This is a genomic window from Pseudoalteromonas sp. SG43-6 (assembly GCF_014164365.1).
In the GTDB taxonomy this organism is placed as follows: Bacteria; Pseudomonadota; Gammaproteobacteria; order Enterobacterales; family Alteromonadaceae; genus Pseudoalteromonas; species Pseudoalteromonas rhizosphaerae.
Genome location: NZ_JACJEZ010000013.1, coordinates 1 through 57,671, shown reverse-complemented (window position 1 = coordinate 57,671; position 57,671 = coordinate 1). Strand labels below are relative to the sequence as shown.

The window sequence follows — 57,671 nt, the reverse complement described above, 5'->3', positions numbered from 1 at the left end:
CACTTCACGGATCCCTCCTGCACCTAGTTTTATATTGTTAGTCAAGCGTTTACGACGTACTTCTTGAGCTATCATTTGTTTCATTTTACGCAACGATTCGATCACTGAAAAGTCAATATAACGACGATACACAAACGGTTTTAATAACTGATAGAATTCATCACTGTAGCGCGTTTGCGGGCCAATTAAACGCCCTTTGAGCATGGCGTAGCGTTCCCATTCACGGCCTTGATCTTGGTAGTAATCTTCCATGGCATTAAAACTCATCACCAAGGGGCCACTTTCACCAAAAGGTCGCAGCCGCATATCGACCCTAAATACTTGTCCATCAACCGTTGTTTGATTAAGTGCGGCAATCAGCTTTTGTGCCACTTTAGTGTAAAACACTTGCGCTTCTAAAGAGCGCCGCCCACCTTGAGTTTTTACACTACGCGGATAAGAAAAAATTAAATCGATATCTGACGAATAGTTAAGTTCTTGGCCACCTAACTTACCCATTCCTAATACCAACATCGCCAGTGGCAGTTGTTGCTCATCGAATGGTTGCCCATTAATCTGAGCAACCTGGGCAAATGCCCAGTTATTGGCACTATCAATTAGCTGATCGGCTAAAGCCGAGATATAGCCAATACTATCGGCTATATCATTGCTGTAACATAAATCTAAACACGCTACTTTTAGCCAATAGCGTTCCCGGTAACGGCGTAAAATTTTATGGCACTGCGCTTCATCAACCTCGGTAAGATTTAAGTCTTGAAATGGGTTAGGACTATCTCGCAAACTCATTTGAGTATCACTGAGCAACATCTCAATTAACTGCGGCTGAGATTGCAGGCAACGCCAGGCAAAGTCACTCAAACCTAACAAATTAATAATTAATTCATTAGCAGGAAGCTCTGGATATAGCTGAAAAAAACGTTCGCTGCCTAAGCCATGCAGTGCTGTTGGGAGTTGTTCGCCTGGTGTCATCAAATACTCTCTTTTATATCAGTCGTAACCGTACTAGAATAGTTAACATAATAATAACCACCCTAGGTTCTCAATGTCATATTTATCTTTATCTAACACTAGTTTACTCGCGATTGCTATCTGTTTTATGGTTATTTGTTTAGCTGTTATTTGTTTGCGGGTAGTAAGTCAACTCAAGGCTAAACAAGCATTAAAAGAAGAACTTGCTCAACATGACAATTTTGCTCTAGGAATTAGTTTTGCGTCAGAAATCAGTGTAGTGATCGCGACTGTAGCATTTTTATTTGATGAAATTAGTATCAGTGCAGCCCAATCAAACCCGCTTAAGATGATTATACTGATAGTACTGTTGTTTACTTTTATTAAAGTAGGCCACTTGATCCACCGCAAGTGGATTTTGCACCGCTTTAATGAAGAAGCCGCCATACTAAAACAAAATGTCTGTGCCGCGTTGGTAGATTCAGGCATGTTGATCGCTAACTGTATTATTACATTAGGGCTATACAGCTGGTCTCATACCCAAGGGTTTAGCAGCTTACTAATTGCTTTTGTCAGCTTCTTTTTACTGCAAACTATTTTTGCCTTAGACAGTAAATTCCGTGAATATCGCTTTGCTCGCGCCAATCAAGGGGCGTCATTACAAAGTAACTTTAATTTAGAAAACACCTCTATTGGCATTCGTTATGCCGGTAAATCCATTGGCCTTGCATTAGCTATCTATGCGGGTCTTGCCAGTGCCACTTTTCACAGTGGTAAAATGGTTGAGAATTTATTCACATTAGCTTTACATTGCGGCACTATGTGGTTATTACTGTATCTATTAACGACTATAATCAAGTTCATCTCTTTGCCAAACATTGATACTGAGCTTGAAATTGATCATCAGGATAATATTGGAATAGCTTGCATTGAATTTGCTGTTTTCAGCGCTATAGGCTATTTACTAATAAGTATGTTTTCAATTTAATATTGAAAATGACGTAATACGTGGGGCCTTATGCCGTTTGAAGTAAATAACTATCTACTGATCGATAACGACAGTGAATTCAGCCGGCAATTCACTGAACATTATTTTGCTCAGCCACACGGCACCAGTCCAAGTACCCTTGTTGTTGCTGGTGCAAATACCCGTCACTTGGTTAAATTAATGTTTGACCAGTTGATCAAAGATTATTGCTACTGCGACTTTAGTAATGAAATTAGCGTGTCAGAACTGGCGAGTTATTTACATGAACACCATGATATTGCCGGTGTACTATACAATCAAACGGATTATTTATTAGCTGATGATAAACAACGATTTATATTCAATTCATTACATTCTGTACGGTTTTTAATTAAAGAGATTGATGATGGATACCTGTTTGAACCAGTCACAGACTTAGCACAAAATAATCACTTATCATGTCAAACCGAAATAGCCGAAACACCGCAAAATTTAGACGCATTATGTGAAAAGCTTAATAATTAGTTAAAATAAAACTTAACTAATTATCACTGACTCACAATAAGTATTTGCACCAAAGAGATGACTTACATACCATAACGATATTAGCTATTTTTGTTGAAGGTCATCATGAGAGTTCCTCATATTTATCAAGCAAGTCCTATTGTAATTGCCACTGCACTTCAGTTAGAAGATGATGCAGCAGGCCACATAGGTCGCGTATTACGGATGAAAGTCGGTGAGCATATTTCGTTGTTTAATGGCCAAGGTGGCGAATATCTTTGCGAACTCATTGAAGTAGGAAAAAAATCAGTCGTTGCAATGCCGCTTGAATTTAATGAAAAAGATGTTGAATCACCGCTGAGCATTCACCTAGGCCAAGGGATTTCTCGTGGTGACAAAATGGACTTTACCATTCAAAAGTCTGTTGAATTAGGGATCACTGAAATCACCCCTATTTTCAGTCAACGTTGTGGCGTTAAATTAAGCGCCGAGCGACTTGCAAAAAAACACCAGCAATGGCAAAAAATAGCGATTGCTGCAGCAGAGCAATCTGGTCGTAACCGGATCACCACGATTCATCCACCGATAGACATCAGCCAATGGCTTGCACAAAGCAGTGATGAAATTAAGCTTACCCTACATCCTCGTGCAGATCACAGTATTAAAACAATCAAAGTACCTAGCGCTGGCGTGCGATTTTTAGTTGGTCCTGAAGGTGGCTTCACTGATGATGAAATTGCCCAGACCAAACAACAAAATTTTGTTGATATCCGTATCGGCCCACGCGTGCTGCGCACTGAAACTGCCGCTTTGACAGTCTTAAGTGCACTACAGCTACAATTTGGCGATTTAGCTAATTGAAATTAGCAAAACCACCCTCATATCAATAGCAACAGATTCAGTAAGGCAACGAACATGGCAATTAAGTTAGGTATAATTTCAGATCCGATCAGCGGATTCAATATCAAAAAAGACACCGGTTTTGCAATGATGATGCAAGCCCAAAGCCGTGGCTATGAAATTTACTACATGGAAATGAATGATCTTTCATTGCGTAAAGGCAAAGCGTATGCCACAGCCGCAAAAGCAACCGTGTTCGACGATACAAACCATTGGTATGAGCTGGAAGAAAAAGCCAGTATCGCACTTGCTGATTTAGATGTTATTTTAATGCGTAAAGATCCACCGTTTGATACTGAGTACATTTACGCAACCTATATTTTAGAACGCGCCGAACTTGAAGGCACGCTTATTATTAATAAGCCACAAAGCCTGCGTGATGCGAACGAAAAGTTATTCACCGCATGGTTTAGTGAGCATACACCTGACACTTTAGTAACCCGTTGTAAGCACCAGATCCGCGCATTTTTGGCTGAACATAAAGACATCATTCTAAAACCTTTAGATGGTATGGGTGGCGCCTCTATTTTCCGTGTGACTGAAAATGATGCCAACATTGGGGTTATTTGCGAAACACTCACCGAACACGGTAGCCGTTTTGCCATGGCACAAAACTATATCCCAGAGATCAAACAAGGTGATAAACGCGTATTGGTGGTCGATGGCGAAGTGATCCCATATTGCCTAGCCCGCATTCCACAAAATGGTGAAACACGTGGTAATTTAGCTGTTGGCGGTCGTGGTGAAGCACGCCCAATCAGTGATTCAGATCGTAGAATTGCCGAAGCCGTTGCACCAACATTAAAAGCGAAAGGGCTTATTTTTGTAGGTCTTGATATCATTGGTGATAAGCTAACAGAAATTAATGTTACAGCGCCTACCTGCGTAAAAGAAATCGAAGCTGCCTATGATATTTCAATTACTGGGCGCTTATTTGATGCCATAGAAAGAAAACTGAGCCATACTTAAATTTACTAACAATAAAGGGGTATCGTTATGCAATCATTAGAAAATCATTTTTTAATCGCAATGCCATCAATGCAAGACCCTTTTTTTAAACGTGCTGTCGCGTATATTTGTGAGCACAATGAAGACGGGGCTATGGGGCTGGTGATCAACCAGCCGATCAATATTACTGTCGGCGACTTGCTCGACAAAATAGAGATTGATAACGACAAATCCACCCACGCAGCAAGTGTTGCAGTATTTGCTGGAGGACCTGTAAAAACCGATCGTGGTTTTGTACTGCATTCTCCAAAAGCAGGTTATAGCGCAAGCCAAGAACTTAGCAGCGAAATCATGATAACCACATCCAAAGATGTGTTAGCAAGTTTAACCACAGCCCAAGCACCAGAACAGTTTATTATTACACTGGGCTATGCGGGTTGGGAGCAAGGCCAGCTCGAACAAGAGCTACTCGAAAATTCATGGCTAATTATAAAAGCCGATCCTGAGATTATTTTTAACACACCGATAGAGCAACGCTGGGAAAAAGCAGTCGCGACGCTCGGTTTTGATATTAGCCAATTAAGTTCGGAAGCTGGCCACGCATAAGCGTGGTCAACCACAATTTTAAAGCACAGAGATAGCATGACTAAAAAACAACTAAAGCCCAAAGGTGAACGCACCGTGATGGGCTTTGATTTTGGCACCACCAGCATTGGTGTTGCTATCGGCCAAGAACTAACAGGAACCGCATCGAGCCTAAGCGCTATCAAAGCCAAAGATGGTATTCCAAATTGGGATTTTATTAAAAAGCATGTCGATGAGTGGCAACCTGATTTACTGGTGGTTGGATTACCGCTTAATATGGATGGCACAAATCAAGAAGTCACCTTTAAAGCTAAAAAGTTTGCCAACCGCTTACATAATCACTATGGACTGCCTGTAGAGACCCAAGACGAACGTTTAACCACAGCAGATGCAAAAGCACGATTATTTGAGCAAGGCGGTTACCGTAGCTTAGGTAAAGGAAATGTGGATAATATGTCGGCTGTTATTATTTTGGAAAGCTTCTTTGAACAAGCTTACGGCTAACTAACGAGTTAACAATCCGTTTAACTAAAATTCTACACGCATTTACTTTTTATTATGCTACAAGGTGAATATTACTGACTAATACTCACCTTTTAGGTAATGCAATATCAATAAGTTAATTATTTACCCTACTGATTTTTAGGGTCCAACCCATCAATGGTTGCGCCTTGTAAAAAACCAGCCCCTTGCTGTTCATTATTTCGAAGCTTAATCATCAAACGTAAATCGTTAGGTGAGTCAGCGTGATGCAAAGCATCTGCATAGTTGATACGTTGCTGTTTATAGAGCTCAAATAACGCTTGATCAAAGGTTTGCATACCCATATCTTTCGCTTTAGCCATGGCTTCTTTAATGCCGCCAATGTCGCCTTTTTTGATAAGCTCGCCGATAATCGGGGTATTTAATAAAATTTCGATAGCAGCTACTCGACCATTGCCATCAGCTGTAGGCACTAGTTGTTGTGCTATGATAGCTCGTAAGTTTAAGGATAGATCATATTTTAGCTTATCGTGCTTTTCTTTAGGCACTAAATGCATAATACGGTCAATTGCTTGGTTAGCGTTATTGGCATGTAATGTAGCAACACATAAATGACCGGTTTCAGCAAAACTAAGTGCGTATTCCATGGTCTCTTGCGAGCGTATTTCACCAATTAAAATGACATCGGGGGCTTGGCGTAATGAGCTTTTTAACGCCGCCTCAAAACTTTCCGTATCTAAGCCAACTTCACGCTGAGTAATAATACTTTTGCGATGTTCATGGACAAACTCAATCGGGTCTTCAATGGTCAAGATATGCCCACGTTGATTACGATTACGGTAACCTAATAATGCAGCCAACGACGTTGATTTACCGGTGCCAGTACCACCGACAAACAGCACTAAACCACGTTTAGCCATGATAACATCAGTCAATGTCGACGGTAGACCAAGCTCAGCAACATCAGGAATTTGCGTAACAATACGGCGAATAACCATACCCGCGCAATCTCGTTGCCAAAATGCCGAGATCCTAAAGCGCCCTTCATCGGTAGCTATGGCAAAGTTGCACTCTTTAGTATTATGAAACTCTGCTTTTTGTTTTTCACTCATCGCTGATTCAACTAATTGCAGCGACTCTTCGTCTGATATTTTTTCGTCGCCAAGTGCAATTAGCTCGCCATTAATCTTTGCGCTGACTGGCAATTGGCTCGATACGAATAAATCCGAACCTTGCTTTTCAATCATCAAATGTAAAAAGTAATCAAGAGAATGTGTCATTACTGCTCCTTACTCGGGCCTAGCCGCCGAAATTATTTTTATCTTGTGCTTTAGCACGCGCTTCAGTATTGGTAACAACACCGTGATTCACTAAATTGATTAAACACTGATCCATGGTTTGCATACCATGCGATGCGCCAGTTTGAATCGACGAATACATTTGCGCAATTTTATCTTCGCGGATAAGGTTACGGATCGCAGGCACTGCAATCATGATTTCATGTGCTGCGACTCGCCCGCCACCAATTTTTTTCAACAGGGTTTGTGAAATAACTGCGCGTAATGACTCTGAAAGCATTGAGCGGATCATACTTTTTTCTTCACCAGGAAACACATCGATAATACGGTCAATGGTTTTCGGGGCTGACGTAGTATGCAATGTACCAAATACTAAATGGCCGGTTTCAGCAGCAGTCATGGCAAGGCGAATAGTTTCTAAATCACGTAGCTCACCAACCAAAATCACGTCTGGATCTTCACGTAAAGCACTGCGCAGTGCATTAGAAAAACTATGCGTATCGCGATGCACTTCACGTTGATTAATTAACGATAGTTTATTGTCGTGCACAAACTCGATGGGATCTTCGATGGTTAAAATATGATGATGCTTGTGTTGATTTATATGATCCACCATCGCAGCCAAGGTGGTCGACTTACCAGAGCCTGTAGGTCCTGTTACCAACACTAAACCACGCGGCGTATCTGAGATTGTTTTAAATATATCTGGCGCACCTAAATCATCAAGCGTCAGCACTTCACTGGGAATGGTACGAAATACAGCTGCGGGGCCTCGATTTGAGTTGAAGGCATTAACACGAAAACGTGCTAAGTTTGGCACTTCAAACGAAAAATCCACTTCAAGGTTTTGTTCATAGTCCTTGCGTTGATTATCGTTCATAATATCGTAAACTAGGCTGTTAACATCTTTGTTTTCCAGCGCTGGTATATTAATACGTCGCACATCACCATCAACACGGATCATTGGCGCAACCCCTGATGATAAGTGTAAATCTGATGCTTTGTGCTGCACACTAAAGGCCAATAATTCGGTAATATCCATTTATGACTCCACAACTAACTGATAATTATATGGTTACAATAGCAGAACGACTTAAGTCCGCCTATGCTAGAATTGCCCTAGCGGCAAAAAAACATCATCGTAATGAACACGATGTCTGCTTGTTGGCAGTATCAAAAACCAAACCTGCTGATTTCATTCTAGCGGCTTATCAACAAGGTCACCGAGAATTTGGTGAATCATACGTTCAAGAAGCTGTTGATAAAATAACCCAATTAGCAAATTATAGCGATATTGTTTGGCATTTCATTGGCCCTATTCAATCAAATAAAACCGCCCTTGTTGCCAGCCACTTTGATTGGGTGCAAAGTATTGAACGTGAAAAAATAGCGCAACGTTTAAACGATCAAAGGCCCGCAGATAAAGCCCCTTTAAAAGTACTGATCCAAGTAAATATCAGCTTAGAGGACTCAAAATCAGGCTGCCACCCCGATAAACTTGCAAGCCTCGCTGAATTTATTCACCATTGCCCGCATTTAGAATTGCGTGGTGTCATGGCAATCCCAGCAAAAACTGACGATCCACAGCAACAAATACAATATTTTGAGCAATTACGTGCTTGCTTTGATAGACTTAAAGCCCAATATCCTCAAATAGACACCCTGTCGATGGGGATGAGTGGTGATGTCGAAGCTGCGATTGCAGCAGGCTCAACCATGGTACGCATCGGCACGGATATTTTTGGCCAACGAAGCTAAGGTGATAACTAAGATATGTCAGATAAAACAATTGCATTCATAGGCACAGGTAATATGAGCTACGCCATTATTGGCGGCATGGTAAAAAAAGGATTTGCTGCATCGAGTATTATTGCAACAAATCGTAACCAAGAAAAACTCGCTAAGGTAGCAGCGGATTTCGGGGTTAAAACCACCGCAGATAACAACGAAGCACTGCGCGATGCCGATGTTATTGTGTTGTCTGTAAAGCCGCAAATGATGGGTGATTTATGTCAATCATTTCAAGATTCGGGTATCGACTTTAGCGATAAGCTATTTATTTCTGTCGCCGCAGGCTTAACGGTTAAGCGGTTACGTGAAATGCTCGGACAAGACGTTAAGATGGTACGTTGTATGCCAAATACCCCGTCTTTATTAGGGCGCGGTGTATCAGGTTTATTTGGTGCCGGCGAAACCGAGCAAGAACATACTTTTGTGCAACAAGTATTTGAATGTACAGGTATTGCGGTATGGGTTGAGCAAGAGTCACAAATTAACGATGTTATTGCTGTTACGGGGTCATCACCGGCTTACTTTTTCTTATTTATGGAAGCCATAGAAGAAAAAGCCAAAGCACTTGGCTTTAGCGATGAAGACGCGCGTCGCTTAGTACAGCAAACAGCATTAGGTGCAGCTGAAATGGCGGTATCACAACCTGATATTAGTATTTCACAATTGCGTGCTAATGTGACATCAAAAGGTGGCACCACGCATGCAGCTGTTGAACATTTAAAAGCACACGGTCTGACTAACACTGTCGCCGATGCAATGGATGCCTGTATTGCTCGCGCGGAACAAATGGAACAAGAACTTTAAAAGCACTTTGCTGCTTTTAGCCCTATTTATGTTTAAGGTTTTTAATTAAGGTACGTTATGAACGCCATGCAATTTTTAATAAGCACACTATTCGATCTATTTTTAATGGTCGTATTAATGCGCTTTTGGCTACAAGCCGCCAAGGCTGATTTTTACAATCCGTTGAGTCAGTTTGTGGTCAAAGCTACTTCATTTGCTGTTAATCCACTGCGTAAAATTATTCCAGGGTTAGGTGGCCTAGACTTAGCTTCGTTATTACTGGCGTTCATTGTCGCTGCTGCAAAAATTACTGCGCTGATATTTTTAGTAGGCGCGACATGGGAAGTTGGATTTGTACTTTTAAATGCGCTAGTAACGGTGATTAAAGAAGGCTTAAACTTACTGTTTTGGGTATTAATTATTCGCGCGTTATTAAGCTGGGTAAGCCAAGGCAACAATCCAGTAGAAGCGGTATTTCAGCAGCTAACTGAACCAATGTTAAGACCTATTCGTAAAGTGTTACCGCCACTGGGCGGCTTAGATCTATCAATTTTAGTGTTAATTATCGCGCTGCAATTTGCCCAGTTTTTGTTTATTGATTTAGTCGGCTAACCTTATCATTAACACAGAGGCCTACTAGGCCTCTTTTTTTAAGAGTCATTTATGAAAAAGCTCGCAAGTATTTTATTCTTTGCATTAGCAGGTATTACCTTTAGTGCCCACAGTGAACAAATGCAAGGCGCACAATACAAAGAACTCGGCCCATGGCAAGTACATTACATTGCATTTCCGTCAACCTTTATTCAACCACAAATAGCCAAAACCTATGGCCTAGAACGTAGTGGTTATAAGGGCATTGTCAATATTTCAATCCTTAAAAAAGATACCGATGCCACAGCGCAAACGGCCATTCTTAAAGGCACTGCTAAAAACCTACTTGGTAATAAGCAAACCTTGGACTTCAAAGAAGTCATCGAAGGCGATGCAATTTATTACCTCGCGCAAGTTGATTTTACTAACGAAGAAATTCTGCGCTTTGAAATTGAAATACAACAAGGTAATCAATTTCAAAAGCTGCAGTTCCAGCAAAAATTTTACGTAGATTAATTCATGAAAAAAACTTTAGTGTTAGCCACTGGCAATCCGGGTAAAGTCAACGAATTAGCGCAGATGCTAAACCCGCTTGAAATAAACGTTGTGCCACAAAGCGATTTTAATGTGCCAGAAGTAGCAGAAACAGGCACCACCTTTGTTGAAAACGCTATTATCAAAGCTCGCCATGCTGCAAAAATAACGGGGCTACCAGCTATTGCTGACGACTCAGGGTTAGAGGTTGATGGCCTTAACGGCGCCCCTGGCGTTTACTCAGCTCGCTATGCCAGAGAAGGCGCTAGCGATCAAGATAATATTGATAAATTATTAAGCGAACTTGCTAACAACCCTAACCGCAGTGCCCGTTTTTGGTGTGTGCTGGTATTAATGCGTCATGCTGATGACCCTACTCCACTGATTTGCAGTGCGAGCTGGGAAGGACAAATTACGCAAAGCCAAGATGGCCAAGGTGGTTTTGGTTACGACCCTATTTTTTATGTGCCAGAACTTGAATGCACCAGTGCGCAATTAACTAAGCAGCAAAAAAATGCAGTAAGCCATCGTGGTCAGGCATTACAACGTTTATTGTCTGAGCTTAAGCTCAAAGGCGGCCTGTGAATTTACCACCATTAAGTTTATATGTGCACGTCCCTTGGTGTGTGCAAAAATGCCCGTATTGTGATTTTAATAGTCACGGTCAAAAAGGTGAGATCCCTGAAAAGGAATATGTGCAGCATTTAATTGATGATTTAAAAACCGATCTGCACTTAGTGCAAGGACGTAAAATTCATTCAATCTTTATCGGTGGTGGCACGCCTAGCTTATTAACCGGTGAGGCCTACGTTAATTTATTAACGGCGGTGGATTCATTAATTGGCCTAAGTGAAAACTGCGAGATCACCTTAGAAGCTAACCCCGGTACGGTTGAAACAGGACGTTTTAAAGACTATGTGGCAGCTGGCATTAATCGTATTTCGATTGGCGTGCAAAGCATGCAAGACGACAAACTCAAAGCGTTGGGGCGTATTCACGGTGCCGATGAAGCCATATATGCCGCAGAGCAAGCTCATGAAGCAGGTTTAAATAGCTTTAATCTTGATTTAATGCACGGCTTACCGGGACAATCTGTTGCTGATGCGCTGAGCGACTTGAAAAAAGTCATCGCCCTTAATCCGCCACATATTTCGTGGTATCAGTTAACGATTGAGGCCAATACCCAATTTGCCTCTAAACCGCCAACGTTACCGGCCGATGACACCTTATGGGATATTCAAGAGCAAGGCCAAGCCTTACTTACTGAGGCAGGTTATCAGCAATATGAAATTTCCGGCTATGCAAAACCAGGTTTTCAATGCCAACATAACTTGAATTATTGGCGCTTTGGCGATTATTTAGGCATTGGTTGTGGTGCCCATGGTAAGGTAACCGATGCTAAAACAGGCATCATTACCCGCACTGAGAAAGTAAAACATCCTCGCGGTTATATGGATTTAGCTAAGCCGTATTTATTTAAACAGTGGCCAGTTGAACAACACGACTTACCGTTTGAATTCTTTATGAATCGCTTACGGTTATTTGAAGCCTGCCCAATTAGTGACTTTACAGCCTTAACTCAGTTACCGCTGCAAAGCCAAGCTGATGCGCTGCAACAAGCCATTGCCAAGGGTTTGCTTAAGCAAACGGATAGTCACTGGCAGGTAAGCCAAAAAGGTCATCGTTTTTTAAATGACCTGCTAGAATTGTTTGTGTAATAACAACCCAAACTTTACTAACAAATACACACTAATAATAATTAATAACCTTCAATGGTTTCTAACAACAAAAGGGAAAACATGCGTAAACTAACCTTTATCGCCGCCGCAGTGAGTATTGCACTGCTAGGTGGTTGCCAGCAAACACCAGAGCAACAAAGCACGCCAACTGTACAAGCACAACCGGTACAAAGCGAAATAGACAAAGCGAATGCGTTCTTCGAAGATACTTTTAACCGTGATGTGATGAGCAGCCCTGTTTATCAAACATACATGGGTATCAAACAAGACTACGACAAATGGGATGACGGTAGCGAAGCGCGCGTACTGAAAGATCATCAACAAACAAAAGATGATTTAGTGGCATTAAACGCTATTAACCGCGAACTCCTAGATGACACCACAAAAGTTAGTTATGACCTTAAAAAGCAAGACCTTGAAAACAGCATTGCTGATTTTAAATGGCGCTATCATAACTACCCAGTGAACCAAATGTTTGGTACTCACTCGATGATCCCGGCCTTTTTAATCAACCAACACCAGATTTCTGATGTTGCCGATGCCAAAGCCTACATCTCGCGTTTGAATGGCGTAACCACGGTTATTGATCAACTGATCACTGATTTAGAAGTACGTGCTGATAAAGGCATTATCGCTCCTAAATTTGTATTCCCACATGTGATTGATTCAAGCAAAAATATCATTCACGGTGCGCCATTTGAACAAGGTGATGATTCCACCTTACTTGCCGACTTTAAACGTAAAGTTGCGAAGCTTGAAATTGCTCAAGCTGATAAAGACGCGTTAATCAGCGATGCTGAGAAAGCCCTTAAAGCGGCTGTAAAACCTTCTTACTCTAAGTTGATTAATTATTTGGCACAGCTTGAAAAACGTGCTGATGATCGTGATGGTGCTTGGAAGTTTCCTGATGGCGAAGCGTTTTACAACAACGCATTAGCGCGCACGACTACCACTGATTTAACGGCTAAAGAGATCCACACCATCGGTTTAGCTGAAGTATCTCGTATTCATGACGAAATGCGCCAAATCAAAGAAAAAGTTGGTTTTAAAGGCGATTTAAAAGCCTTTATGCAGTTTATGAAAACCGATAAGCAATTTTACTTACCTAATACTGAAGCAGGTAAGCAGCAATACCTTGACGAAGCCACGGCACTTATTAACACCATGAAATCACGCTTGGATGAGCTATTCATTGTTAAGCCTAAAGCCGACATGATTGTTAAGCGTGTTGAAGCCTTCCGTGAAAAAGCGGCTGGTAAAGCATTCTACCAACAGCCTGCACCAGATGGTTCACGCCCGGGTGTTTACTACGCTAACCTTTACGACATGGAAGCAATGCCAACGTATCAAATGGAAGCGCTGGCTTATCACGAGGGTATTCCAGGTCACCACATGCAAATTGCAATTTCGCAAGAGCTTGAAGGCGTGCCTAAGTTCCGTAAATTCGGTGGCTACACAGCCTATATCGAAGGTTGGGGCTTGTACTCAGAGTTATTACCAAAAGAAATGGGCATGTATGCAGACCCTTATTCTGACTTTGGCCGTCTATCGATGGAACTATGGCGTGCATGTCGCTTAGTGGTTGATACTGGTATCCACGAAATGAAGTGGACTCGCCAACAGGGTATTGATTACTACGTAAATAACACGCCAAACGCGACGTCTGACGGCGTTAAAATGGTTGAACGCCACATTGTAATGCCTTCGCAAGCAACGGCTTACAAAGTAGGTATGCTGAAGATTCTAGAACTTCGTGAAGCTGCCAAGGTTAAACTAGGTGATAAGTTTGATATCCGTGAATTCCATGATGTGGTACTTAAAAATGGCGCAGTGCCACTAAACGTACTAGAGAACTTTGTTGATGAGTGGGTTGCAAGCAAACTAGCAGCTTAAGCATCCTTACTTTATAACATATACAAAGGCCGTATCTACGGCCTTTTTTATTGCCTGAAAGATAGATAAACACTTGACCAACAAGTGCTTTACGCTAGGATAAAGCACTTGATATACACGTAACGTATAGGATTAACAATGGATACATGTATCAGTCAACTAAACCAACAGATGCAGCAGCATCAGTTGCAAGCCATTGTTGATAGCTTTGCCAGTTTATCTGCAATACAACAAGCCATGCAGTTACAGCACTTATATAGCAGTGCGCAACGCATGAGTGTAAAATATACTTATCTGCAAAATATCGCCACACGCATATTAACTCAACACTCGCTACCAACAGCCATCATCAGTCAGCTAAATAATACCGACCAATTAAGTTTTTTTACCCCTGGTCTAAAGTTCAATCATGGTTTTACACAACAAAACCAACAGCAGCAAAATGTATTGCACCGCTTATTTAGCGAGTGTAGTGAGGCTAAATTACCGTTTAATTATGTACGTTCACTGATGCTATTTGAAAGTAACGAAAACTTGTTGCAAGCTTTAGCGCAAGTTAATGATATCGGGCTGACCCCAGTTGCAAGTTACATTGCAAACAATCCAGCCCAACACAGCTTACCAAAGCATGAATTTTCGGCCTTGCTGGCATTAATGGAAGTTGAGTTTAAACAAAATCAGGGCAATATAAACACTGCCGCATTCTTAAAAGCCTTACTCACGTTATCTCAAACAAGCCCAGACAAGCCACTCAGTGACTATAAAATACTGCTCAGTGGCGCTTACTTACGCTGTAAAACAGAACAAGTTGAGCGCTACCTTGTACAACATAAATAATATTAATCAGATAAATAATATTCAACGCTGGTTACAACTCGCACTTTTTTGATCTGCGGAGTGTTTGAATCGCGGTCGATTATACTAAACTGCCCTTGTCTTGCGGTGCGAATTTTACCTAGTTTTGACTGTGAGTCCTTGGCAAATTTTAATGCCACTTCGCGAGCTTTTTCGGTGGCTTCTTGCACCATTGCTGGTTTTATATCGTTTAGCCCAGAGAACAAATATTCAATGCGGGTTTCATAGTTATCTTGCACAATCGCAATACCTTGTTTGGCTAGCTGGCCCACCTTAGTTAAGGCGTTTTGCACTTTATCAGGCTGCTGCGAATACACGGTAATATTTGCGCGGGCAATATAGCGAAACTGTTGATTATCAGCGCCGTATTCGCGCGCTTGTTTATCAACAATTGATTGCCTACCTTGGCTGATCTCTTGTTCATCAAAGCCATGCAGTTTTAAAAAAGCGATCACTGCGGCATTTTTCTGCTCAACCCGTTCAACTAACTTTTCGAGGTCATTATCTGCATCACTAAATTGTACCGGCCAGATCACTGTATCAGCAGTTACTTCACGCTCTGCTAATCCTTTAACCTCAACCGTGCGTTCCATATTTTTTACATCAAGCGCTGCTGATTTTAAAATCCATCCGCAGCCAAGTATAGCGACACTCAATACAGCTGCGCCAAGCAACTGATAATATCCATTTGGTTTATTCATTTAATGATCCTTTGATAATAATCAATTATATGTGGTTATGATGCTCGAAAAATCAACCTAAACAGGTTACATTGAGCATATACTCAAACCACCTCAAGATGCGAGCGTCGTTAGCAAAAAGATTATATGCATCACCTCGCTAGAAAACAAATAACCCGCAAGGAAAGACCATGAGTGTAAAACGCATTAGTCAGTTTTTCAACCCGACTTCGGTTGCCGTGATTGGTGCATCGAATAACGTTTCCCGAGCAGGATTTGTAGTAATGCGCAACTTATTACAAGGCGGATTTAACGGCCCTATCATGCCAGTAAGCCCGACTAATAGCGCCGTACATGGCGTGTTGGCCTACCCGTCAATTGCGGCGCTACCGAAAATACCGGACCTTGCGGTTATTTGTACGAACAAACACACCCTACTTAATATCATTGCAGAGCTTGGAGAGTTTGGCTGTAAAAATGCGATTGTGATCGCAGCCGGACTCAATCATGAACAAAAAACAGCACTGCAAGAAGCCGCTAAACAAGCCAAAGTATCGTTACTTGGCCCTAATTGTTTGGGTTTGTTGATCCCTCATATTGGCCTCAATGCGAGTTTTTCTCACACTATCGCAAGCCCTGGTAAATTAGCGTTTATTTCACAGTCCGCAGCTGTGTGCTCCACTATTTTAGATTGGGCAAAACACAAAGAAATTGGCTTTTCATACTTTGTCTCTGTGGGTGATTGTTTAGATATCGACTTTGCTGAACTACTCGACTTTTTAGGTCGCGATGCAAAAACGAAGGCTATTTTGCTGTACATCGATAACATTGAGAATATCCGCAGCTTTATTTCAGCTGCTCGTGCCGCTGCGTTTAGTAAACCGGTGATCGCCATTAAAACCGGTAAAACAGCGGCTGGAGCGCTTGCTGCCGAAATTCACACTGGCGGCAAGCAAAGTTCAGATGCGGTGTATGACGCCCTCTTCCAACGCGCAGGTATGTTACGGGTAAATGATTTAACTGAACTGTTTGCTGCTACACAAACACTGGCCATGCATCCTAAATTATTAAAGGTGGAACAACTCACCATTTTAACCAATGGCGGCGGCCCCGGCGTAATGGCCGTTGATAGCTTATTACAAAGTTCTGGTAAGCTGACACAATTGAGTGAAGAAACCCGTGCGGCGCTCAATAAAGTGATCCCACAGTCGGATATGACCTCTAATCCGGTGGACATTTTTGGTGACTCAGTTCCGGCACGCTACCAACAAGCACTGGAAATTTTATTGCATGCTAAGGAAGTAAAAAATCTACTGATCATTCATACGCCATCAGCCCTTGCGCCAAGTGAAGACTATGCATTAATTATCGCTGAAACGTTGAATAAACTACCGAAAATGGCGCGTCCTTATGTGATCACAAATTTTATGGGCGAAGATGCCGCCTATGCCGCCCGTCGCGTATGTAGCAACTACGGCATTCCTACTTATCGCACCCCTGAGGGCGCAGTACGCGCCTTTATGCACTTAGTAAGTTATCGCCGTAATCAAAAACATTTAACCCAAACTCCAGAGTCAAACACAGATGACGCTAAAATCAATAAACACGCAGCAAAAGCGCTCGTGAATGAATTTTTAGCAGAGCAGCAAAGCTATCTATCCACCCATCAAGCCAGCCAAATACTCGCTCACTATGGCGTTGAATGTATTCAAACCGAGGTCGCATACACACCAACAGAAGCAAAAGAACAAGCCATAGAGCTAGGCTTCCCGGTTGCACTGAAACTGATCAGCCCTAGCATTCCATCTAAATCAGAAGTCGGTGGCGTGGTACTTAACTTAAACGATGCACAAGAGGTTGAACAAACCGCCTTTGCCATGCTATTGAGAATAAAAAACACCTACCCTGATGCGATTATTGAAGGCTTTTCACTGCAAAAAATGGCACCTAGAGCTGGCGCCAATGAACTACGTATTGCGATAAAAACAGAACCGAATTTTGGTCCTGTAATACTTCTAGGAGAAGCCGGCACGGGTCTAGAGTTTGCTCAAGCAGCGGTTGCTTTACCACCTTTGAATATGAACTTAGCAAAGTATTTAATTGCTGCGGCGCATGACAAAGGCGTGCTTAAAGAGCGTATTTTGCCTGAGAAAGTTGATAAGTATCGCCTCTGTGCACTACTGACCCGTATTTCTCAGTTAGTTATTGATCAACCCGATATAACTTCGCTTGAGTTAAATCCTATTTTAGCCAGTAATGGCCTGTTTTTGGTGCTTGATGCCACCATGACCCTGAGTCACTACCAAGTACAATCACATCGTAAACGCTTATCTATTCGCCCTTACCCAATTGAGCTGGTTAAACAAGTGACGCTGAAAAATAATACCCTTGCGACACTCAGACCAATAAAGCCAGAAGATGAGCAAGCGCACCAAGAGTTTGATCTATCTCTCAGCAAAGAAGATCGCTACAAACGCTTTTTTGGCGAGCTGCCGCAGTTTAACCACGATCAACTCGCTAAAATGACACAAATTGACTACGATCGTGAAATGGCGTTTATTATCACTCAAGACAACGCCACGCTTGGCGTCTCTCGGGTGTTAATGGACCCTGATAAAGTGCATGCCGAGTTTGCTATAGTAGTACGCTCAAACTGCCAAGGCCTTGGCTTAGGTGGCTTATTAATGCGCGCCGCTATTGAGTATTGTCAAAGCCAAGGCGTACAATTCATTGAGGGTATCACCCTGCCGGAAAATACCGGAATGATTGAATTAGCCCGAAAACTAGGCTTTAAGATCAGCCGCGACTTTGAAGAAGGCAGCATTAATATGGTACTTGCTTTAACTCCCAATAACACACACGGATAATAGCTTGAATAATTTACGTAAACGCACAGCGCTATTTTTTGAAGGTAATGGGGAGTACCGTAAGACGGGTCATTACATCGATATATTTCTAATATCGCTGATAATGATTAATGTCGTTGCGATTGTGCTTGAATCAATTGCGAGTTTAGCTCATCAATATAAGCATGAATTTTTAATGTTAGAGTTAGGCTCAGTAATTATATTTGCGATCGAGTATTTGCTTCGCCTTTGGTCATGCGTAGAACGTGCCGAGTACAAAAGTCTAAACTGTGGTAATTTTCAACGTCGTTTAAAATATTTACTCTCCCCTTTAGCCTTAATTGATCTAGTGGCAATCCTGCCCACGATCTTAATGATGTTTATCACCTTTGATTTACGTTTTTTAAGAGTGCTCAGACTCCTACGTGTTTTTAAGCTCACTCGTTACTCACGAGCAATGCAGCTACTTTTACAATCATTTCGTGATGAAAGCAGTTCGCTTTTGGCCGCATTCTTTATAATGGCAGTGGTGCTAATTTTAGCTTCCTGCGGAATTTATTTAATTGAACACGATATACAACCGGATAAATTTGGCTCCATTCCTGCGGCAATGTGGTGGGCAATGGCAACGCTGACCACTGTAGGTTATGGTGACGTTGTGCCAGTAACACCGCTAGGGCGTTTTTTTGGCGGCGTGATCACGTTACTGAGTATGGGAATGGTAGCAATACCCACCGGCTTATTAGCTTCGAGTTTCTCTGAACAGCTACGTAAGCGTAGGATCATGTTTAGTGATGCGGTGCATGAATGTCTGCATGATGGCGAGCTAGATGGCAAACTAGATGATGCGCAACTGGAGCATCTAGAGAATTTGCGCTGTAAGCTTGGTTTAAGTAAGCAAGAAGCAAACAAAGCAATTAAGTCTCAACTTAGTGCACGCACTAAAAACCTTTATTGTCGTCACTGCGGTGAACGCCAAGACTAGATATAGCTTCTAGTTAAAATTTCAACTGTTTAGGGCATCAACACCGCGATTGGTTTAATTGTAGTGTTGAGTCTCAAAAACGTTATGACTCAGCAAATAAAACCCAAGCTATAAAAAAGAAGAAAGCAAAGAAGACCATACCTTTTATATAGCCAGTATTTCGAACTTTAAGCCAAAATTCTCTTTGAGTTTTTTGCTCCGTATGACTGAGCAAATAATCACAATGCGGGCACCTGTTTCCTAAGTACATAATCAAATTACAATTAGGACATCTCGCTGATGGCTTAAATTCGGACATATCCATAATAGTAGGCTTCTCAGGCTTCATAACTTCCTTGATTCATAATAGTTATTTTTTTGCTAAAACAAGTTAAGCTTAAAAATTCAAAAAAGTAACCATTTATAAACTCGGCACTGATATTTTCACCATTTAATAAAACTCTAGCTAGCATTAGTCTTCATTCAACAACGACTGCCAGTCTTTATTTAATAATGCGCTTACATCATCACCTGGGATTGGTTTACTGAATAAATAGCCCTGAAATAAATTACAGCCTAAGTTGCGCAAAAAGGTAAGCTGCTGCTTAGTTTCAACGCCTTCTGCGACGCATTCTTTACCTAAGCTTTTCGCCAATGCAAGCGTTGACTGAATAATCGCTTCATCGTCACTATCTATACCAATATCAGTTACAAAACTGCGATCAATTTTCAGTACATCGATCGGAAAGCGCTTTAAATAAGTGAGTGAAGCATAACCTGTACCAAAGTCATCCATATATAAGCGACAACCTAGTTGCTTCAACTTTGACATGCTATTTAACGCTTGCGGTGAATCATGCATCAGCACTGATTCTGTAATTTCAAACACCACAGAGCTGGCTGATACATCAGCATTAATTAGCGCACTGCGAATTTCATCAACTAAATTTTTATACTCAAAATCCAGTGCAGACAGGTTAATAGACACATACAAGTCAGGCTTTTGTAACTGCCATTGTTTAAGTTCAATCAACGCTCTAGCTAGGGTTTGCAACATAATTTTTGTGATCAAACCAATACTCTCAGCAGCAAGCGCAAACTCTTGTGTTTCATAGCTGTTATTTTCTGGCCAGCGCAGCAATACTTCCAGCCCTTCGGCCTGATGAGTTTTAGCATTAACAATCACTTGGTAATGATTACAAAACGCATGATTTTGATAGGCTTGAGTTAATTGTGATTCTAAATGCAATGAGCGTTGTACATGCTGATTCATTTCTTGTTTGTAAAATTGATAACAACCTTCCAAGCTCTTTTTCGAATGATACAGTGCAATATCAGCCGCTTTAATTAAACTTTTCGCACAGAGTGCATCATCAGGCGAAATCGCCACGCCAATACTTAAACTGACACTAATCGCTTGATTGTTAATAATGATGTTGTCATTCAAGCTAGCCATCAACTTAACGCACAGTAAAACAACTTCTTCGATTTGTTGAATACCCTCGACTAACAGCATAAACTCATCACCACTAAAGCGGGCTACACTGTCTTTCGCCTGTACACGCGATTTGATCCGCAGTGCCACCGCCTTTATTATCTCATCGGCAGCTTCATGCCCTAGTGAGTCATTAAAATACTTAAAGCGTTTGATATTAATATTGAGTAACGCAACTTTTAGGTTTTGGCCTTTAGCCTGTTCAAGTGCATGTTCAACTCGATCATTAAATAAAGTACGATTTGGTAACCCCGTTAAACTGTCGTAATTTGCTAATAAGAATAATTCATTCTCAGCTAACTTTTGGGCATTAATATCAGTCAGAATAACCACATAGCTTTCTAAGCGTTGCTCCGTATCAGCAACCGCACTAATTTTAATAAGCACATGACGCTGCTCGCCATTCGCCAAGCAAACAGTATCTTCTGCAGAAAAGTGCTCGCCAGCTTGCAACTCCTTCATTACACGTAAATAGTTAACTCTTACAGCACGACTTAATCCTAAGTGTAATGAGCAGCTAGAACGATAATCAACAGGAAAGTTAAATGCGCTCTGCAGTGCTTTGTTGGTAGCTAAAATACGTAAACTTTTATCCAGAATAAAGACCCAATCGCGGGTTTGCTCAAATGCTGCGCCAAATAAACGGGCATGTTCTTCAAACACTAATTCACGAGTCATATTAGTGTAAGTTCCAGCCACTTTCTCGGGTGTACTTCCTTGCCAGGCAACCACTTTGCCAAAGTCTTTATACCAGCGCCAATAGCCTAATTTATGGCGTAAACGATAGGTGCAGTTAAAATAGCCTTTTTCGGTGGATAAAAATTCTAACCACTCAATGCGAAAATTTTGTTTATCTTTAGGATGAATTTTTGCTAAATAATCATCTAAATTAACCGATTCAACATCATAACCTAACTCATTTTTAAGCCGTGGTTGATAAATTATTGGACTTGCAGATTGCCAATCCCACACCCCTGAACGGCTCCCTTCCAATGCTAACTTTAAGCGCGCTTCACTTTCTTGGCTTTCTCTGTGGGCTGCTAATAATAATTGCTGAATTCGATTACGACGCATTATCCAAGCTGCTACTAATCCAAAAAATACCAGTGCGTAAAGCACTATAAACTGAGGTGCGCGCCATAGCGGGTATTTAACCACAATATCCAGCACTGCCGGTTGTGTGTAGTCGCCAGTAAGCGGATCTTTAGCCCAAATTTTTAGTTGGTATTTGCCGGGATTAAGTTTTGGAAATAGCACTCGGTTATTATTACGGGTATACGATTTTTGCCCATCAGAGAGCTGATACTCATAAATAATACGTTCCTGATAATTAAATGCCATTGCCGAAAAAGCGACTTCGAGACCGATATCGTCGTGCTCTAAGGTGATTGTTTTTATAGGTTGCTTAAGATCCGTAGATAATTCACGAGACATCAAATCAATGCTGGTTATATTTACGTGATCAATTAAACCATGCCTAGGGTGATTATCATTTGGGTAAAAATAACTAAACCCTTTTAACGTACCATAGACTATTTGGCCAGTTTTTAAACGCGTAAATGCACCACTATTAAACTCGGTAGAGACCAGTCCTTCTGAAGTTGTAAATTGCTGAAAGTGTTTATTTTCTGGATTTAATCGCCATATTCCTTTATGACTACTCATCCAGATCATTCCAGCATCATCTAACACCATATCGTACAATAAGGTGCCGAGCTTATTTTTATCTAAATCTATGGTATACAACAGCTTGTAATTCGATGCATCAAGACCAATTAAGCCAAAATTCGATAACGTGATCCACAGCACATTATTATTATCAACAATATAAGACATTACATTAACGGCTACATTTTCGTGTTGCTGTGGCACTGTATAGATTTTTGTTAAAGCAAATGAGTTTGGATCAACCTGATAAAGCACCCCTGCATTATAAAATAACGGGGAGTCAGGTTTGGTAGATAAAGGCGGTAAGAAACCATAAGCTAAAAACGGTTCAAACTTTTCAAATTCACCACCTAAAGGAGTGATCTTTTGGCTGTCGATATTATAAACAAACATGCCATGATCAGAATGAACATAAAATAATTCACCATTTGGCATCAATACTGAGCCATGTACCCACCCTGTGATCAGGTGTTGCTGGCTTGGGTCGGCTGTTGTCGCTGGAAAAATTTCATAGCTATGCGGATCAAAACTAAAAATCCCGCGATTAGTACGCAGCCACAATTTATCTTTATAGGGAGAAATAGCGTAGATATTAAATTCAGTGGTAAACAAATCAGCTTGATAATCTTTTAAAAACACTTGCCCTTGATTAGTTTTTAAATCAACCGCAGTTAAGCCATTATGGGTTGCTAACCAGAGTTTATCTTCATACTCAGTTATGCCCCAAATTGAAGGGTGCGATAAACCATCACCAGAGAGCATACTGGCATTAACATTTTCAAAATGATAATTATCATAAGGTAAATAAAATGCCCCATCACTTTTAGTAGCTGTCCACATAGCGCCGTTACTATCTTTGACAATATCGATAACACTTGGATCTGCTAGTGAGTATTTACTTTCTTTTACTCTATTATTTTTAGTCAGCTCACCGGTATTCAAATCGAGACTAAATAAACCTTTATCGGTGCCTAAATCAAGCACCCCATGGTCATTTATTATTTTCCAAATATTAAGATCATTCAATATGGTTTTATTTTTAAAAGGCACATCTGGGCGCTCAAACATACTCGGTAAATCACTAATATCAACTTGATATAAACCACGTACGGCCCCCACTAACAGTTGCTCATTTTCGCCTATTGCAAACGACTTTATATAATTTTGATATACATGGTCTGGCTCAGTGCTTAAATGCTCTAATTTTCGGTATTGCCCAGTTGCTATATGATAGACATATGCGCCAGTACTGGCGGCAATAAAGATATAACCTTTGTAATGTAATAAATCGCGGATCACGGTATTACGAGTGCGCTCTGGTAATTCAAAAATAGTCTCAATTTGGCCCGTCGCTAAATCAAGGCGAGCAAAATCCCAACCGCGACCAATCCATAATGACTTATTATCGGTGGCAACCACACTAAATACGGACTGACTTAAAACTTGCTCTTCAGTGGTAGGTTTTGATAAAAATTGTTGGTAACTATCGGTACTTGGATCATAGCGAAATAGCCCTGCAACTAACGACGCAATCCAAATATAACCATCAGGGTCTTGATATATAAGGTCAATAATTGCTTCATCTAGTTCACCATTAGGCCCTGCAATATGTACAACCTGATAGCCATCGTAACGATTTAAGCCCCCTTCCGTCGCTAACCAAAGATAGCCGCTTTTATCTATCAACATGGTACTGACATAGCTTTGTGATAAACCTTCACTTGGCGATAAACGTTTTACTTGCGCCATAGCAACTTGGCTAGCAACAACTGAGGCGGCTAACAAAAAGAATATACTAGCCTTAAACCATTGACCCATTTAAATTTCCACGTAGTTGTTTTAACTAATTATTTTAACTAGCACTGCATAGCTACGATATTTCGTTGCTGATAGACAGTAAAGAGTGTATCCAAAGGTGACGGCAATGTTAACACAAAGTTAAACCCAATTGATTGATAAAAATCAGCTAAATGCGTATAAGCAAATGTATAAACGAGTGAGTTTTGGTTAGATAAGGTATGTATTAGTAGCTGTTTGGCAAGTCCTTGACCACGCCAAGCAGGTGCAACCAGCAAGGTAGACAAAAACAAATAATCACTGCGATTTTGAATTCTGCATGCCGCGACAATAACTAAGTCATGATAAACAACCCACACTTGATCTTGTCTGGTTGCCCGACCTCGGGCTTTATATTGGCTGTAAAACTTATTCACTAAGGGGGTTTTAATTGGCTCTAGGCATTCAAAACGCAATGCCGTCATTAACTTTGCATCGTCGCTAAATATTGTTCAAATTGCTGCTTCAAAAACATCTGCTCTGCCACTGGGCGACTATGAATTGTATTGTATATTTGCTCACGAGTACTCTTACCACGCTTTATTTGATAAGCCCAAAACGATGCCTCGTAATCCAATTGAATTTGATATTTTTGTTCACGAGGTAGTAAGCATAAGTTAAACGACATAAATTACCAGTTATTACTAATCATATTAATGCCCAGAGTATAACAAACATTTGCCTAAAAGAGTCACGGCTAAACTTGCGCTTTTTAGCTTTTAAACGTAGATTGGTGGCGTTTTTAGTCCTAATATGGAAACACTGTGATTAAGTGCTTTTTTTCTCTCATATTGCTCTGTTATTTACTAACGCCACTGAGCACTATAGCAAACACACAACATATGCTATTTAATCGCCCAGCCGATACCCCACAGGCTCGCTATGTTATTGAGCTGATGACCCTTGCATATAAAGAACTTGGCTATGATGTACATATTATTGACTTTAATCACCAAAGCGCTTTATCTGCAGCGAACAATGGCACGCTTGATGGCCAATTAGGGCGAGTGGCCAGTATCAGTCAACAATATCAAAACTTGCATCCGGTTAACTTTGCGCTATTTGAGTTTAACCTTGTGCTATTAAAAAACTGCCAGCAATGTACATTTGAGCAGCTAGACAATATCGCCATTCAAGTTGGTTATCCTGCAGCGCAGAGTTACCTTAACGAACACCCTTTTATTGGTGACATTATTAAGGTGAAAAGCGTCACTGCTCAACTTAATTTACTCACTCAAGGTAAAGTACAAGGTGTAATTTTACTCGACTTTTTATTATCGACTAAACACCCTCAGTTTAATATTAAGCAATTTCAAACTGAAGTACTGGCACCGATAAAAAGCTTTCACTTTTTGCATTCACGCCATAGCGCGTTAATACCTAAACTTGAAGAGCAACTGCATAAACTCAATGAAAATGGCACAATTCGTTTACTCAGGGCTAAACATCATCTTGATTAAAAACCAAAATCCCCCTGCTCAGGTACTGCTGGCTTAGCGCCAAGTGCTTGGCGTTTTTGCAAGTAACGCTTATAACGTTGTTGACACAAACTGATGACTTGCTTTTTTTCTACGTTTGAAAATGAATTCCAACCAAAGCGCTCCTCCCGACTTCGGTAGCAGCCTTTACAATAGCCTCGGTTATTTACCTCGCAAATGTCTTTGCAAGGACTTGGAATTTCAAAAATTTCAATTTGTTGCATAGCAAACATCAGTCAATATACACAACTTTAGTATAGCCCGTTTTTTAAAAATATTTTACATTGGTTATTGGCCGCTTTCGCTACTTTTAAACTCAACTTTACGATGAAATGGCTTAGCGTACATTGCTAACACCAGTGGTTTTAGCTCATCTGGCACACGCGCCAGACGCATCTCAAATGCCTGAGCGTCGGCTTTATCAATCACCGCTTGTTTACAACCGCCCGCAATGTAGTTCCCGGGATGTAAAAAAAACGAATCAATAATTTGCTGATCAATGGTTTTTGCCAGCTGCTCTGGTGATTCACACCCTTCTTCAATTGGTTGCCCAAATGCTAAATGAACATGCCCTTTGGCGGTACTAAAACCTTCAACAATACTGGCAATATCTTCACCCGCTGACTTAACATATTTACCATGATGTTGCTTATGATAAAGCTCTTTGGCTTTGGCTGTTGCGCAAGGTTCATATTGATATGAAATTGATACTGGTACAATTTTTAGCTCGCGTACATATTCAGCAAACTCTTTCTTTTGCTTACGACCATTAAGCTGCAACATTTTAAGTAGCGCAGGATCTGTTTGATCAAAGCCATCTTTAGCACGACCTTCTTTTTGTGCAATCCAAATTGAATCACCGCCAGCAAGCGAATCATAAATATAAGCCGACAACTGCGATAGTGCTCTGAGCATTTCTTTTGGCGCTTTAACTGAGCGCTTAACAATAAAGCTTTTATTTAAACGCATCAGTTCGGTGATATAAGGAATTTGCAGTAAATTATCGCCAATGGCGATACGGACCGTCTTCATTTTATAGCTGAATAAGCCCCAATTAATTAACGCAGGATCAAGTACGATATCGCGATGATTTGAGATAAACAAATACGCTTGCTTTGGATCAAGTTGATCCAAACCAGAAAAAGTCACCTCAGTTGTGGTGCGTTTTACCAGCTGTGCTAAATACTTAGCAACGATTTGTTGAACTTGCTCAACACTGTTGATAGCGCCCCACTTTTTACGTAACTGATACTTTACCAATGCTCTAGACAGCAAAGGTACAGCTGATAAAAAACGCGGTAAGTTATATTTTGCAACTACATCAATAAACGCATTATCATCAATCAAACGTGCAACCGAAGCGGCTACTTCATCATCATTGTAAGGTCTTATATCTGCGTACTTGTCCACTGGCTCACTCATTACTGCATCTTTAAAGTTAAAAAAACGGTGCGCTCATGCGCACCGTTTATATTCTATGGGCGATTATAACTCAGACAACCTAAAATGCGAACTAAGTCATTAATTTGGTCCATTGTTTATATTTTATAACCGCTAAAAATCTATTTAATAACATTCAATTATGCAATGCTCTTACCAGTACTACGGTATTTACTAAGCGCTCCTTTAAGAACTAAACGCACCATTAACAGCGCTAAAATAGTACCACAGAGAAGGGTTAGCCAATGTGGTAGCACTTGATGTTCTTCACCTAATAATGGTGTAACAACAAAGCCAAATTCTGCCACTAAATAATCGGTTAAAAAGCCAAATATTAAAGCAACGCCTATTACACCAACTAAATAAGCAACCACTGCACGTTTACCAAGCTCATTGGCAACCACGCCAAGCGTCGCGACATTAGTGGCAGGACCTGCCAACATAAAGACTAAAACAGCGCCAGGTGCTACGCCACTTAATAACAAACCAGCTGCAATCGGCGTTGATGCGGTCGCGCAGATATACATGGGAATACTAATCACGATCACCACCAGCATAGCCAAAATACCACTGCCCCATTGGCTTAAAAATGACTCTGGCACATAAGTTTGCACTAAAGCTGCAAAGAACAAACCAATCATTAACCACTTCATAGTGTCTGATAGCAATTTGTTACAGCTAAAACTCACTGCCTGTTTCATCTTTTGCCATTGACTAGCTGGTGCTGCACTTGTTGTATCGCAACAGTTAGTCTTCTCTTCGACCACTGCTGATTTTGTTGAGCAGCAACTTGCCTTCTCTTCGACCACTGCTAATTTCGTTGAGCAGCAACTTGCCTTCTCTTCGACCACTGCTGATTTTGTTGAGCAGCAACTTGCCTTCTCTTCAGCCACTGCTGATTTTGTTGAACAACAACTTGTTGTAGCTGCTCGCTTTTGCTCATTATTAACTTCACTAGAGTGATCTGTAGTTTGCGTTTTTTCAGCATCACGCCCCACTAAGACACCTGCGACAATAGCACTACAAATCGCCGCTATTGGACGAATTATTGCCATAAAAGGACCGAGTAGCACATACGATACCGACACCGAATCAACCCCAGTTTCAGGAGTCGATACTAAAAACGCAGTGGTAGCACTTTTTGAAGCGCCTGCACGTCTTAAACCAATTGCAGCGGGTATTACACCGCACGAACACAACGGCATTGGCGCACCAATTAAAGCAGCTTTAACAGTGGTCCAAAAACCTTCTTTACCTAAATGTTTATTTAAAAAATTTGCCGGTAAATACACATTTAATAACCCGGCAATGAGTAAACCAAGCATTAACCAAGGGGCAGATAATAAAAATAACTGCCAAAAATTATTGAGTAAGTCCATCGATGTCCTCCAAAGTGGTTAATATTGAACAGTTATCTGCGGGCTCTTGTCCGCCACAGCACTTATCAGCTAACACGGATAATGATTGATGAAAACGTGTTAATTCAGCAATGCGCTCTGCGACTAAGTCACGCTTTTGTATTGTTAGGTTTTTAACTTCATGGCAAGAATGCTGATGTTTTTTAAATTTAATTTGCAGCAACTCCTTGATCTCTGCCAAGCTAAAGCCAACATTTTTAGCACGTAAAATAAACTTCATTTGCTTTAATGCAGCTTCACCATAATCGCGATAACCGGCCCCGGTTCGACTTGATGGCGTTAACAAATTATGTTTTTCATAGTATCTTAGGGTATCTGTAGAGACACCTAACTGATTAGCAAATTCACCTATTTTCATCTGTGTCTCCAATGAGTGTATTATCAACTGATGCCAAGTATAAACCTTAGAGTACACACCAAGGTCAAGCATTAAAATTATTTTATTTAATAAGGAAAGCGCATGAATATTACCCTTCTCGATACTGCCACATTAGCAGGCACATCACTTGAGCCTTTTCAAACACTTGGCAATTTCACTAGTTATTCACTAACCAGTCCAGCACAAGTATTAGCGCACAGTGCAGGCGCTGATGTATTGATCACCAATAAAGTGGTACTTAATCGCGAAACACTGGCAAAACTTCCTGAATTAAAGCTCATATGTGTAGCCGCAACTGGCACTAACAATGTTGATTTAGTCGCCGCTAAAGAGTTTGGCATTGCCGTTACCAATGTGGCCGGGTATTCAACACCTTCGGTTGTACAACATACCTTTGCACTGATCACAAATTTACTGGGTAATACTCACCGCTACATTGCTGATTGCCAACAAGGGTTATGGCAACAAAGTGAGATGTTCTGCCGCCTTGATTACCGTTTTAATGATATTGGAGGTAAAACTCTGGCAATTATCGGTTATGGTTCGCTTGGTAAAGCTGTTGCGGATGTTGCACGTGCTTTTGGTGCCAATGTAGTTATCAGTGAGCGTAAAAACCAAGTAACTAGAGAGGGCCGAACAGAATTTTACCAAGCAATAAAAACAGCTGATATTATTAGTGTACACTGCCCTTTAACCGATGAAAGTCGTGATCTGATTGGTGCTGCTGAACTTGCTATGATGAAACCCAATGCCATTTTAATTAACACCGCGCGCGGTGGTATCGTTAATGAAGCTGATTTAGCCAACGCACTGAGCAATAACCAAATTGCAGGAGCGGGATTTGACGTATTAAGTAAAGAACCAGCTGCGAAGGATAATCCATTGGCCGCTTATCGTGGTGATAATTTAATACTGACTCCACATATTGCATGGGCCAGTGAAGAGTCAATCATTCGCTTAGTAAAGCAAGTCAGCTTAAATATTAGCGCATTTAGCCAAGGTCAAAGCTTAAATAGACTGGTCTAATCAACTAACTTTTAGTTAGTTACGCTATACAAGGTGGTTAAATGTAATTTACCGCCTTACAAAAAAACCTAATCTATTGATTTTAAATAATATAAAATATTGGCCAGTTCTTTGCTAACTAATAGACAAATTAAAATCAATATTTAGTATCAGGATAAAATAATGAAAAAAGTACTTTTAATTGCCGCGCTTACAGCCCCTCTTCTTACTGGTTGTGTAATTGCAGTATCCGATGGTGAAGCAGAAACGCATTGGGCTGGTAATAGTTCAAGCTGGGAAGAACATCATCAATTTAATCGTGAAAGCATCTCGGGGCTCACTTTAGATACCAGCTATCAAAATGTATTAAATAAATTAAAAACTCCCGACTTTACAGAATTATTAAAAAAAGACGGTGATGTATACCAAGTACTATTTTATGCCACCCATAGTATTCACTCTGACGGAAAAATGACAAAAGATGAATGTACTCCACTGGTCTTTAAAAACGAGAAACTGATTGGTGTGGGTGATAGTATTTATAATTCACTTAGCGCCATTTAGACACAAAACTAAAGCAGTAAAGAGTGGAGCATATTCACTCTTTATTTGCTGTAATAACTGACTTTACTAACTTGCGTCAATAACTCGAGCGATAATTTTATCGCGGCCACTATCTTTAGCTTGATATAAACCTAAATCGGCTTCTTCAAGTAATATATGCTCAGCATAAACTTGACCAAACTCAGTTGTAGCAACCCCAATACTTATCGTAATGTGAGCGGCATTGAGTGATGCTTTATGCGGGATAGCAAGCGCATTAACAGCATCTCTGAGTTTATTAGCAAATTCCAATGCCTCGTACTGGTTGGTGTCGGGTAATACTGCAGCAAATTCTTCACCGCCGTAGCGCGCAACAAAGTCAGTACCTCGCTCACACGCTGCAACTAATGCATGTGCCACACGTTTAAGGCAGTCATCCCCGGCACGGTGGCCATAACAATCGTTATAACGCTTAAAGTGGTCTATATCTATTAATAGCACCGATAACGGTGTACCAGCTCGACGGCTGCGACGCCATTCTCGCGATAAGCTTTCATCTAAATAACGCCGATTAGGTATTTCTGTCAGCCCATCAATTGAGGCGAGCATTTCTAACAAATCATTTTTTTGCTTGATCAATAATTGATTACGCACTCGTGCACGTACTATTGCGGGACTAAATGGCTTAGCAATATAGTCCATTGCGCCTAATTCAAACCCTTTCGCTTCATCATCATGGCTTGTATTAGCTGAAATAAAGATGACTGGAATAGCGTGCGTAGTTGAATTTTCTTTTAACTGAATTAACACCTCATAGCCATTAATGCCGGGCATTACTATATCGAGGATAATTAAGTCAACCGCCGTTGATTTAACAAATGTAAGGGCTTTTTCACCACTTTCAACTAAAAATATTTCGTGATCATTCGCTAATGTTTTTTCCAACACTAATCGATTTAATGGGTCGTCATCAACGATCAGTATTTTGGCTTTCTTCAACATTTACTGAGCCTTGTATTTGAATGTATCTATTTACTTGTACTAATTCGAACTCTAACTGACTCAGGGATATTTGCCCTACGTCTGGTGTCTTACGTAGTCTACTTTCTAATTGCTGAGCGGTAGCACTTAGGCGATTAAAGCCAAGGTTTCCTGACACACCTTTAATACTATGCACTAATCGTTCCAACGCTTTTGTTTGCATCGGCACTTTTAATTGCTGCAGATGGCTTACACACAACTTAGCAAGTTTACCCAACATTACCTGTAGTAAATCATTATGGCCCGAGAATTGTTCTAATGCAAAAGAATGATTATAAAAAACAGCGCCGGTAATTCTCAGCTCATTTATCGCCGCTAATAACGTCGCTGCAACTACTGGTTTTGTTAAATGTTTATTCATACCCACTGCAAGTGAGCGTTGCTCGTCAGCTGCTTCACAATGCGCAGTTAGCGCAAAAATAGGTAATTGCTGTTGATCATAACGTTGTCGCAATAAAGCGGTTGCTTGCAACCCATCGACTTCTGGCATTTGAATATCCATTAAGATCAGATCAGGCATGACTTGTGCAACCAAATCTATCCCTGCCATCGCCGAATTTGCCGTCATTACATTAATATGTGCTTTGCTTAAGATATTACTAACAATATCTAAATTAAGCTGATTATCATCAATAACTAACACTAGTAAGCCCGCAACGTTGAGTTTACTCTCTGCCGCTGTCAGATTTACATCAGGGCGTTTAGATACCGGCTCAACTTGCTGTATTCGTTGCACTAATGCAGAATTTTTCACACTGCACATTTGCATACCTTTAAGAGTTGGCAGCGGAGTATTTGGATCATTTTTAACAACATAAAGCTGCGTGTTATTACTCATCAATGCTGTTTTTATATTGTCTCGCGTTATAACTCTCGGTAGATCAACGTCATTAATGATGATCCGCTGATAATCTGCTAATACAGCGTGGTCTGTTAATTCAGCTAACTCAGAAAATTCTAGCGATTTTAATGGCGCTAATGCGGCAGGTAAATTAATTCCCCGCTCAGAATGAATCACTAAAGTATTGTGCCAGTCGATAGGGTCGATTTGAGCGGCAACATTAAAGGTTATAGTAAAGAAAAACTGACTACCTTGGCCTTTATTACTGACAACTTTAATTTCAGCTCCCATTAATGCCAATTCGTGTTTGACTATAGCGAGCCCTAGACCAACACCTTGATGGGTGCGAGTGAGTGATTCGTCGCCTTGCGTAAATGCGTCAAATAATCGACTCTGATCAGCTTTATCAATACCGATCCCGGTGTCAATCACTTTAAAACACAGGGTTTGTTTTGTTGGCGTCAATTCAACGGCTGTTATTTTCAAAGTGATACTGCCATGTTCAGTAAATTTCACGGCATTGGTGAGTAAATTACCGAGCACTTGCTGTAAGCGAATGTAATCGCCGACTAACTGCGGAGCAATTAGCGGATCAATATCGATATTAAAAGCCAAATCTTTTTGCTGGCAGAGCCCTATTAATACACTCTTGCAGCTGTCAACAAGTGCAACTACAGCAAAATCAACTAAGTCTAATTGCACTTGGTTATTTTCGATTCGCGCAAAATCAAGCATTCGATTAAGCATGGTTAATAAACTTTGCGCAGCATTTTTTGCTTGAACTGCATGCTGTTGCTGCTGCGCTGTTAAGCCTTGCTGAGTTACCATATCAATAAGGCCTGTCACAGCATGCAGTGGCGTGCGTATTTCATGGCTTAAGTTAGCAATAAACCGACTTTTGGCCTCGGTTGCCCGCTCGGCATCTTGTTTGGCCTGAGTCAATGCACTGACATCTTGAATATGAATAACATAATAGTAAGGTGCTTGTTGCTCATCCCATACTAAAGAGACGCTCAGCTGCCACCAGCAATTTAGCTCTTCTTGTCCTAAAGTAAGGTGGTAAACTTTCTTTTTCTCACTCAGCAATAAAGCTAAAAGCGTTGCTATTTCTTGCCACTGTTGCTGTGGAAATAAATCCACTAATAATAAATCCTGCTCAGTTTTATCAATCTTAAAAATCTTTCGCGCAGTTCGATTAAGTTGTAATACGGTCTGTTCAAGTGAAAGTAAAATCACTCCATTAGCAGCATACTCTATGGCGCTGCGAAACTTAGACTCTGACGCTTTTAATGCCAAAAGAGCTTGTTGTTGAGCAGTTATATCCCGGCCAATCCCCATTGAACCTAGTAACTGATTTTGATCGTTATAAAATGGCGCGATGGTTAATTGAAATGTTTGCTGCTGGGTTTCAAGACGTTGCTCAGCTTTAGCTTTGGTTGTTAAAACTTGTTGCTCTAATTCGCTGATCTGACCATTATCATCACTAATATCACATAACTGTAAGCCAACTAACTGCTCTTGCTCAAGACCTATGTATTGTTCATAAGCACGATTGCATCCTAAGAATGAGCCATCAATGTTTTTAAAATAAATAAGATCTGGCACACTATTGAGCATAGTATTCAATAATGCTAAATGGCGTTCTTTAGCCTCATAACTGCGCGCGAGTTCACGGGTCTTTATTTTTACTTGGTCATCAAGTTCACTATTTGCCTGCTGCAATGAGTTTACCAACTGCTGATTTTTGTTAAGCACCCACTTGATTCGGCTAAACCACGGCTGCCAGTTTGCTGGTATATGGTAATTTGAATAATCTTTATAGTGCACCTCATTTTGTTCAAGATACGCCATTAAATATGTCATGGGTTTCACAAAAATACGCTGGCTTAACCATAACAAGGTACTGAACATAATCACTAAAAACATACTCAAAAAAGTAAGTTCAATTAATACATCAGTTACAATCGGTGAGGCTAATTCATCATGCGATGCAAAATAACCCGCATAAATTGGTAGCTGCTTTTGCGCTTGTAAAAGAGTGAGATTACCCTGATTATCTAATTCTGCTAATGGCGCTTTAGCTGAAGGCCAATACTCCGCTAATGGTGTGTCTTCTTCAATATCATAAAGTGAGCTGATAATGACGTGCTGTGCACTATTTAAAAATATATATTCGCCACTGCGTGGTGATATTTTTTTTAGCCATTGCGATACTGCCGATAAGTCATAAATCAAAATAATATAATCTTCACTGCCCTGCTCACGCGCACGCCCTATTGATAAGTAGTTTTCACCAGCCACCTCTACTATCGCACTTGATGTCAGTGAATTGTCAGCCAGTGCTGGGCGCAACTGGCCATCCAATACTTGAGTTAACATTAGGCTATCTTCGTCACGACGACGTTTTATATAAACAAAGCCTTGCTCATTAACATAAGCAACTGCCGATAAGGATTGAATTAACGATAATGCGGTATTAAAAGCAGGTCCCAAGGCGATCACTTGCTGCCATTGAGCTATCGCATTAGGAGTGGTTGAAAACTTACCTTGCCCGACAATTTCACCGCCTCCATCAGGGATTTTTCGGTAATAATAATTCTCTTGCTGATTAATATCTTCAAGCCATTGCGGCTCAAATTGATACGACAAAGGTTGCTCGTATAAAGAGAACAGTGTGTTGATCAAGCCATCAGCACCATTCATAGCATGCTCAACTTGCGCCGCTACATTAGCAAAATCAGCTTCGCGTTTAGCTACGGCGCGATCTAATTTAATATTATATAAGTGTAAACATAATAGAAAAGCCACCAGCAGCGGCACAATAAGTGCCACAGCCAGTGAACGATAGTAATGTTTTAAAGGTAGAAAATTCAATCTACAATCCGATGCTTGGCGCTAAATTTGTCAACAAGGTTAGCGAGCCAAGTGGGACTGCGCAAGTTATAAATTTTCTTCCGCAAACGATGCTAAACGGCTTCTCACCACACCATTTAAGTTAACCGTGGCGCTGCCTTCAAAATCTTTGAAGCGCTCCACAATATAAGTTAAACCAGAAGTAACTGGAGTTAAGTAGTTACTATCTATTTGCGCAAGGTTACCAGAGCAAATTAACTTAGTACCTTCACCACAACGGGTAATAATAGTTTTCAGCTGTGAGGCAGTAAGGTTTTGGCTTTCATCTAAAATGACCACGGCATTTTGAATGCTGCGACCACGCATAAAGTTAACTGATTTAAACTGTATGTTTGCCTTTTCCATAATATAGTTACGGCTTGAAATAGGGTTTTCGTCACCTTTGTGTAATACCTCTAAGGTATCGGTGATCGCAGCTAACCATGGTGCCATTTTTTCCTCTTCGGTACCTGGTAAAAAACCGATCGACTCAGCAATTTCAGGAGTATTTCGGGTGACAATTACCTTATCGTAAATACCTTTTTCAACCACCATTTCCAAAGCACAGGCAAGCGCTAGTAATGTTTTTCCGCATCCTGCAGGACCTGTTAAAATAACTAATTCAATACCGGTATCGAGTAACGCATCCATTGCCATGCCTTGATAAATATTTTTTGGCTTTACTCCCCATGCCGATTGATGCATTAATCGCTCAACACCGATATCTTTGAGCATAATATGCTGCTCATCATAAGATTTGACTCGTGCGGCAAACTGACCGCTGTCATCAAGTAAATATTCATTGCAAAATACATCGGGGATCAAACTTTTTGCCACTTTATGAAACGCATCACGACCATGTTGCTCGGTTTCACATTCGCCCACATGCTGCCAAAAATCGCCAGCAATTTTTTTATAACCACTGGAGAGCAAAGCAATATCATCAATCAGCTGATCAGTACGATAATCTTCAACAAATTTAAGCCCTGCGCCTTTGGCCTTTAAACGCATATTAATATCTTTGGTAACTAACACCACTTTGCTATTAGGATGTTGTTTTTGTAGGTGCACGGCACAATTGATAATACGGTGGTCATTTTCGTTGCCAGGTAAACCTGAGATAGAATCGACAAATAAATGATCATTAACAATAATAAGTGTGCCAGCCGAAGACGCTTTGGCCTTTTTATTACTAGGTAGAGCGACGCCTTTGAGCATTTGTTCTGGTGTGGCATCTTTGAGCACTTCATCCAAACCACGAATGGCCACACGGGCATCACGGCTGACATCATGCTTACGATCTTTTATATGATCCAGTTCCTCTAAAACTGTCATGGGAATTACAACATCATGTTCTTGGAATGATAAATACGCGAGGGGTTCGTGAAGCAATACATTGGTATCTAGCACATACATTTTACTATCAAGGTTCGAAGCTTTTTCCATAGCACTTTCCTTACGTTTTATGATTTTTATGCTATACCCAACTAATCAAGTAAAACGGGTTGAATGTTCACCCTGAAAAACTTAATTGCTTGGTATATTCTAAGTTTAGCTTAGATGTCATAAAAGTCTGTTTTATGACAAACCTTTTTTTGTTTTGAATTAATCCTTATTGCAGCAACTTTAATAGGAATAATTCACAGTTATTAAATTAATTAAAAGTCAGCTGGTTCGCACCTTGCAGTGGTGTTAGCTAACAGGTAACATAGCCGCCTTTTTCTTCATAGACGAGACATACATGAATTTTTCCTTAGGTCAGCGTTGGATCAGTGATACAGAGTCAGATTTAGGATTAGGCACAGTGGTTGCCCTTGAGGGCCGTCAGGTCAGCATTTTATTTCCCGCCAGTGGCGAAAACCGTGTTTACTCAATGTTAGAAGCACCGGTTACCCGCGTGGCATTTAATCCTGGTGATGTGATCAAAAGCGTTGAAGAATGGGAACTTGAAGTCGAGTCAATTGAACCTATCGGTGATTTACTTTGTTATCACGGCACTCGTATTGATAACGGTGAAAAAGCACAATTAAAAGAAACGTTTTTAGATCACTTCATCAAATTAAATAAACCACAAGATCGCTTATTTGCCGGCCAAGTTGACCGCTTTGATCGCTATACATTGCGCTATCAAACATGGCAACACCAGTTTGAACGCCAACAATCACCTATTAAGGGTTTGATTGGCCAGCGCGCAAGCTTAATTCCGCATCAGCTTTATATTGCACAAGAGGTCGGTAAACGATTTGCTCCTCGAGTGTTATTGTCTGATGAAGTAGGCCTTGGTAAAACCATTGAAGCGGGGATGATTTTACATCAACAAATTATCAGTGGTCGCGCAAGCCGAGTGCTCATCGTAGTGCCGGAGAACTTACAGCATCAGTGGTTAGTTGAAATGCTGCGCCGCTTTAATTTACACTTTTCAATTTTTGATGAAGAGCGTTGCGATGAAGCCTTTGCCGACTCACCAAATGTATTCGACACTGAACAGTTAGTACTAACTAGCCTTGAGTTTTTAACCAAGAAAAAACGCTGGTTTGAACAAGCAACAATGGCTGATTGGGATTTACTGATTGTTGATGAAGCGCATCATTTAAGTATTACCAACGGTAAACCAAGCACTGAATATCAACGTATGGCTGAGCTTAGCCAAGATATTCCAGGGCTAATACTATTAACGGCAACACCGGATCAACTTGGTCACCGCAGCCACTTTGCGCGCCTACAGTTACTCGATCCTGATCGCTTTTATGACTACGATGCCTTTGTTGCTGAAGAAAGTAACTATAAGCATGTGGCAGAGGCTGCAAATCAGTTACTGCAACAGCAAGCGCTAGACGACAGCGCCAAAGCCACGCTAATTGAGCTATTAAAAGAAACCGATATCACAACGGTGCTTGAACAAGCACAAAATGGCGACGCAGCTGCCCGTAAAGAAATTTTGGCGATGTTATTAGATCGCCATGGCACAGGCCGTATTTTATTTAGAAATAGCCGTAGCGGCATTGACGGCTACCCTAGTCGCAAACTACACGCCTACCCGATGGCGATGCCGAAACAATATAAAACGGCAATTTCAGTATTGGGCAATATGAGCGGCATTAAAAATGCAGAGCTGAGCGCGCAACGCGCCCTATTCCCTGAAAAAATATTCCAAGAGTTTGAAGGCGAAAGCGCTAGCTGGGGACAATTTGATCCTCGAGTAGAATGGTTGATCGACACCCTAAAAACCCTTAAACGCGAAAAAGTCCTGCTTATTTGTGCTAAAGCCGAAACAGCAATCAGCCTTGAGCAAATCCTGCGTGAACGCGAAGCGATTAAAGCCTCTGTGTTCCACGAAGGGATGACAATTATTGAGCGTGACCGCGCCGCCGCGTTTTTTGCTGACGAGTACGACAACGCACAAATATTGCTGTGCTCTGAGATTGGCTCTGAGGGTCGTAACTTCCAGTTTGCTCATCACTTAGTGTTATTTGATTTACCACTGAACCCTGACTTACTTGAGCAGCGTATTGGTCGCCTCGACCGTATTGGTCAAACTCAAGATATCAACATTCATGTGCCGTACTTTGAAAGCAGCGCACAAGAAGTATTACTGCGTTGGTATAACGAAGGCTTAGATGCCTTTGAAACCACCTCAAGCACCGGACAACTTTTGTATAAAGAGTTTAAAGATGAGCTACTTGAGTTTATTGCCGCCCATAACTGTGATGAAGACGAGCTAGAGCCATTACTAGAGCAAGTAGCCGGTCAAAACGCAGTGCTGCGTAAACAAATGGAAAGCGGCCGTGACCGTTTGCTTGAGTTACACTCATCGGGCCAAGGTGCAGCAGACTCGCTGGTTGTTGATATTGAAAAACTAGACAACCAATTTGAACTACCAAGTTATATGATCAACGTGTTTGATACCTTTGGCGTTAGCCAAGAAGACAAAGGTGAAAATACTATTATCTTAAAGCCAACTGAGCATATGCTAAATCCGTCATTCCCAAGTTTAAAAGACGACGGCATGACAGTCACATTTGACCGTGACACTGCACTTGCACAAGAAGATGTGCATTTCATCAGCTGGGATCACCCTATGGTGCAAGGCACCTTAGACATGATCTGTGATGATGACTTTGGTACTGCGTCAGTCGCATTACTTAAAAACAAAAAATTACCACCAGGTACCTTTTTTGTTGAGCTAATTTACGTAGCAGCAGCCATGGCACCAAAAGCGCTGCAAGTTGGCCGCTTTTTACCGCCGACGCCGATTCGTATTTTGCTAGATAAAGCCAGCAACAACTTAGCTGATAACGTCGGCTTTGATGGCTTTAATCAGCAGCTTTCTGCGGTAGGCCGTCAAACAGCCAGTAAACTAGCTGGCGCATTACAAAGTGCGATTCACCCAATGCTTAAAACCGCCCAAGAAATGGCGCAAACTAAGTTAGAAGTCATTCGCACTGCGGCGCTTGAGCAAATGCAACAATCGCTCAGTGAAGAGCAGGCGCGTTTAGCGGCGCTGAAACAGATCAACCCTAATATCCGTGAAGAAGAACTTACCTTCTACGATAAGCAACGCACAGAGCTGACAAGTTATATCGGCAAAGCACAGTTGCAGTTAGATGCCATTCGCTTAATTGTGGTATCACATTGATTTGGGAGCTGAGCTTTAAGTTATAAGCGGTAAGTTTTAAGTTTAAAAAAGCGCGGTGTATTAAGTTACAGCGCGCTTTTTTATTACATGTTACGCTGAAAACCCACGCCAACAAGATATTGCCTATTCGTTGCAGCGATTTTACATCGCGACAAAGGTTGTTTCGAGGCTGAATTTTATCCCGTATTTACACTTTACATTTGCGCGGGGTAAACCCGCGCCTACAAGATATTACAAATTTGTAGCAGCGATTTTATATCGCGACAGGAGTTGTTTCGCGGCTGAATTTTATCCCGTATTTACATTTTGCATTTACGCGGGGTAAACCACCCACGCCTACGTATTGGTAGCTGCGAGTTTACCTCGCGATAAAGCCCATTATTTACCACTGAGGGCACAGAGGCGCTTCGCGCTACACAGAGAAACCAAAGTAAAAAATCACTTATTTCTTCTCTGTGTTCTCGGTGGTGAATTAATCACTGAACGAACTTTAATCTAATTGCGCGGGGTAAACCCGCGCCTACGAGATATTGCCCATTCGTAGCAGCGATTTCATATCGCGACATGGGTTGTTCCGCAGCTGAGCTTTATAACGTTCTTACATTTTTCATTTGCGCGGGGTAAACCCGCGCCTACGAGATATTGCACATTCGTAGCAGCGATTTTACATCGCGACATGGGTTGTTCCACGGCTGAATTTTATCCCGTATTTACATTTTGCATTTGCGCGGGGTAAACCCGCGCCTACGAGATATTGCCCATTCGTAGCAGCGAGTTTACCTCGCGATAAAGCCCATTATTTACCACTGAGGGCACAAAGGCGCTTCGCGCTACACAGAGAAACCAAAGTAAAAAATCACTTATTTCTTCTCTGTGTTCTCGGTGGTGAATTAATCACTGAACGAACTTTAATCTAATTGCGCAGGGTAAACCCGCGCCTACATCACCAAAATGCTAGACTCATACATAAACACAATCCCAGTATGGATAATCAGCAACATTTTTAACCAAACCAGCTCTTAGTGGATTCGCGATTATATAACGCGCATTTTTAACTAAATCATCTTCATCTCGAATTAAATGATCGTAATACCCTTTTTGCCATAATTTATAAATACCGAATTCACGGCAAGCGGCTGCAGTTCGTCCTTTAAAGCAACGGATTATTTGTGGTAAGGGGCTGTTAATGAGCAACTGAAATTGCCAATGGATATGATTTGGCATAATAATAAACGCATTAGATTTGAGGTATTCTTGTACTTCTAATAATTGCATTTGTTTTATAATGTGACGATTAAAATCCAAGTTTACAAAGTAGTTGCTGCGATTATGTGTAACGAGGGTAATAGCATAAAAGTGATGTGGTAAAGAAACCCGCCCTTTTCTTAGATTTTGTGATTTATACATCTACCAATCCTTGTAGGTAAAGTATAAAAATAGCTCATAGCTTGAATGTTGTTAAATTTTTTGTCGCACATTTGCGCGGGGTAAACCTGCGCCTACGAGATATCACAAAGTCGTAGCAGCGATTTTACATCGCGACAGAAGCAACATAGTTTTATCCAGCATCTAAATTATATATTTGCGCGGGATAAACTAAAACCTACGTCGGCCTGCCTTTATTGCGCTTTCCTAACAAATACGCGTCGCGAAACTTCATAAAATGCTGTTCAAGCTTAGTTGCTGCATCAGACTCCCCTGCCAGTGCTAACACCATAATGGCCACTTCAGCAGTGCCAAGTTGGTGAGCATGCGGGGCAACCCGTAAGCGATAGTCAGACAGTTTTTCAGCGGTGATCGACAGCACGGGTAAATTATCGAGATAAGGGCTTTTGCGGATCATTTTTTTCGCTTCACGCCATGTGCCATCTAAAAAGATAAACAAGGGACGTTTATTAGGCTGGTGTTGTACATCAGTAATAACGCGTGCAGTATCTTCAACATCTGTAGCAGGAAATATCACCATAGGTTGATATTGCGGGTCATTTAATAAGGCTAATAGTTTATCGTCAGGATCAGTCCTGTCCCAACGAAAAGCATGATTATCAGGAATAATTTCAGCAATTAATCGCCCTGTATTAGAGGGTTTAAAACTCTCGTTGTGATACATAAGTAAGCATACCGCCGCCTGACTATCAGCCTGCTCCACACCGTCACAAATACAGTAATGCTTCGCGATTAAGCATCGCTCACAGCGATCCATTTTACCGCCACGAGCATTAAACTCACGGCGAGATTCACTAATTTGCTGGGCACGCAAAGTAAGTACTGAATTAGAAGAGCGTTTATTCACGTGGTTTATTACCTAAAATAGTACCTAAATTTGTTCGGCGGATATTATAACACATTTGCGCAGGGTAAACCCACGCCTACGTATTGGTAGCAGCGAGTTTACCTCGCGATAAAGCCCATTATTTACCACTGAGGGCACAAAGGCGCTTCGCGCTACACAGAGAAACCAAAGTAAAAATCACTTATTTCTTCTCGGTGGTCAATTAATCACTGAAAGAACTTTAATCTAATTGCGCGGGGTAAACCCGCGCCTACAAGGTATTACGTATTACACACCCGCGCCTATAAAACAAAAAACCCAAGCCGTGGCTTGGGTTTTTAAACAATTAACTAAAAGAACTTACTTCTTCTTTTTAACTGCTTTTTTGTTTGGTAAATCAGTGATTGAACCTTCAAATATTTCAGCTGCAAGACCGATTGATTCGTTCAATGTTGGATGAGCATGAATAGTTAATGCTAAATCTTCACCGTCAGCGCCCATTTCGATACCTAGACCGATTTCGCCCAGCATTTCACCTGCGTTAATACCAATCATAGCACCACCGATAATACGGCCACTTTCTTTATCAAAGATCAGTTTAGTAGAACCTTCAGTACGAGAAGATGCAATTGCACGACCTGATGCAGCCCATGGGAATACAGCTGTTTCAATGCTTAAGCCTTGCTCTTTTGCTTCTTTCTCAGTTACGCCAACCCAAGCGATTTCTGGATCAGTATAGGCAATTGAAGGAATACATTTCGGATCAAAGTAATGTTTTTGACCTGAGATAACTTCAGCAGCAACGTGACCTTCATGAACCGCTTTGTGCGCAAGCATAGGTTGGCCAACTAAGTCACCAATCGCGAAGATGTGGTCAACGTTAGTTTTAAGTTGCTTATCAACATTAATGAAGCCACGCTCATCAACATTAACACCCGCTTTGTCAGCATCTAATAAGTTACCGTTTGGTGTACGACCAACAGCAACTAATACTTTGTCATAACGTACTGGTTCAGCTGGTGCGTTTTTACCTTCAAATGTAACGTATAAGCCGTCATCTTTCGCTTCTACGCCAACAACTTTAGTTGATAGCATAACGTTAAATTTATCACTTACGTATTTTTGGTAAATCTTGATGATGTCTTTATCAGCAGCTGGTACTAGTTGGTCAGCAAATTCAACTACGTCGATTGCAGAACCTAGTGCGCGATACACAGTACCCATTTCAAGACCAATAATACCACCACCTAATACTAATAGCTTTTCAGGGATGTCTTTAAGTTCTAGTGCACCGGTTGAATCAATTACGCGGTCATCTTCAGGAATGAAAGGTAAGTTTACAGGTTTAGAACCAGCAGCAATGATAGCGTTATCAAAAGTAATTGTTGTTTTACCGTCAGCGCCTTCAACATCAAGCGTGTTGCTACCTGTGAATTTACCGTAACCGTAAACCACTTTAACTTTACGCATTTTAGCCATGCCGTCTAGGCCACCAGTAAGTTGGCTAACAACTGACTCTTTCCACGAACGAATTTTATCTAAATCAATTTGTGGTGCGCCAAAAGTAACACCATGAGATGACATTTCTGCTGCATCATCAATTACTTTAGCTACGTGTAAAAGTGCTTTCGAAGGAATACAACCAACATTAAGACATACACCGCCTAATGTGTCGCGAGATTCTACTACTGTTACTTCTAAGCCCAAGTCAGCAGCACGGAAAGCCGCAGAATAACCACCAGGACCACCGCCTAGTACAACAACTTGAGTTTTTAATTCGTTGCTCATGCTTTTACCTTAATTGTTTGAACGGGACACTGCCCTAAAGTTTAACTGCCATGTTTCTGCAAGGCAGAAAGGGAGAGCAGATCAAAAATTTATGCAAAATATACAAATATTGTATCATTGCAAATGGTAAAAATCCCAGCAAAAAACAACTGGCTGGGATTTGATTCTATTTATTTCGCTACATGCAGCAATTGCTTACATTACTAATTGGCGAATATCGCTCATGTAACTTGCTAAAGTTACAGTAAAGCGTGCCGCTAGTGCACCGTCAATCACCCTATGGTCGTAAGACATAGAAAGTGGAACCATTAGTTTTGGTTCAAACTCTTTGCCATTCCACTTAGGTTTAATTTCTGATTTAGAGACACCTAAAATAGCAACTTCTGGGGCATTTACGATTGGCGTAAAGGCTGTACCGCCAATACCACCAAGGCTTGAAATTGTAAAACAGCCACCTTGCATATCAGACGAGGTAAGTTTACCGTCACGCGCTTTAACAGATACTTCCATTAATTCACGCGATAATTCAATGATGCCTTTCTTATCAACATCTTTAAATACTGGCACAACCAAACCGTTTGGCGTATCAACTGCAACACCGATATTGATGTACTTCTTAAGAATTAAGCTTTCACCGTCGTTAGATAGTGATGAGTTAAATGTAGGGAACTCAGCAAGTGCTTTCGCTGCTGCTTTCATTACAAATACCAGCGGGGTGATTTTAACACCTAGCTTTTTCTTCTCGCTAAGGGCATTTTGCTCTTTACGGAACTCTTCAAGAGTTGTGATATCAGCTTCATCAAACTGCGTAACATGTGGAATTTGCACCCAGTTACGGTGTAAGTTTTTACCCGATAGCTTTTGAATACGAGATAGTTTTTTCTCTTCGATTTCACCAAATTTAGCAAAATCAACTTTTGGCCATGGAATTAAACCAAGCTCACTACCGCCAGCATTGCCAGAAGCTGTCGCTAATTGGCCTGACTCAACTTGCTTAACTAAGTTCTTCACATAGTCTTGCACGTCTTCTTTCACAACGCGATTTTTACGACCTGAGCCTTTTACGTTCGCAAGGTTAATACCAAACTCACGGGCTAAGCGGCGAACAACTGGCGATGCATGAGCATACGCACTATTGTTTTCAAAGCTTTCATTGCTCGCTTTTGCAGGCGCTGCTTGTGGAGCTGGAGCTGATTCTGCTTTCGCTGCTGGTGCAGATTCAGAAGCCGTTTTTTCAGCGGTAGCTGCAGGTGCACTGCCTTGCACTTCAAATACAAAGATAAGTGAACCGGTCGATACTTTATCGCCCGCAGCAACTTTAATCTCTTTAACAGTACCGGCAAATGGTGCTGGTACTTCCATTGCCGCTTTGTCGCCTTCAACGTTTAAGATTGACTGATCTTCAGTAACCTTATCGCCTACTGCAACCATCACTTCAGTGACTTCAACCTCATCACCGCCGATATCAGGCACGTTTACTTCTTTACTGCTTGGCGCTGAACTTTGTGCCGGCGCAGACTCTTGAGCTGGCGCTGTTTCTGCTTTCGCAGCTGCAGGCTCACTACCAGCCACTTCAAAAACAAACACTAAAGAGCCTGTTTTTACTTTATCGCCAGCGGCAACTTTAATTTCTTTAACAGTACCTGCAAACGGCGCTGGTACTTCCATTGCCGCTTTGTCGCCTTCAACGTTTAAGATAGATTGTTCTTCTTCAACAGTGTCGCCAACAGCAACCATGATTTCCGTGACTTCAACTTCATCATCGCCGATATCTGGTACGGTGACTTCTTTAGTTGTTGAACCTGAAGACGCAGCAGGTGCTGCATCTTCAGATTTTGCTGGTTCTGCAGGCGCTTCGCTAGATGCTTGCTCTTCACCTTCAAACAAGAATACTAAAGAACCCGTAGTAACCGTGTCGCCCACGCTTACTTTGATTTCTTTAACAGTACCGGCTTGTGCCGCAGGTACTTCCATTGAGGCTTTATCACCCTCAACAGTTAGTAATGATTGGTCAACGTCAACTTTGTCACCAACGCTCACTAGAATTTCGGTTACTTCGACTTCATCGCCACCGATATCTGGTACTTTAATTTCAATACTCATTGCAAACCTCTTATGCGTACAGTGGATTAAGTTTGTTAGTGTCGATGTTGAACTTTTTAAGTGCTTCAACCACAACTGACTTCTCAACTTCACCACGTTTAGCAAGTTCAGATAACGTCGCAACTACTACGTAGCTGGCGTTAACTTCAAAGTGACGACGAAGGTTTTCACGGCTATCAGAACGACCGTAACCATCGGTACCTAATACTTTGTAGTTGCTGCTTGGAATGAATGAACGCGCTTGTTCTGCGTAGTTTTTCATGTAATCCGTTGCGGCAACAGTCACTGAGTCATTTAATACACTGGTGATGTAGGCAGTCTTCTGTTCGCTTTCAGGGTTAAGCATATTGAAACGCTCAACATCTTGCCCTTCACGAGTTAATTCGTTGAACGACGTTACTGAATACACATCAGATGCAATACCGTAATCATCACTTAAAATCGCGGCTGCTTTACGCACTTCAGTCATGATAGTACCTGAGCTTAATAGCTGTACGTTGGCTTTTTTGCCTGCGTAGCTTTCTAGCTTGTAGATACCTTTACGAATACCTTCTTCAGCACCTTCTGGCATAGCAGGTTGTGCATAGTTTTCGTTCATAAGCGTTAGGTAGTAGTAAATATTTTCTTGATCTTCACCGTACATACGACGAATACCATCTTGAACAATAACCGCTACTTCGTAAGCGTATGTTGGATCGTAAGAGATACAGTTAGGTACTGTGTTAGCAAGAATATGGCTGTGACCATCTTCGTGCTGTAGACCTTCACCGTTTAATGTTGTACGACCAGCAGTAGCACCTAATAAGAAACCACGTGCTTGTTGGTCACCCGCCATCCATGCCATGTCGCCAACACGTTGGAAACCGAACATTGAATAGTAGATATAGAATGGGATCATTGGTAAATCGTTAGTGCTGTATGATGTTGCCGCAGCAACCCACGATGACATTGCACCTAACTCGTTGATACCTTCTTGCAATACTTGACCCGATGTTGCTTCTTTGTAGTAAGAAACGATATCACGGTCTTGCGGCGTATAGTTTTGGCCATGCGGGTTATAAATACCGATTTGACGGAATAAACCTTCCATACCAAAGGTACGCGCTTCATCGGCAATAATTGGTACGATGTTTTTACCAATACCTTTATCTTTCAATAAGATATTAAGTGCACGAACAAAGCCCATAGTGGTAGAGATATCACGCTTTTGCTCTTCAAGTAATGGCTTAAATGCTTCTACTTCTGGCAGTACTAACTTTTCAGTAAAGTTAGGAATACGTTTTGGCGTATAACCTTTAAGTGCATCACGGCGAGCATGTAAGTACTTGTGCTCAGCCGAACCTTCTTCAAGTGTTAAATAAGGAAGTTCTGCAAGTTGCTCTTCAGATACTAAATCATCAAGACCTAAACGTGAACGTAAATGGGCAACGTGTGACATGTCCATTTTTTTCACTTGGTGAGCAATATTCTTACCTTCAGCCGCTTCACCCATGCCGTAACCTTTTACAGTTTTAGCTAGGATAACTGTTGGGCGACCTTTGGTCTCTTCTGCTTTTTTGAATGCAGCGAATAATTTTGATGGCTCATGACCACCACGCTTAAGCGCGAAGATTTCGTCATCTGTCATATCAGCAACAAGTGCTGCTGTTTCAGGGTAACGACCAAAGAAATGCTCACGTACGTACGCGCCATTTTTAGCTTTATAAGTTTGGTAATCACCATCGACTGTTTCGTTCATCAATTGCAATAACTTACCCGTAGTGTCTTTAGCTAGTAGGATATCCCAGCCGCTGCCCCACACTAGCTTGATCACATTCCAGCCAGCGCCTTTGAATAGACCTTCAAGCTCTTGAATGATTTTACCATTACCCATTACTGGGCCATCTAGGCGCTGTAAGTTACAGTTAATTAAGTAACAAAGGTTGTCTAGTTTTTCACGGGCAGCAAAAGAAATAGCGCCACGCGATTCTGGCTCATCCATTTCGCCATCGCCTAAAAACGCGTATACACGTTGGTTTTTAGTGTCTTTTAAGCCACGACCATCTAGGTACTTTAAGAAGCGCGCTTGGTAAATAGACGCGATAGGACCAAGACCCATAGATACCGTAGGGAACTGCCAGAATTCAGGCATTAATTTAGGGTGTGGGTAAGATGGTAAACCTTCGCCATCAACTTCTTGACGGAAGTTATCAAGCTGCGCAGCAGATAAACGACCTTCAACAAATGCACGTGCATAAATACCCGGAGAAATATGACCTTGATAATAAACTAAGTCACCGCCGTCTACATCATTTGGGGCTTTGAAGAAATGGTTAAAACATACTTCATAAAACGCCGCTGATGACTGGTAAGACGCCATATGGCCGCCTAGGTCGAGGTCTTTTTTCGAAGCACGCAATACAATCATGATTGCGTTCCAACGAATAATAGAACGAATACGGCGCTCAAGGTTTACGTCCCCTGGGTAAGCAGGTTCTTGATCTACCGGGATCGTATTAACGTAGTTTGTGTTGATACCTGTTGGCATATCAACACCGTCTAAACGGGCTTGCTCTAATACTTGCTCAAGTAAAAACTGAGCACGTTCAACACCTTCTTCACGCACAACTGATTCAAGAGCTTGTAACCACTCTTGTGTTTCTAGCGCGTCTACGTCAATTTTATTGACTTCAGACATATGGAGGTTTCCTTATGTTTAAAATACGAATGTTCTTAATTAGCACTGTGGTAATCGTGTTGCCATATACAGCACTTGCTTAAATTATTTATCTTTAACTTAGTTTTTTGTTACTTAATTTTGCTTTGTGCGTCTTAAACTACGCTCAATTCGTGAATGCTCTTTACCTGCTTCCAATAACGCTTCTTCAATGAAAGCTAAGTGAGCATTACTGGCAAGTCGCGCCTGCTCTGGATTCCCTTCAATCACTGCATCCATCAATAAACGGCGGTGCTCAGCTAAGCGCGAACTAATATGCGGCTTCTCTAACAATACCGTTAAATTTTGTAAAACATTTTGCTCAAGCAATGCCCGCATACCGCGCACTAAATGCAGTAACACCACATTATGCGAGGCTTCTGCCACACTAAAGTGAAACGCGTTAATTGCTTTGGCTTTTTGTAGTAAATCATCATTAGCTAATGCAATGCATTCAAAGCTTTGCTTAACTTTAGCAAAGTCAGTGCTAGTACCACGAAGCGCAGCATAATAAGCTGCAATCCCTTCGAGAGCATGACGAAACTCTAATAAATCAAACTGTGATTCAGGATGTTTACTGATCAAGTCAAATAACGGATCAGTGAGCCCTTCTTCTAGCTGATTTTTTACAAACGTTCCGCCACCTTGACGTCGCGTTACTAAGCCTTTTGCCTCTAGCTTTTGAATGGCTTCACGTAATGAAGGGCGAGACACTTCAAATTGTTTGGCTAATTCACGCTCTGGCGGCAGTTTCTCACCCGGTGCTAATGAGCCCTCAAGAATCATGTTCTCAAGTTGCTGTAAAATAACATCCGATAGTTTTGCTGCTTTAATCTTTAAAGACATTAATCAACGTCCGCATTGTAGTGGAAATGTAACCTGAAAAATCCAAGTTTGTGCCCAGAGACTAGACCAAAAGGTAAATTGGTCATACCAAATTTGAGCCATACGTTATCAAAAAGCAAGTTTGCTGTCAATTTCGCTGCGACGCACCTTAAAAAACACCCTAACGTATTTTGCACAAAGATCAAACAGTATGAGATAAAGCCAGTGTTTAGGAAGGAATTTTATAAAAAAACACAATGGTCTGACCAGACAATCAAAAACTAGTGGGCGAGTTTTTTTGAACTCGAAGTGTACTATATAATAAATTAAACTGCGCGGGGTAAACCCGCGCCTACGCATTGGTAGCAGCGAGTTTACCTCGCGACTGTTTCTACATTTACATAGACAGCCAATTTCACCACTGAGGGCAGGAGGCGCTACGCGCTACACAGAGAATACAAAAGTAAAGTTAATTACTAACAGGTTTTTCCTCTATTAACTCGGTGCTCTCTGTGGTGAATAAATCACTAAAAGACTTTTGCACAAAGATAAGTGAATGAGCGCAAATGAAAAAAACGCCACAGGCTTCGAGCTGCGAATAGACTCAAACACCTAGCCACTACTTTTATAGTTACTTCTCTAAAGCGCAGCGACTCTTAACCTCTTTGTGAATAAATTTTAATTGCGCGGGTAGCAGCGAGTTTACCTCGCGACAATTACTTCCCTAAAACCTAGCACCTGTTTATTTACGCTAAACCACCAAATAAAGTAAACAAGGCAATCAACACCAAGTAAAACAACACATTTCGTTTTACAAGCTTCATCATACAAGTTGCTTCATACGCGCAACCAAAATGTTGCTGTTCTATTTGCTCTGCGGCAAGCGCGGTATTAGTAACCACTTTACGGTTACTCACTGTAAAATCGAGTGCATAATGCAGCCAGCAACTGGTGCCTTTATTAAAGTTACCTATTACTAGATAACCAAAGCTGGCGATTCTGGCTGGTAACCAATCAAGCCAAAATAATAATGAATGAATAAGTTTAAAACGTTTGGCATACACAACTTTATGGTCGTTCTGCACTAAATCAGCAAAAGTACGTACTAATGCATAAAAGGTCGCGCCAGGTACGCCTAATATTACAAACCAAAAAATAACTGCACAATAAAAACGAAAGTTTACCCAAGCCAACGTTTGTCCAAAGGTTTCACCGCCTTTTTGCTCTTCCGTTTTCTTTTGCCCCATTTGCAGTGCATATAAGGTTGCCGCTTGCTGATCATCACGGGTTAGCGCATTTAAATAGGACTTATATAAAGCACGTTGTTTAGCACAGCCAAAGCAAACCAGCAGCACAGCCACATTAATGGCTAACTGCCATAATACAAAATCAGATAAGGTAAAAATAACCGCCACAAGTAATACCGGCAAACACAACCAAATAATAAATCCCGCAGGCGAATTGAATAGACCTTGCTCGCCAAGCTGTTTTTTTGAACGTGTTAAATAGCCTTGCGCGTAATAGCTTATTTGCCAATAATCAGATCGGGCACCTAAACGCTCTAATATCAGAGCTATTATTATAGAAATTAAGATCATACTTTTCTCTTTCCAAATTGGCGCTAGTTAAAATATAGCAGCAAAATAATGATTCCAATCAAAACTGTCTCCAGGGTCTGTTTTTCGCCCTGATGCAATGTGACAATGGCCAACAATACGCTCGCGAGTGATAGCTGGGTATTTATATATCAATGTCTTAGTTAAGGATTGTAATGCATTATATTGATTTTGGGTATACGCCGTTGTATCTGTACCTTCAAGCTCAATACCAATACTAAAATCATTACACTGACTACGTCCTAAAAACTCAGACTGGCCAGCATGCCAAGCACGTTTACTAAAAGGCACATACTGAACTATTTCACCGCTGCGTTTGATAAAACAATGTGCTGAAACTCTCAACCCCTTTAAATCAGCAAAGCTAGGGTGTGCTTGGCAATCAATACATCCCATAAACAAATCATCCACAAACGGCGTGGCAAACTGCCCTGCTGGCAAGGAAATATTATGAATCACTAATAAAGATATTTCCTCACCTAGTGGGCGCTCATCAAAATGCGTACTTGGTCGCTGGATAGCGGTACTAACAACACCAAAAGAGTTTATTTTCATAGTTTATATTCATAATGGCCTGTAAATAAATGCATAGTCAGATGCTAATAGATTTCCAAGTAGAATAACAGCAAAGCACTTTCATTGTTTTGCGCCGGTAGCAGCGAGTTTACCTCGCGATTGTTTCTACATTTCCATAGACAAACCAATTTCACCACCGAGAAGAGAAAGCCACGGGCTACGGGTAACGAGCTGCGGGCTGTAAGTTCACCTAGAGCTAGTCACTTCCCTAGAACCTAGTTCCTATTTTCCTCTAATGCGCGGCGCCTCTTATCCTCTTTGTGAATAAATTTTAATTGCGCGGGGTAAACCCGCACCTACGCATTGGTAGCAGCGAGTTTACCTCGCGACTGTTTTTACATTTACACAGACACACTATTTCACCACCGAGCCCACCGAGGCGCTTTGCTACACCGAGAAGACAAAAGTAAAGTTAATCACTATTACCTATTGGTTTTTCCTCTGTGAGCTCGATGATCTCTGTGGTGAATAAATCACTAAAAAACTTTTGCACAATGATAAGAACAAATGCCGCGGGCTTCGAGCGACGAGCTTCGAATATGCCCTAGCATCTAGTCACTTCCTAAAACCTAGAACCTCACTCTCTAGAACCTAATCAAACTTATAGCTTCAGCCTTCTCTTTCACTTTCAAACCATGTAAAATTTGTGCAATTTCCTAATTATAATGAGCTTTTATAATGTCTATCCCACACAGCCTTTTAAGCCAATTGGTTAAACTTGCCCTTGATGAAGATTTAAATTACCAAACAGCCGAACAAGGCGACATCACCGCGCAATTAATTCCAGCGGCGCAGCACGCTAATGCCAAAGTGATCACTCGTGAAGATTGCGTGTTTTGCGGTAAAGACATTATCTTAGAAGTATTCAAACAAGTTGATCCGAGTGTAGCAGTTAATGTATTGGTAAATGATGGTGATACAGTTAAAGCTAACGATACCTTATTTACAGCAATAGGTTCTGCCCGCGCTATTTTAACAGCTGAACGTACCGCACTTAATTTTGTTCAAACCTTGTCAGGTACAGCAACCACTACAGCGCATTATGTTAAAGAACTCAGTGGCACCCACACCCAACTACTCGATACCCGTAAAACCATTCCGGGCCTACGTGCATTACAAAAGTACGCGGTCAAATGTGGCGGTGGCGCAAATCATCGCATTGGCTTATTTGATGCGTTTTTAATTAAAGAAAACCACATTGCCGCCTGCGGTGGCATCGATAAAGCCGTAGCGCAAGCAAAACTTAATCATCCAACTAAACCGGTAGAAGTAGAAGTCGAATCACTTATTGAGCTAGATCAAGCCATTATAGCCGGTGCTGATATTATAATGCTGGATAACTTTAGCATTGAGCAAATTCAACAAGCAGTAGTACTGACCGATAAGCGCGCTAAATTAGAAGTTTCGGGTAATATGACCCTAGAAACACTGCGCACCTACTCACAGGCTGGGGTTGATTTTATATCCAGCGGGGCACTTACAAAAAATTTACAGTCAATCGATTTGTCAATGCGTTTTGAGTAATAATCAAACTAAATAACAAATATTATGTTTCCCTAATGCGTTGACAAACTGATTAAAAAAGCATTAAATACGCCGAAAGGCTTACACTGTAACAAAATGTTAATTTTAGTGCTTTATATAATACGAAATAGTGCTAATGTAAGCCTCTAGGATGAATGAATTAACTTTCAACCAATTCTAAAGAACTACTTTCGGGTATTGTTTTACACCGCATGGCTACTTTGATGAAAGCTATGAGTTAAATAAACAACATTGAAACTAAGTAGTGGGTGAAGAAAGTTTTTAAAATTCGATGAAATGCAGTCAAAGCCGCTTTCAATCAGCAGCTTTAGTGCTAAAGTAGTTCTTACAGAGTAATTTTAATAGCTGCTAAAACCTACTCAGCATTATTTAGCTAGGCACTGGGTTAGGTATTAGTAATTTAACGATTTTAAAAAAACCGTAAGATAAAGCAGTTACAATAGCTAACGTGATTACACACTTTACTAACATAATTTATTTAGCTTACAAAAAACACTATCCTTTAGGAGAGGAACATGGAAAAAATGACACAACAAAGTCAAAAGGGTTTTACCCTAATTGAATTAATGATTGTAGTAGCAATCATCGGTATTTTGGCAGCAGTCGCGTTGCCTGCGTATCAAGATTATACAAAGCGTGCACATGTAAGTGAAGGTATGAGCTTGGCTGCAGGTGCTAAAGCGGCTGTAACTGAGACATTTTCTTCTACAGGTACATTCCCAACATCCAACTCAAAAGCAGGAATTGAAGCTGCCAGCAAAATTGTAGGCAATGCTGTTACCTCTGTTACTGTAGGTTCTGCTGGTAAAATTACAGTAGTTTTTGACAATACAAAAGTTGGCTCAGGTACTTTAACCTTAATCCCAAAAGATGAAAGTGGCTCAATTAAATGGGCTTGTTCTGGTACTTTACCTAGTAAATTACGCCCAGCTAATTGCCGTTAAGCAATCACTCGTCACCAACTATTATAAAAAGCCTTGCATTTGCAAGGCTTTTTATAATGTAAATTATAAGATTAAGCCTCACTTATGAAAAAAAACGTACTATTTAGTATCTGTATCCTGTTTTTATCTATGGGGTATGTTTTTTCAAGTTTATTCCATATGAAAAGTATAGAATCTGAAAGTATGGTTTTTAATACAATTATAAATAAAGTCTTTATTTTTGAAGTTACAGCATCATTTTTTATTGTAATTTTAATTCATATAATTATTGCGTTTTTTGTCACGTTCTTAAATAAAAGCTTACCTATAGGTAATAAAAAATCATTTTTAATAACTTGGTTTTGTATAATTACATTTACAATCTCATTAAGCAGTCTTTATTTCCCACTACTAGAAACATCAATAAATGAGAACGTTGCAATCTACACCCTGTTTATAAGCAGCACATTTATCGTATTAATATTTTTTTACGGTATAAACAAGCTGAATAAAACAAAAAAATTAGCTTGCTTATTTATTACGTTAACAATATCCACAATACCTTTTAAAAAAATATATTTAGATAATTCAAATGTCATTCAGGAAAGTAATAAAATAAATGTCTTTTATATAGGAATTGATTCATTACGCCCTGATTACAACTCACACCATTTAACTCCTTTCTTATATAATTGGACTAAGAACTCAATTGAAATTCCAAATACATCCACACCAATTGCCAGAACATTCCCATCATGGACTGGTATTTTAACTGGTATTCACCCAACGAATACAAATATTAGATTTAACTTAACGGATCTGAATCAACTTAATAACCAAGACTTCATAGGTAATATACTTTTAAAAGAAAATTACAAAACAATCTTTGCCCAAGATGAAAGAAGGTTTAGTAACATAGATAAAGATCAAGGTTTCTCTAAAGTAATAGGTCCGCCAGCAAACGCAGCAGAGTTTATTTTATCAAATTTATCTCAACTTCCACAGGTAGCATTGGCAACACAAATACCTGTAATTAATACTATTTTCCCATTTATAAGATCTAATAGAGCTGCTCACAAAACCTATATCCCATCTAACTTTACAAGTGATATTGATTTGAATTTGGATGGTTATAAGAATAAAGGATTGTTTTTAGCAACTCATTTTACATTACCGCACTACCCTTTTAGCTACAATCGACCTGTTTATTTAAGTAATGAAAAATTTGATCCTGATTTTGCGTATCAATATATGTATAAAGCAATGCTAAACTCCGTTGATAAGCAGCTAGCTGAATTACTTGATATATTACAAAAAAAAGGGTTACTTAGAAACGCTATCGTCATATTGCTATCAGACCATGGTGAAAGTTTTGGTTCGGATAATGATGGACCAAAGCCAAAATATGAGTTTGCATCATTTGAAACTAACTCAGCAGGGCATGGAACTAATGTTTTATCACAATCCCAATTCAATGTTTATTTATCAGCTAGATTGTTTGGTAAAGCAAGCAAGTGTGAAGAGCTTTTCAAACCTAACAAAGGTAGTAAGTATTCTCTATTAGATATAACGCCAACCGTTTTAAAGTGTTTAAATATCAGTAATAATCATCAAGATGGGTACGTTATTAATGAGGTAGACAATGAAAGACCTTTATTTCTAGAAAGCTCCATTAACCCTATAGTTTTGTCTAAAAATCGAATTAATAAAATACAGACACTTGCAAATGGAATTAAATTTTATACCATCAATGATAACGGTAAAGTAATAGTAAAACCTGAAATATATGCTGCGGCTTTGAGCTCTAAGCAGAGGAGTATAATGTACAAAGAATTTTCTTTAGCTATCTACCCCGATATAAAAGATGATCTTATATTTGTTGAGCATAAGTTAAATCAATGGCAGCCAGCTTCTATGTATAAAGACAAAGAGATTATACGAAAAATGTTTCTAAAATTGTGTAAAAAATACGAGGCAGATGTTGACAGAGGCCTTATAGAACAATGTTCTAAGCCTGAACAATTCCTCAAAGAAATATATAAGAAGTGGGAGCACTAACGTAGCATGGCTAAAAAAAACGAACAAAATAAAAGCGATACATTTAGCTGGATAGGCGTTAGCGCTCGAGGTAAACGTCTTGAAGGTGAAATGACAGGCATTAGCATTGCTTTAGTCAAAGCCCAATTACGTAAACAAGGCATCACGCCATCAAAAGTTAAACGTAAAGCAAAGCCTTTGTTCGGCGTGCGTATGCAGGCTATTACGCCAAAAGATATTGCTTTAGTTACGCGGCAAATTGCCACTATGTTAATGGCAGGTGTGCCCCTTATTCAATCAATCGAAATGATAGGCACCGGATCAACAAACAAAAGCGTTGCAAAGCTAATGGAAACTATTGGCGATGAAGTAAAAGCCGGCGGTGCTTTATCTGATGCACTGCGTAAACACCCTCGCTATTTTGATGATTTGTATTGTGATTTAGTCGCCTCCGGTGAGCAATCTGGTGCACTGGATAAAATATTCGACCGCGTTGCCCTCTATAAAGAAAAATCAGAAGCACTGAAATCAAAAATTAAAAAAGCTATGTTCTACCCAATTGCTGTTTTGGTAGTAGCTTTAATTGTAACCTCTATCCTGCTTATTTTTGTAGTACCCCAATTTCAAGATATTTTTGCCGGCTTTGGTGCAGAACTCCCTGCGTTTACTTTAATGGTGATAGGTATTTCTGAGTTTATGCAAGAATATTGGTGGATGATGCTCATTGCAGTCGTAGGCTTTGGCTGGGCTTATAAGGAAGCGCTACTAAAAAGTAAAAAACTCAGGGACGCCACCGATCGCGCAATTTTGAAGCTCCCAGTAATTGGTATGATTTTAAATAAAGCTGCGGTGGCGCGTTATGCCCGTACACTTTCGACCACCTTCGCGGCAGGTGTACCACTGGTTGATGCGCTGGACTCTGCTGCAGGCGCTTCAGGTAACGCAGTTTATCGTTATGCTATTTTAGATATCAAAGCTGAAGTAAGCTCGGGTAATCAAATGAACTGGGCGATGCGCAACTCAAAAATATTCCCCGATATGGTGATACAAATGGTCGCTATAGGTGAAGAGTCAGGCTCTTTAGATGGCATGCTAGCAAAAGTCGCCACTATTTATGAGCAAGAAGTGGATGATGCGGTAGATGGTTTATCAAGCCTATTAGAGCCGCTTATTATGGCGGTACTAGGCGTACTGATTGGCGGTTTAATTATTGCCATGTACTTACCTATTTTCCAACTTGGTGCAGTTGTATAAAAGTTGTAAGCTGTAAGTTGTAAGTTGTAAGTTGTAAGTTGTAAGTTGTAAGCTGT

At 40.8% G+C, this 57,671-nt stretch carries 46 protein-coding genes (1 of these 46 running past the window's edge); 24 read left to right on the top strand and 22 right to left on the bottom strand.

Features of this window, described 5'->3' with window-relative positions; genetic code table 11:
- Positions 1-969, bottom strand: partial view of a bifunctional [glutamate--ammonia ligase]-adenylyl-L-tyrosine phosphorylase/[glutamate--ammonia-ligase] adenylyltransferase gene (glnE, locus tag H5201_RS07685; protein ID WP_182739969.1) — the start only. The gene continues 1,830 nt to the left of window position 1, outside the view; the window shows 969 of its 2,799 coding nt (coding positions 1-969); the start codon lies at positions 967-969; the stop codon falls past the left edge of the window.
- Positions 970-1,042: 73 nt separating this feature from the next.
- Between glnE and H5201_RS07680 the strand changes: the two genes are divergently transcribed.
- From H5201_RS07680 to ruvX, 6 genes are all read left to right on the top strand, one after another.
- The gene (locus tag H5201_RS07680; RefSeq protein ID WP_149981269.1) at positions 1,043-1,936 is read left to right on the top strand and encodes a hypothetical protein; all 894 of its coding nucleotides are present in this window, start codon (positions 1,043-1,045) and stop codon (positions 1,934-1,936) included.
- Positions 1,937-1,966: 30 nt separating this feature from the next.
- A complete protein-coding gene (locus tag H5201_RS07675; protein WP_145234946.1) occupies positions 1,967-2,440 on the top strand; it encodes a hypothetical protein in 474 nt (157 codons plus the stop codon).
- A gap of 105 nt (positions 2,441-2,545) precedes the next feature.
- Positions 2,546-3,280: a 16S rRNA (uracil(1498)-N(3))-methyltransferase gene (gene rsmE, locus H5201_RS07670; protein ID WP_182718457.1), complete on the top strand. Its 735-nt coding sequence runs from the start codon at positions 2,546-2,548 to the stop codon at positions 3,278-3,280.
- Positions 3,281-3,334: 54 nt separating this feature from the next.
- A complete protein-coding gene (gene gshB, locus H5201_RS07665) occupies positions 3,335-4,288 on the top strand; it encodes a glutathione synthase (protein ID WP_145234942.1) in 954 nt (317 codons plus the stop codon).
- A gap of 27 nt (positions 4,289-4,315) precedes the next feature.
- Positions 4,316-4,873 carry a YqgE/AlgH family protein gene (locus H5201_RS07660; RefSeq protein WP_145234940.1) on the top strand — a complete coding sequence of 186 codons (558 nt, stop codon included), beginning with the start codon at positions 4,316-4,318 and terminating at the stop codon, positions 4,871-4,873.
- A 36-nt stretch (positions 4,874-4,909) separates the two neighbouring features.
- Complete coding sequence (gene ruvX / locus H5201_RS07655; RefSeq protein ID WP_145234938.1) at positions 4,910-5,356, top strand: Holliday junction resolvase RuvX; 447 nt, start codon at positions 4,910-4,912, stop codon at positions 5,354-5,356.
- A 128-nt stretch (positions 5,357-5,484) separates the two neighbouring features.
- Here the strand turns inward: ruvX and H5201_RS07650 are convergent, their stop codons facing one another.
- The gene (locus H5201_RS07650) at positions 5,485-6,615 is read right to left on the bottom strand and encodes a PilT/PilU family type 4a pilus ATPase (protein WP_182784127.1); all 1,131 of its coding nucleotides are present in this window, start codon (positions 6,613-6,615) and stop codon (positions 5,485-5,487) included.
- Positions 6,616-6,634: 19 nt separating this feature from the next.
- Positions 6,635-7,675, bottom strand: coding sequence for a type IV pilus twitching motility protein PilT (locus H5201_RS07645; RefSeq protein WP_182784125.1), 1,041 nt, complete (start codon positions 7,673-7,675; stop codon positions 6,635-6,637).
- A gap of 2 nt (positions 7,676-7,677) precedes the next feature.
- Here H5201_RS07645 and H5201_RS07640 point away from each other — a divergent pair, with 2 nt between their 5' ends.
- From H5201_RS07640 to H5201_RS07605, 8 genes are all read left to right on the top strand, one after another.
- Positions 7,678-8,391, top strand: coding sequence for a YggS family pyridoxal phosphate-dependent enzyme (locus H5201_RS07640; RefSeq protein ID WP_310736240.1), 714 nt, complete (start codon positions 7,678-7,680; stop codon positions 8,389-8,391).
- A gap of 15 nt (positions 8,392-8,406) precedes the next feature.
- On the top strand, positions 8,407-9,228 hold the full coding sequence (gene proC, locus H5201_RS07635; RefSeq protein WP_182718460.1) for a pyrroline-5-carboxylate reductase: 822 nt from the start codon (positions 8,407-8,409) through the stop codon (positions 9,226-9,228).
- Between the two features lie 57 nt (positions 9,229-9,285).
- Positions 9,286-9,819, top strand: coding sequence for a YggT family protein (locus H5201_RS07630; RefSeq protein ID WP_182718461.1), 534 nt, complete (start codon positions 9,286-9,288; stop codon positions 9,817-9,819).
- A 51-nt stretch (positions 9,820-9,870) separates the two neighbouring features.
- Entirely contained in the window at positions 9,871-10,314 is a 444-nt protein-coding gene (locus H5201_RS07625; protein ID WP_145234922.1) for a DUF4426 domain-containing protein, read from the top strand.
- Positions 10,315-10,317: 3 nt separating this feature from the next.
- Complete coding sequence (locus H5201_RS07620; protein ID WP_182718462.1) at positions 10,318-10,917, top strand: XTP/dITP diphosphatase; 600 nt, start codon at positions 10,318-10,320, stop codon at positions 10,915-10,917.
- On the top strand, positions 10,914-12,050 hold the full coding sequence (gene hemW, locus H5201_RS07615) for a radical SAM family heme chaperone HemW (RefSeq protein WP_182718463.1): 1,137 nt from the start codon (positions 10,914-10,916) through the stop codon (positions 12,048-12,050). Before H5201_RS07620 ends, hemW begins: the two co-directional genes overlap by 4 nt.
- A gap of 81 nt (positions 12,051-12,131) precedes the next feature.
- On the top strand, positions 12,132-13,964 hold the full coding sequence (locus H5201_RS07610) for a DUF885 family protein (RefSeq protein WP_182718464.1): 1,833 nt from the start codon (positions 12,132-12,134) through the stop codon (positions 13,962-13,964).
- A 138-nt stretch (positions 13,965-14,102) separates the two neighbouring features.
- Positions 14,103-14,801, top strand: a complete 699-nt coding sequence (locus tag H5201_RS07605; RefSeq protein WP_182718465.1) for a hypothetical protein — start codon at positions 14,103-14,105, stop codon at positions 14,799-14,801.
- A gap of 2 nt (positions 14,802-14,803) precedes the next feature.
- Here the strand turns inward: H5201_RS07605 and H5201_RS07600 are convergent, their stop codons facing one another.
- Entirely contained in the window at positions 14,804-15,520 is a 717-nt protein-coding gene (locus H5201_RS07600; RefSeq protein ID WP_182718466.1) for an SIMPL domain-containing protein, read from the bottom strand.
- Positions 15,521-15,690: 170 nt separating this feature from the next.
- On the opposite strand from H5201_RS07600, the gene H5201_RS07595 reads away from it, so the two are divergent.
- Positions 15,691-18,366 (top strand): bifunctional acetate--CoA ligase family protein/GNAT family N-acetyltransferase, encoded by a 2,676-nt coding sequence (locus H5201_RS07595; RefSeq protein WP_182718467.1) that lies wholly within the window; start codon positions 15,691-15,693, stop codon positions 18,364-18,366.
- A gap of 4 nt (positions 18,367-18,370) precedes the next feature.
- Complete coding sequence (locus H5201_RS07590; RefSeq protein ID WP_182718468.1) at positions 18,371-19,330, top strand: ion transporter; 960 nt, start codon at positions 18,371-18,373, stop codon at positions 19,328-19,330.
- A 451-nt stretch (positions 19,331-19,781) separates the two neighbouring features.
- Here H5201_RS07590 and H5201_RS07585 read toward each other — a convergent pair whose 3' ends face one another.
- Genes H5201_RS07585 through H5201_RS07575 form a run of 3 tightly spaced genes read right to left on the bottom strand, consistent with a single transcriptional unit; the run spans position 19,782 to position 24,936 of the window.
- A complete protein-coding gene (locus H5201_RS07585) occupies positions 19,782-24,290 on the bottom strand; it encodes an EAL domain-containing protein (protein WP_182784123.1) in 4,509 nt (1,502 codons plus the stop codon).
- Positions 24,291-24,328: 38 nt separating this feature from the next.
- A complete protein-coding gene (locus tag H5201_RS07580; protein ID WP_149981284.1) occupies positions 24,329-24,733 on the bottom strand; it encodes a GNAT family N-acetyltransferase in 405 nt (134 codons plus the stop codon).
- A complete protein-coding gene (locus H5201_RS07575; RefSeq protein WP_064667173.1) occupies positions 24,733-24,936 on the bottom strand; it encodes a DUF3283 family protein in 204 nt (67 codons plus the stop codon). The genes H5201_RS07580 and H5201_RS07575 overlap by 1 nt, the downstream gene beginning before the upstream one ends.
- Positions 24,937-25,150: 214 nt before the next feature.
- Here H5201_RS07575 and H5201_RS07570 point away from each other — a divergent pair, with 214 nt between their 5' ends.
- Entirely contained in the window at positions 25,151-25,768 is a 618-nt protein-coding gene (locus tag H5201_RS07570; protein ID WP_149981285.1) for a transporter substrate-binding domain-containing protein, read from the top strand.
- Here the strand turns inward: H5201_RS07570 and H5201_RS07565 are convergent.
- The 4 genes from H5201_RS07565 to zntR all read right to left on the bottom strand — a co-directional run bounded on the left by H5201_RS07565 (position 25,765) and on the right by zntR (position 29,002).
- Complete coding sequence (locus H5201_RS07565; RefSeq protein ID WP_149981286.1) at positions 25,765-26,010, bottom strand: DUF1289 domain-containing protein; 246 nt, start codon at positions 26,008-26,010, stop codon at positions 25,765-25,767. The two genes, H5201_RS07570 and H5201_RS07565, sit on opposite strands and share 4 nt — an antisense overlap.
- Before the next feature lie 64 nt (positions 26,011-26,074).
- Positions 26,075-27,208 (bottom strand): 1-acyl-sn-glycerol-3-phosphate acyltransferase, encoded by a 1,134-nt coding sequence (locus tag H5201_RS07560; RefSeq protein WP_182718471.1) that lies wholly within the window; start codon positions 27,206-27,208, stop codon positions 26,075-26,077.
- A gap of 158 nt (positions 27,209-27,366) precedes the next feature.
- On the bottom strand, positions 27,367-28,605 hold the full coding sequence (locus H5201_RS07555; protein WP_182784121.1) for an SO_0444 family Cu/Zn efflux transporter: 1,239 nt from the start codon (positions 28,603-28,605) through the stop codon (positions 27,367-27,369).
- Entirely contained in the window at positions 28,589-29,002 is a 414-nt protein-coding gene (zntR, locus tag H5201_RS07550; RefSeq protein ID WP_149981289.1) for a Zn(2+)-responsive transcriptional regulator, read from the bottom strand. Before zntR ends, H5201_RS07555 begins: the two co-directional genes overlap by 17 nt.
- 102 nt (positions 29,003-29,104) lie before the next feature.
- On the opposite strand from zntR, the gene H5201_RS07545 reads away from it, so the two are divergent.
- Together H5201_RS07545 and H5201_RS07540 are read left to right on the top strand one after the other, a co-directional pair.
- Entirely contained in the window at positions 29,105-30,049 is a 945-nt protein-coding gene (locus H5201_RS07545; RefSeq protein WP_182718473.1) for a D-2-hydroxyacid dehydrogenase, read from the top strand.
- Positions 30,050-30,211: 162 nt separating this feature from the next.
- Positions 30,212-30,592 (top strand): DUF3192 domain-containing protein, encoded by a 381-nt coding sequence (locus H5201_RS07540; RefSeq protein ID WP_149981291.1) that lies wholly within the window; start codon positions 30,212-30,214, stop codon positions 30,590-30,592.
- A 66-nt stretch (positions 30,593-30,658) separates the two neighbouring features.
- Here H5201_RS07540 and H5201_RS07535 read toward each other — a convergent pair whose 3' ends face one another.
- The 3 genes from H5201_RS07535 to H5201_RS07525 all read right to left on the bottom strand — a co-directional run bounded on the left by H5201_RS07535 (position 30,659) and on the right by H5201_RS07525 (position 36,791).
- On the bottom strand, positions 30,659-31,573 hold the full coding sequence (locus H5201_RS07535) for a diguanylate cyclase (protein ID WP_182718474.1): 915 nt from the start codon (positions 31,571-31,573) through the stop codon (positions 30,659-30,661).
- Positions 31,542-35,327 (bottom strand): PAS domain-containing hybrid sensor histidine kinase/response regulator, encoded by a 3,786-nt coding sequence (locus H5201_RS07530; RefSeq protein ID WP_182718475.1) that lies wholly within the window; start codon positions 35,325-35,327, stop codon positions 31,542-31,544. The genes H5201_RS07535 and H5201_RS07530 overlap by 32 nt, the downstream gene beginning before the upstream one ends.
- A gap of 66 nt (positions 35,328-35,393) precedes the next feature.
- Positions 35,394-36,791, bottom strand: coding sequence for a PhoH family protein (locus tag H5201_RS07525; protein ID WP_182718476.1), 1,398 nt, complete (start codon positions 36,789-36,791; stop codon positions 35,394-35,396).
- Positions 36,792-37,086: 295 nt separating this feature from the next.
- Here H5201_RS07525 and rapA point away from each other — a divergent pair, with 295 nt between their 5' ends.
- The gene (gene rapA, locus H5201_RS07520) at positions 37,087-39,981 is read left to right on the top strand and encodes an RNA polymerase-associated protein RapA (RefSeq protein ID WP_182784119.1); all 2,895 of its coding nucleotides are present in this window, start codon (positions 37,087-37,089) and stop codon (positions 39,979-39,981) included.
- Positions 39,982-40,941: 960 nt separating this feature from the next.
- On the opposite strand, the gene H5201_RS07515 is transcribed toward rapA, so the two are convergent.
- The 8 genes from H5201_RS07515 to ampD all read right to left on the bottom strand — a co-directional run bounded on the left by H5201_RS07515 (position 40,942) and on the right by ampD (position 51,835).
- Positions 40,942-41,388 (bottom strand): REP-associated tyrosine transposase, encoded by a 447-nt coding sequence (locus H5201_RS07515; RefSeq protein ID WP_182718478.1) that lies wholly within the window; start codon positions 41,386-41,388, stop codon positions 40,942-40,944.
- Positions 41,389-41,584: 196 nt separating this feature from the next.
- Positions 41,585-42,274: a tRNA-uridine aminocarboxypropyltransferase gene (locus H5201_RS07510; protein ID WP_182718479.1), complete on the bottom strand. Its 690-nt coding sequence runs from the start codon at positions 42,272-42,274 to the stop codon at positions 41,585-41,587.
- 339 nt (positions 42,275-42,613) lie between these two features.
- Positions 42,614-44,041: a dihydrolipoyl dehydrogenase gene (gene lpdA, locus H5201_RS07505; RefSeq protein WP_145235220.1), complete on the bottom strand. Its 1,428-nt coding sequence runs from the start codon at positions 44,039-44,041 to the stop codon at positions 42,614-42,616.
- Between the two features lie 195 nt (positions 44,042-44,236).
- Positions 44,237-46,144, bottom strand: a complete 1,908-nt coding sequence (aceF, locus tag H5201_RS07500) for a pyruvate dehydrogenase complex dihydrolipoyllysine-residue acetyltransferase (RefSeq protein ID WP_182784117.1) — start codon at positions 46,142-46,144, stop codon at positions 44,237-44,239.
- Between the two features lie 10 nt (positions 46,145-46,154).
- Positions 46,155-48,821 (bottom strand): pyruvate dehydrogenase (acetyl-transferring), homodimeric type, encoded by a 2,667-nt coding sequence (aceE, locus tag H5201_RS07495; protein WP_182731558.1) that lies wholly within the window; start codon positions 48,819-48,821, stop codon positions 46,155-46,157.
- 114 nt (positions 48,822-48,935) lie between these two features.
- Positions 48,936-49,685, bottom strand: a complete 750-nt coding sequence (gene pdhR / locus H5201_RS07490; protein ID WP_182718482.1) for a pyruvate dehydrogenase complex transcriptional repressor PdhR — start codon at positions 49,683-49,685, stop codon at positions 48,936-48,938.
- Positions 49,686-50,410: 725 nt separating this feature from the next.
- A complete protein-coding gene (gene ampE, locus H5201_RS07485) occupies positions 50,411-51,262 on the bottom strand; it encodes a beta-lactamase regulator AmpE (protein ID WP_182784114.1) in 852 nt (283 codons plus the stop codon).
- Positions 51,263-51,289: 27 nt separating this feature from the next.
- On the bottom strand, positions 51,290-51,835 hold the full coding sequence (ampD, locus tag H5201_RS07480; protein WP_182718484.1) for a 1,6-anhydro-N-acetylmuramyl-L-alanine amidase AmpD: 546 nt from the start codon (positions 51,833-51,835) through the stop codon (positions 51,290-51,292).
- Positions 51,836-52,534: 699 nt separating this feature from the next.
- Here ampD and nadC point away from each other — a divergent pair.
- The 4 genes from nadC to H5201_RS07460 all read left to right on the top strand — a co-directional run bounded on the left by nadC (position 52,535) and on the right by H5201_RS07460 (position 57,615).
- A complete protein-coding gene (nadC, locus tag H5201_RS07475; RefSeq protein ID WP_182784112.1) occupies positions 52,535-53,380 on the top strand; it encodes a carboxylating nicotinate-nucleotide diphosphorylase in 846 nt (281 codons plus the stop codon).
- Between the two features lie 536 nt (positions 53,381-53,916).
- Positions 53,917-54,345, top strand: coding sequence for a pilin (locus tag H5201_RS07470; protein ID WP_220491397.1), 429 nt, complete (start codon positions 53,917-53,919; stop codon positions 54,343-54,345).
- Positions 54,346-54,429: 84 nt separating this feature from the next.
- On the top strand, positions 54,430-56,382 hold the full coding sequence (locus tag H5201_RS07465; protein WP_182740910.1) for a sulfatase-like hydrolase/transferase: 1,953 nt from the start codon (positions 54,430-54,432) through the stop codon (positions 56,380-56,382).
- 6 nt (positions 56,383-56,388) lie between these two features.
- Entirely contained in the window at positions 56,389-57,615 is a 1,227-nt protein-coding gene (locus H5201_RS07460; protein WP_182740909.1) for a type II secretion system F family protein, read from the top strand.
- Positions 57,616-57,671 lie beyond the last annotated feature (56 nt).

Excerpts from the sequence above, each read along its gene's own strand:
- H5201_RS07680 (WP_149981269.1), top strand. The coding sequence starts at position 1,043 with ATGTCATATTTATCTTTATCTAACACTAGTTTACTCGCGATTGCTATC.
- H5201_RS07675 (WP_145234946.1), top strand. The coding sequence starts at position 1,967 with ATGCCGTTTGAAGTAAATAACTATCTACTGATCGATAACGACAGTGAA.
- rsmE (WP_182718457.1), top strand. The coding sequence starts at position 2,546 with ATGAGAGTTCCTCATATTTATCAAGCAAGTCCTATTGTAATTGCCACT.
- gshB (WP_145234942.1), top strand. The coding sequence starts at position 3,335 with ATGGCAATTAAGTTAGGTATAATTTCAGATCCGATCAGCGGATTCAAT.
- H5201_RS07660 (WP_145234940.1), top strand. The coding sequence starts at position 4,316 with ATGCAATCATTAGAAAATCATTTTTTAATCGCAATGCCATCAATGCAA.
- ruvX (WP_145234938.1), top strand. The coding sequence starts at position 4,910 with ATGACTAAAAAACAACTAAAGCCCAAAGGTGAACGCACCGTGATGGGC.
- H5201_RS07650 (WP_182784127.1), bottom strand. The coding sequence starts at position 6,615 with ATGACACATTCTCTTGATTACTTTTTACATTTGATGATTGAAAAGCAA.
- H5201_RS07645 (WP_182784125.1), bottom strand. The coding sequence starts at position 7,675 with ATGGATATTACCGAATTATTGGCCTTTAGTGTGCAGCACAAAGCATCA.
- H5201_RS07640 (WP_310736240.1), top strand. The coding sequence starts at position 7,678 with ATGACTCCACAACTAACTGATAATTATATGGTTACAATAGCAGAACGA.
- proC (WP_182718460.1), top strand. The coding sequence starts at position 8,407 with ATGTCAGATAAAACAATTGCATTCATAGGCACAGGTAATATGAGCTAC.
- H5201_RS07630 (WP_182718461.1), top strand. The coding sequence starts at position 9,286 with ATGAACGCCATGCAATTTTTAATAAGCACACTATTCGATCTATTTTTA.
- H5201_RS07625 (WP_145234922.1), top strand. The coding sequence starts at position 9,871 with ATGAAAAAGCTCGCAAGTATTTTATTCTTTGCATTAGCAGGTATTACC.
- H5201_RS07620 (WP_182718462.1), top strand. The coding sequence starts at position 10,318 with ATGAAAAAAACTTTAGTGTTAGCCACTGGCAATCCGGGTAAAGTCAAC.
- H5201_RS07610 (WP_182718464.1), top strand. The coding sequence starts at position 12,132 with ATGCGTAAACTAACCTTTATCGCCGCCGCAGTGAGTATTGCACTGCTA.
- H5201_RS07605 (WP_182718465.1), top strand. The coding sequence starts at position 14,103 with ATGGATACATGTATCAGTCAACTAAACCAACAGATGCAGCAGCATCAG.
- H5201_RS07600 (WP_182718466.1), bottom strand. The coding sequence starts at position 15,520 with ATGAATAAACCAAATGGATATTATCAGTTGCTTGGCGCAGCTGTATTG.
- H5201_RS07595 (WP_182718467.1), top strand. The coding sequence starts at position 15,691 with ATGAGTGTAAAACGCATTAGTCAGTTTTTCAACCCGACTTCGGTTGCC.
- H5201_RS07585 (WP_182784123.1), bottom strand. The coding sequence starts at position 24,290 with ATGGGTCAATGGTTTAAGGCTAGTATATTCTTTTTGTTAGCCGCCTCA.
- H5201_RS07580 (WP_149981284.1), bottom strand. The coding sequence starts at position 24,733 with ATGACGGCATTGCGTTTTGAATGCCTAGAGCCAATTAAAACCCCCTTA.
- H5201_RS07575 (WP_064667173.1), bottom strand. The coding sequence starts at position 24,936 with ATGTCGTTTAACTTATGCTTACTACCTCGTGAACAAAAATATCAAATT.
- H5201_RS07570 (WP_149981285.1), top strand. The coding sequence starts at position 25,151 with ATGCTATTTAATCGCCCAGCCGATACCCCACAGGCTCGCTATGTTATT.
- H5201_RS07565 (WP_149981286.1), bottom strand. The coding sequence starts at position 26,010 with ATGCAACAAATTGAAATTTTTGAAATTCCAAGTCCTTGCAAAGACATT.
- H5201_RS07560 (WP_182718471.1), bottom strand. The coding sequence starts at position 27,208 with ATGAGTGAGCCAGTGGACAAGTACGCAGATATAAGACCTTACAATGAT.
- H5201_RS07555 (WP_182784121.1), bottom strand. The coding sequence starts at position 28,605 with ATGGACTTACTCAATAATTTTTGGCAGTTATTTTTATTATCTGCCCCT.
- zntR (WP_149981289.1), bottom strand. The coding sequence starts at position 29,002 with ATGAAAATAGGTGAATTTGCTAATCAGTTAGGTGTCTCTACAGATACC.
- H5201_RS07545 (WP_182718473.1), top strand. The coding sequence starts at position 29,105 with ATGAATATTACCCTTCTCGATACTGCCACATTAGCAGGCACATCACTT.
- H5201_RS07540 (WP_149981291.1), top strand. The coding sequence starts at position 30,212 with ATGAAAAAAGTACTTTTAATTGCCGCGCTTACAGCCCCTCTTCTTACT.
- H5201_RS07535 (WP_182718474.1), bottom strand. The coding sequence starts at position 31,573 with ATGTTGAAGAAAGCCAAAATACTGATCGTTGATGACGACCCATTAAAT.
- H5201_RS07525 (WP_182718476.1), bottom strand. The coding sequence starts at position 36,791 with ATGGAAAAAGCTTCGAACCTTGATAGTAAAATGTATGTGCTAGATACC.
- rapA (WP_182784119.1), top strand. The coding sequence starts at position 37,087 with ATGAATTTTTCCTTAGGTCAGCGTTGGATCAGTGATACAGAGTCAGAT.
- H5201_RS07515 (WP_182718478.1), bottom strand. The coding sequence starts at position 41,388 with ATGTATAAATCACAAAATCTAAGAAAAGGGCGGGTTTCTTTACCACAT.
- lpdA (WP_145235220.1), bottom strand. The coding sequence starts at position 44,041 with ATGAGCAACGAATTAAAAACTCAAGTTGTTGTACTAGGCGGTGGTCCT.
- aceF (WP_182784117.1), bottom strand. The coding sequence starts at position 46,144 with ATGAGTATTGAAATTAAAGTACCAGATATCGGTGGCGATGAAGTCGAA.
- aceE (WP_182731558.1), bottom strand. The coding sequence starts at position 48,821 with ATGTCTGAAGTCAATAAAATTGACGTAGACGCGCTAGAAACACAAGAG.
- pdhR (WP_182718482.1), bottom strand. The coding sequence starts at position 49,685 with ATGTCTTTAAAGATTAAAGCAGCAAAACTATCGGATGTTATTTTACAG.
- ampE (WP_182784114.1), bottom strand. The coding sequence starts at position 51,262 with ATGATCTTAATTTCTATAATAATAGCTCTGATATTAGAGCGTTTAGGT.
- ampD (WP_182718484.1), bottom strand. The coding sequence starts at position 51,835 with ATGAAAATAAACTCTTTTGGTGTTGTTAGTACCGCTATCCAGCGACCA.
- nadC (WP_182784112.1), top strand. The coding sequence starts at position 52,535 with ATGTCTATCCCACACAGCCTTTTAAGCCAATTGGTTAAACTTGCCCTT.
- H5201_RS07470 (WP_220491397.1), top strand. The coding sequence starts at position 53,917 with ATGGAAAAAATGACACAACAAAGTCAAAAGGGTTTTACCCTAATTGAA.
- H5201_RS07465 (WP_182740910.1), top strand. The coding sequence starts at position 54,430 with ATGAAAAAAAACGTACTATTTAGTATCTGTATCCTGTTTTTATCTATG.
- H5201_RS07460 (WP_182740909.1), top strand. The coding sequence starts at position 56,389 with ATGGCTAAAAAAAACGAACAAAATAAAAGCGATACATTTAGCTGGATA.